Annotated in this window: 44 protein-coding genes and 2 pseudogenes (1 of these 46 running past the window's edge); 20 read left to right on the top strand and 26 right to left on the bottom strand. The window is 48.6% G+C overall.

Annotation, left to right across the window (positions count from 1 at the left end; genetic code table 11):
* From kdpA to HQN90_RS20700, 6 genes are all read left to right on the top strand, one after another.
* Positions 1 to 1,381, top strand: the 3' portion of a protein-coding gene (gene kdpA, locus HQN90_RS20725) for a potassium-transporting ATPase subunit KdpA (protein WP_173222349.1). 290 nt of this gene lie to the left of the window's left edge; 1,381 of the gene's 1,671 nt are visible here — the last part of the coding sequence; its start codon lies beyond the left edge, outside the window; it ends in the stop codon at positions 1,379 to 1,381.
* A gap of 30 nt (positions 1,382 to 1,411) precedes the next feature.
* The gene (kdpB, locus tag HQN90_RS20720) at positions 1,412 to 3,454 is read left to right on the top strand and encodes a potassium-transporting ATPase subunit KdpB (protein ID WP_173222185.1); all 2,043 of its coding nucleotides are present in this window, start codon (positions 1,412 to 1,414) and stop codon (positions 3,452 to 3,454) included.
* A gap of 28 nt (positions 3,455 to 3,482) precedes the next feature.
* Entirely contained in the window at positions 3,483 to 4,046 is a 564-nt protein-coding gene (kdpC, locus tag HQN90_RS20715; RefSeq protein ID WP_173222183.1) for a potassium-transporting ATPase subunit KdpC, read from the top strand.
* A gap of 73 nt (positions 4,047 to 4,119) precedes the next feature.
* The gene (locus tag HQN90_RS20710; RefSeq protein WP_173222181.1) at positions 4,120 to 6,420 is read left to right on the top strand and encodes a histidine kinase; all 2,301 of its coding nucleotides are present in this window, start codon (positions 4,120 to 4,122) and stop codon (positions 6,418 to 6,420) included.
* A gap of 4 nt (positions 6,421 to 6,424) precedes the next feature.
* Positions 6,425 to 7,984, top strand: a complete 1,560-nt coding sequence (locus HQN90_RS20705; protein WP_246362678.1) for a DUF4118 domain-containing protein — start codon at positions 6,425 to 6,427, stop codon at positions 7,982 to 7,984.
* Positions 7,953 to 8,654, top strand: coding sequence for a response regulator (locus HQN90_RS20700; protein WP_173222179.1), 702 nt, complete (start codon positions 7,953 to 7,955; stop codon positions 8,652 to 8,654). The genes HQN90_RS20705 and HQN90_RS20700 overlap by 32 nt, the downstream gene beginning before the upstream one ends.
* 53 nt (positions 8,655 to 8,707) lie before the next feature.
* Here the strand turns inward: HQN90_RS20700 and HQN90_RS20695 are convergent, their stop codons facing one another.
* The 8 genes from HQN90_RS20695 to HQN90_RS20660 form a co-directional block, all read right to left on the bottom strand.
* Positions 8,708 to 9,940, bottom strand: a complete 1,233-nt coding sequence (locus HQN90_RS20695; RefSeq protein WP_173222177.1) for a bacillibactin exporter BcbE — start codon at positions 9,938 to 9,940, stop codon at positions 8,708 to 8,710.
* Between the two features lie 508 nt (positions 9,941 to 10,448).
* A complete protein-coding gene (locus tag HQN90_RS20690; RefSeq protein ID WP_173222175.1) occupies positions 10,449 to 11,447 on the bottom strand; it encodes a zinc-binding dehydrogenase in 999 nt (332 codons plus the stop codon).
* A 144-nt stretch (positions 11,448 to 11,591) separates the two neighbouring features.
* Positions 11,592 to 12,416: a Ppx/GppA phosphatase family protein gene (locus HQN90_RS20685; RefSeq protein ID WP_173222173.1), complete on the bottom strand. Its 825-nt coding sequence runs from the start codon at positions 12,414 to 12,416 to the stop codon at positions 11,592 to 11,594.
* A gap of 331 nt (positions 12,417 to 12,747) precedes the next feature.
* On the bottom strand, positions 12,748 to 15,222 hold the full coding sequence (locus tag HQN90_RS20680) for an S-layer homology domain-containing protein (protein WP_173222171.1): 2,475 nt from the start codon (positions 15,220 to 15,222) through the stop codon (positions 12,748 to 12,750).
* Positions 15,223 to 15,258: 36 nt separating this feature from the next.
* Positions 15,259 to 17,715 (bottom strand): dockerin type I domain-containing protein, encoded by a 2,457-nt coding sequence (locus HQN90_RS20675; protein WP_173222169.1) that lies wholly within the window; start codon positions 17,713 to 17,715, stop codon positions 15,259 to 15,261.
* Positions 17,716 to 17,952: 237 nt separating this feature from the next.
* Entirely contained in the window at positions 17,953 to 19,047 is a 1,095-nt protein-coding gene (locus HQN90_RS20670; protein WP_173222167.1) for a response regulator, read from the bottom strand.
* Positions 19,048 to 19,049: 2 nt separating this feature from the next.
* Complete coding sequence (locus tag HQN90_RS39670; RefSeq protein ID WP_173222165.1) at positions 19,050 to 22,160, bottom strand: ATP-binding protein; 3,111 nt, start codon at positions 22,158 to 22,160, stop codon at positions 19,050 to 19,052.
* Positions 22,161 to 22,330: 170 nt separating this feature from the next.
* Positions 22,331 to 23,035: a response regulator transcription factor gene (locus tag HQN90_RS20660; RefSeq protein ID WP_173222163.1), complete on the bottom strand. Its 705-nt coding sequence runs from the start codon at positions 23,033 to 23,035 to the stop codon at positions 22,331 to 22,333.
* Between the two features lie 283 nt (positions 23,036 to 23,318).
* Here HQN90_RS20660 and HQN90_RS20655 point away from each other — a divergent pair, with 283 nt between their 5' ends.
* The 6 genes from HQN90_RS20655 to HQN90_RS20630 all read left to right on the top strand — a co-directional run bounded on the left by HQN90_RS20655 (position 23,319) and on the right by HQN90_RS20630 (position 29,805).
* On the top strand, positions 23,319 to 24,599 hold the full coding sequence (locus tag HQN90_RS20655) for an EAL domain-containing protein (RefSeq protein WP_173222161.1): 1,281 nt from the start codon (positions 23,319 to 23,321) through the stop codon (positions 24,597 to 24,599).
* 97 nt (positions 24,600 to 24,696) lie between these two features.
* Positions 24,697 to 27,951 carry a response regulator gene (locus HQN90_RS20650; protein ID WP_173222158.1) on the top strand — a complete coding sequence of 1,085 codons (3,255 nt, stop codon included), beginning with the start codon at positions 24,697 to 24,699 and terminating at the stop codon, positions 27,949 to 27,951.
* Positions 27,952 to 28,032: 81 nt separating this feature from the next.
* Positions 28,033 to 28,410 carry a glyoxalase superfamily protein gene (locus HQN90_RS20645; RefSeq protein WP_173222156.1) on the top strand — a complete coding sequence of 126 codons (378 nt, stop codon included), beginning with the start codon at positions 28,033 to 28,035 and terminating at the stop codon, positions 28,408 to 28,410.
* Positions 28,411 to 28,876: 466 nt separating this feature from the next.
* Positions 28,877 to 29,053, top strand: coding sequence for a hypothetical protein (locus HQN90_RS20640; RefSeq protein WP_173222154.1), 177 nt, complete (start codon positions 28,877 to 28,879; stop codon positions 29,051 to 29,053).
* Between the two features lie 37 nt (positions 29,054 to 29,090).
* Positions 29,091 to 29,258, top strand: coding sequence for a hypothetical protein (locus tag HQN90_RS20635; RefSeq protein ID WP_173222152.1), 168 nt, complete (start codon positions 29,091 to 29,093; stop codon positions 29,256 to 29,258).
* A 43-nt stretch (positions 29,259 to 29,301) separates the two neighbouring features.
* Positions 29,302 to 29,805 (top strand): DUF2569 domain-containing protein, encoded by a 504-nt coding sequence (locus HQN90_RS20630; protein WP_173222150.1) that lies wholly within the window; start codon positions 29,302 to 29,304, stop codon positions 29,803 to 29,805.
* 132 nt (positions 29,806 to 29,937) lie between these two features.
* Here the strand turns inward: HQN90_RS20630 and HQN90_RS20625 are convergent.
* A pseudogene (locus HQN90_RS20625) lies at positions 29,938 to 30,663 on the bottom strand (DeoR/GlpR family DNA-binding transcription regulator); the annotation flags it as partial.
* A gap of 176 nt (positions 30,664 to 30,839) precedes the next feature.
* Between HQN90_RS20625 and HQN90_RS39380 the strand changes: the two are divergent.
* From HQN90_RS39380 to HQN90_RS20605, 5 genes and pseudogenes are all read left to right on the top strand, one after another.
* Positions 30,840 to 30,905, top strand: a pseudogene (locus HQN90_RS39380) (hypothetical protein); the annotation flags it as partial.
* Positions 30,891 to 31,427 carry a Rossmann-fold NAD(P)-binding domain-containing protein gene (locus HQN90_RS20620; RefSeq protein ID WP_338042359.1) on the top strand — a complete coding sequence of 179 codons (537 nt, stop codon included), beginning with the start codon at positions 30,891 to 30,893 and terminating at the stop codon, positions 31,425 to 31,427. The pseudogene HQN90_RS39380 and the gene HQN90_RS20620, both read left to right, overlap by 15 nt.
* 100 nt (positions 31,428 to 31,527) lie before the next feature.
* Positions 31,528 to 31,674 (top strand): hypothetical protein, encoded by a 147-nt coding sequence (locus HQN90_RS20615; RefSeq protein ID WP_173222146.1) that lies wholly within the window; start codon positions 31,528 to 31,530, stop codon positions 31,672 to 31,674.
* A 12-nt stretch (positions 31,675 to 31,686) separates the two neighbouring features.
* A complete protein-coding gene (locus tag HQN90_RS20610) occupies positions 31,687 to 32,121 on the top strand; it encodes a hypothetical protein (RefSeq protein WP_173222144.1) in 435 nt (144 codons plus the stop codon).
* 158 nt (positions 32,122 to 32,279) lie between these two features.
* Positions 32,280 to 33,866: a DUF5050 domain-containing protein gene (locus HQN90_RS20605; RefSeq protein ID WP_338042358.1), complete on the top strand. Its 1,587-nt coding sequence runs from the start codon at positions 32,280 to 32,282 to the stop codon at positions 33,864 to 33,866.
* Between the two features lie 158 nt (positions 33,867 to 34,024).
* Here HQN90_RS20605 and HQN90_RS20600 read toward each other — a convergent pair whose 3' ends face one another.
* The 14 genes from HQN90_RS20600 to HQN90_RS20535 all read right to left on the bottom strand — a co-directional run bounded on the left by HQN90_RS20600 (position 34,025) and on the right by HQN90_RS20535 (position 50,709).
* Positions 34,025 to 35,581 (bottom strand): ABC-F family ATP-binding cassette domain-containing protein, encoded by a 1,557-nt coding sequence (locus HQN90_RS20600; RefSeq protein WP_079414755.1) that lies wholly within the window; start codon positions 35,579 to 35,581, stop codon positions 34,025 to 34,027.
* Between the two features lie 142 nt (positions 35,582 to 35,723).
* A complete protein-coding gene (locus tag HQN90_RS20595; RefSeq protein ID WP_173222140.1) occupies positions 35,724 to 36,236 on the bottom strand; it encodes an SRPBCC family protein in 513 nt (170 codons plus the stop codon).
* 935 nt (positions 36,237 to 37,171) lie between these two features.
* Positions 37,172 to 37,651, bottom strand: coding sequence for a DinB family protein (locus HQN90_RS20590; protein ID WP_173222138.1), 480 nt, complete (start codon positions 37,649 to 37,651; stop codon positions 37,172 to 37,174).
* Between the two features lie 3 nt (positions 37,652 to 37,654).
* Positions 37,655 to 38,824, bottom strand: coding sequence for a CaiB/BaiF CoA transferase family protein (locus HQN90_RS20585; protein ID WP_173222137.1), 1,170 nt, complete (start codon positions 38,822 to 38,824; stop codon positions 37,655 to 37,657).
* 43 nt (positions 38,825 to 38,867) lie between these two features.
* A complete protein-coding gene (locus HQN90_RS20580; RefSeq protein WP_173222135.1) occupies positions 38,868 to 39,455 on the bottom strand; it encodes a cysteine dioxygenase family protein in 588 nt (195 codons plus the stop codon).
* Positions 39,456 to 39,470: 15 nt separating this feature from the next.
* Entirely contained in the window at positions 39,471 to 40,229 is a 759-nt protein-coding gene (locus HQN90_RS20575) for a CoA-transferase (protein WP_173222133.1), read from the bottom strand.
* Complete coding sequence (locus HQN90_RS20570) at positions 40,226 to 41,047, bottom strand: CoA transferase subunit A (protein WP_173222131.1); 822 nt, start codon at positions 41,045 to 41,047, stop codon at positions 40,226 to 40,228. The genes HQN90_RS20575 and HQN90_RS20570 overlap by 4 nt, the downstream gene beginning before the upstream one ends.
* 24 nt (positions 41,048 to 41,071) lie before the next feature.
* Entirely contained in the window at positions 41,072 to 42,433 is a 1,362-nt protein-coding gene (locus HQN90_RS20565) for an LLM class flavin-dependent oxidoreductase (protein WP_216855395.1), read from the bottom strand.
* A 10-nt stretch (positions 42,434 to 42,443) separates the two neighbouring features.
* Positions 42,444 to 44,480, bottom strand: a complete 2,037-nt coding sequence (locus tag HQN90_RS20560) for an ABC transporter ATP-binding protein (protein WP_173222129.1) — start codon at positions 44,478 to 44,480, stop codon at positions 42,444 to 42,446.
* Positions 44,481 to 44,483: 3 nt separating this feature from the next.
* Entirely contained in the window at positions 44,484 to 45,380 is an 897-nt protein-coding gene (locus HQN90_RS20555) for an ABC transporter permease (RefSeq protein WP_173222127.1), read from the bottom strand.
* A 22-nt stretch (positions 45,381 to 45,402) separates the two neighbouring features.
* Positions 45,403 to 46,326: an ABC transporter permease gene (locus tag HQN90_RS20550; RefSeq protein WP_173222124.1), complete on the bottom strand. Its 924-nt coding sequence runs from the start codon at positions 46,324 to 46,326 to the stop codon at positions 45,403 to 45,405.
* Positions 46,327 to 46,347: 21 nt separating this feature from the next.
* A complete protein-coding gene (locus HQN90_RS20545) occupies positions 46,348 to 47,994 on the bottom strand; it encodes an ABC transporter substrate-binding protein (protein ID WP_173222122.1) in 1,647 nt (548 codons plus the stop codon).
* A gap of 39 nt (positions 47,995 to 48,033) precedes the next feature.
* Positions 48,034 to 49,365, bottom strand: a complete 1,332-nt coding sequence (locus HQN90_RS20540) for an LLM class flavin-dependent oxidoreductase (RefSeq protein WP_173222120.1) — start codon at positions 49,363 to 49,365, stop codon at positions 48,034 to 48,036.
* Positions 49,366 to 49,380: 15 nt separating this feature from the next.
* A complete protein-coding gene (locus HQN90_RS20535; RefSeq protein ID WP_173222118.1) occupies positions 49,381 to 50,709 on the bottom strand; it encodes an LLM class flavin-dependent oxidoreductase in 1,329 nt (442 codons plus the stop codon).
* Between the two features lie 288 nt (positions 50,710 to 50,997).
* Here HQN90_RS20535 and HQN90_RS20530 point away from each other — a divergent pair, with 288 nt between their 5' ends.
* Positions 50,998 to 51,891 carry a LysR family transcriptional regulator gene (locus HQN90_RS20530; protein WP_173222116.1) on the top strand — a complete coding sequence of 298 codons (894 nt, stop codon included), beginning with the start codon at positions 50,998 to 51,000 and terminating at the stop codon, positions 51,889 to 51,891.
* 535 nt (positions 51,892 to 52,426) lie between these two features.
* Here HQN90_RS20530 and HQN90_RS20525 read toward each other — a convergent pair.
* The 3 genes from HQN90_RS20525 to HQN90_RS20515 form a co-directional block, all read right to left on the bottom strand.
* Complete coding sequence (locus HQN90_RS20525) at positions 52,427 to 53,437, bottom strand: hypothetical protein (RefSeq protein WP_173222114.1); 1,011 nt, start codon at positions 53,435 to 53,437, stop codon at positions 52,427 to 52,429.
* A gap of 22 nt (positions 53,438 to 53,459) precedes the next feature.
* Positions 53,460 to 54,191, bottom strand: coding sequence for an RNA polymerase sigma factor (locus HQN90_RS20520; protein WP_246362674.1), 732 nt, complete (start codon positions 54,189 to 54,191; stop codon positions 53,460 to 53,462).
* Positions 54,192 to 54,325: 134 nt separating this feature from the next.
* Positions 54,326 to 55,222: an AraC family transcriptional regulator gene (locus HQN90_RS20515; RefSeq protein WP_173222110.1), complete on the bottom strand. Its 897-nt coding sequence runs from the start codon at positions 55,220 to 55,222 to the stop codon at positions 54,326 to 54,328.
* A gap of 123 nt (positions 55,223 to 55,345) precedes the next feature.
* Between HQN90_RS20515 and HQN90_RS20510 the strand changes: the two genes are divergently transcribed.
* A complete protein-coding gene (locus HQN90_RS20510) occupies positions 55,346 to 56,422 on the top strand; it encodes a Gfo/Idh/MocA family oxidoreductase (protein ID WP_173222108.1) in 1,077 nt (358 codons plus the stop codon).
* 15 nt (positions 56,423 to 56,437) lie between these two features.
* On the top strand, positions 56,438 to 57,277 hold the full coding sequence (locus tag HQN90_RS20505) for a sugar phosphate isomerase/epimerase family protein (protein ID WP_173222106.1): 840 nt from the start codon (positions 56,438 to 56,440) through the stop codon (positions 57,275 to 57,277).
* Positions 57,278 to 57,671: the final 394 nt, after the last annotated feature.

Here is a 57,671-nt window from a genome sequence, read left to right as displayed (position 1 = left end):
TGTATCGCCGACGATTGCTTTCAATACAGCGACTTCCTTTATTACAAATACGAACTGGCAAGCCTACAGCGGTGAGAATACTCTGTCCTATCTCTCACAGATGGTGGCGATTACGTTCCCGATGTTTACGTCGGCAGCAACTGGATTCGCAGTAGCGGTAGCTTTTATTCGCGGATTAATTGGTCGTCAAGACAATCTAGGGAACTTTTATGTGGATATGACGAGAGCTATTATACGGGTGTTTCTGCCGCTTAGCTTCATTGTTGCATTAGTTTTAGTTTTTCAAGGTGTGCCGCAAACCTTGCTGGGAGCTGTTCAAGCGACAACGCTGGAAGGAGCTCAGCAAACGATAACGCGCGGCTTAGTTGCTTCTTTTGAATCCATTAAGCATATCGGCACCAATGGCGGCGGCTGGTTCGGTACGAACGCTGCGCATCCTTTTGAGAATCCAACACCGGTAACCAACTTCATCCACATTCTATGTATGATGCTGCTGCCTACCTCTCTGGTATACGCATTTGGGTTAATGATCAAAAATAAAAAGCAAGGCTGGACCGTATTTGCTGCCATGGGCATCATCTTCTTGGTCATGCTCGCTACGGTGTTCTATGCCGAGTATAAAGGTGTGCCTGCTGTTGATGCCATGGGCGTGCACGGGAATATGGAAGGCAAGGAAGTTCGATTCGGACTCTCGGAAACGGCTCTTTTTGCAACAGTTACCACGGCAGCCACAACAGGCAGCGTAAATGCCATGCATGAATCGCTCACACCGCTGGGAAGCATTGTTCCTATGGCAGAAATGATGCTGAACAATGTCTTTGGCGGCAAAGGGGTGGGCTTGCTGAATGGGCTGCTCTATCTGATCTTATCCGTGTTCATATGTGGACTTATGGTCGGTCGAACGCCGGAATTTCTGGGCAAAAAGATCGAAGGCAAAGAAGTGAAATTAGCTGCGATCGCCATTCTGACGCATCCGCTCATTATTTTGGCACCAACCGCATGGGCACTTTCCCGTCCTGAATCCGTCACATCGATAGCGAATCAAGGTCTCCACGGACTTTCGGAAGTGTTGTATGCTTTCACCTCAGGTGCAGCGAACAACGGCTCGGCATTTGGCGGTCTAAGTGCGGGCACGAACTTCTATGCGATTAGCATCGGTCTTGTCATGTTAGTAGGACGTTACATTTCGATTATCGCCATGCTGGCTATAGCAGGTTCACTGGCTGTCAAGCGGGTGGTTCCTGTGACAACGGGCACGCTGCGCACGAACACACCGTTATTTATGGGTATTTTAATCATGATTATTTTAGTTATCGGTGCTCTAACGTTCTTCCCGGCGCTGGCCTTGGGTCCGATTGCTGAACATTTGGCAGCGCGTTAAAGATAGACGTAGTAGAGAGGGAGGATTGGCATGGCTGTGGAACGTAAAAAAACACTAACAAAAGATATTTTAAATCAAGCGATCATAGATTCCTTTAAGAAATTAAACCCTGGGGTGATGATCAAAAATCCGGTGATGTTTGTCGTTGAGGTAGGAACGGTTATTACTTTCCTGCTTTCCTTTGTACCTGATTTGTTTGGCTCGACGGAAGTAGGCAGGGGTTATAATATCGCGGTATTTCTGATTCTGCTGTTCACTTTGCTGTTTGCTAATTTCGCTGAAGCTTTGGCGGAAGGACGAGGCAAAGCACAGGCCGATTCGCTGCGAAAGACTAAGTCTGACACGATGGCTCGTGTTGTTCAGAAGGATGGTTCTTATAAAGAAGTATCTTCTACGACGCTTCGTAAGGGAGATATCGTTCGCATAGAAATAGGAGAAATAATCCCCTCCGATGGAGAAATTATTGAGGGTTTAGCTTCTATTGATGAATCCGCCATTACGGGCGAATCGGCTCCGGTCATTAAAGAAGCTGGCGGTGACTTCTCCTCGGTTACAGGGGGGACACGGGTCGCCTCAGACTATATCGTGGTCAAAGTAACGACCGATCCCGGCGAATCGTTCTTGGACCGCATGATTGCGCTCGTCGAAGGCGCCAAACGGCAGAAAACGCCGAATGAAATTGCGTTGACGACGCTGCTTGCTGTGTTGACGCTTATCTTCTTAATCGTCATTATGACCATGGTCCCGATGGCACAGTATTTGAATGTGAAACTGGAGATTTCTACGCTGATCGCATTGCTCGTGTGTCTGATTCCGACGACCATCGGGGGGCTTTTATCCGCTATCGGTATTGCCGGTATGGATCGTGTGACCCAGTTCAATGTTCTTGCGATGTCAGGCAAGGCTGTTGAAGCTGCCGGTGATATTGACACGATGATTCTTGATAAAACAGGAACGATTACCTTCGGGAATCGGATGGCTTCCGAGTTTGTACCCGTGAGTGGCGTGCCAGCCAGAGATATTACTTTTGCAGCGCTGCAAGCATCTGTCAAAGATGAAACACCAGAAGGGCGCTCTATCGTAGAGCTTGCCAATAAATTGGGTGAAGCTTGGCAGGCTGGTGCCTATGAAGGGGCAGAAGTGGTAGAATTCTCAGCCGAGACGCGGATGTCAGGACTTAATCTGACAACAGGTCTGCAAATTCGCAAAGGTGCGGTCGATGCGATCAAAAAATACGTAGCTGCTTTGGGGGGCAAGATTCCCGCTGATCTAGAGACGATCACGAATCGCATTGCCAAGGCTGGCGGCACTCCGCTCGCTGTTGCGGTTAATGAACGGATTTACGGTGTTATTTACCTCAAGGATACGGTGAAACCGGGCTTAAAGGAACGATTTGCTGAATTGCGTGCCATGGGGATCAAAACCGTCATGTGTACGGGAGATAATCCGTTAACAGCGGCAACAATTGCCCTTGAAGCAGGGGTAGATGAATTTATTGCCGAGGCAAAGCCGGAAGATAAAATCGCCGCGATTAAGAAAGAACAGCAGGAAGGCAAGCTGGTCGCGATGACCGGCGACGGAACGAATGATGCGCCAGCGCTAGCTCAGGCCGATGTTGGCCTTGCGATGAACTCAGGCACGATGGCTGCGAAGGAAGCGGCCAATATGATTGACTTGGATTCCGATCCGACCAAGCTGCTCTCCGTCATTTCGATTGGCAAGCAATTGCTGATCACACGAGGCGCTTTAACGACGTTCTCGATTGCCAATGATATAGCGAAGTACTTCGCTATCATTCCAGCGATGTTCATTCTGGCCATGCCGCAGCTGCAATCTCTCAATATTATGAATCTGGCGTCGCCGGAATCGGCTATCTTATCCGCGCTGATTTTCAATGCGATTATTATCCCGCTGCTCATTCCTATTGCGATGAAGGGTGTGAAATACCGGGCGATGTCGGCGAATAGATTGTTGTCCCGCAATGTGCTGTTGTACGGTATTGGCGGTGTCGTGGTGCCGTTCATTGGCATTAAAATCATTGATATGGTCCTTCATGGATTAAACATCGTATAAAGAGAAAGAGAAACGAGGAGATATCGTTATGAAATCGGTTTTTATAGCTATTCGTGTGTCAATCGTATTCATGATCGTCTGTGGGCTTATTTATCCACTTGCAACGACAGGCGTTGCTCAGCTGCTATTCTCTAAGCAGGCGAATGGAAGTCTCATTGAATCTGGCGGTACCGTCATCGGGTCGGAACTGCTGGCTCAAGGCTTTGAGTCACCGAAGCTGTTTCATCCTAGGGCTTCTGCGGCCAATTACGATCCAACCGCCTCTTCAGGCTCCAATATGGCAGTAGCTTCAAGCGATTATGCGGCGGCAATGGCAGAGAAGATTGATGCTTTGAAAAAGGAAAATCCAGCGCTAACGGATATCCCCGCTGATGTCGTGACGGTGTCTGGCTCCGGCTTCGATCCTGATTTGTCGCCGGAAGGGGCCAAAGCTCAAGTGCCTCGAATCAGCAAGGAAACCGGGATTGCGGAGCGCAGTCTGAATGACTTGGTGGATCGGTTCACCAAAACGCGTCAACTGGGCCTATTCGGAGAGCCAAGAGTCAATGTCACGGAATTAAATATGGAACTGCTTAAGCAAGTGAAATTGTAATCAGCAGACAACCACTCTCGTTATTAGAGAGTGGTTTCATGTCTTTTTAGGAAGAAGGGAGAAGGATGCTGTCTTGGAGGGCTTCAAAAGAAAAACACCGGAAGAGATTCTGTTATCGATCTCTAAACTGCATCGCGGCAGCCTGAAGATCTATATCGGAGCCGTTAGCGGATCAGGGAAGACCTACCATATGCTGCGGGAAGGACATAACCTTAAGCAGCAGGGGATCGACGTGGTGATCTGTGCGGTATCCACCCTGCAAAGGCCGGAAACGGTGGAGCAATTAGGAGATTTGGAAAGGGTCCCGAGCATTCATTGGATCAAAGACGGCGTTGAGCAAAAAGATCTAAATCTGGATGCACTAATCGAAAGAAACCCCGAGGTTGTTCTGGTAGATGGATTAGCCCATTGTAATCGGAACGAAGCCCAATTTCCCTCCCGTTTGGATGATATTAAGTTTCTGCTTTCTCATGATATTAGTGTTATTACAACGGTAAATGTGTATGAGCTGGAAGAGGCGATGGAGCTCGCTCATAAGCTGACGGGGATTGAAATGGGACCCTGCGTGCCTTCGGATACGTTGGAGCTTGCGGATGAGGTGCGTTTAATTGACGCCACGCCGGAAACGATCCTGAATCGCCTGGAAGAAGGACACTTGAAAGGAAATCGGGATGCGGCCCTGTTCAAACGCGGGAATTTAGGCGTGCTTCGTGAGCTTGCCCTCCGCCTTGTCGCCGAGGATGTGAATGATTCACTGGAAGCACACCGGGAAGAGATGGGCTATCTGGGGCCTTCCGGAGCAGCGGAGCGCATCCTGGTAACGACGCAATATCACTGGAATGGCTCCATCTATGTGCGCAGAGGGCAACAGATCGCGAAGCGGCTGAATGGCGATTTGCACGTGGTTACCTTGCGTAAATTCAATAAGCCGCTCACCAAAGAAGCAGCGACCTTTCGCCGATCTATGATGAAGCTTGTGCAGAAAGTAGGCGCCAAATTCGAAGAGCTGCCGCTTCGCTGCCGCCGCGGCATTCCGCGCACGCTGGTCGATTACGCGATCTCCCATAAAGTAACACGTCTGGTAATGGGACATTCCAGACAGACGAAGTGGCAAACCTTGCTGCAAGGCTCCGTGATCAACGGTATTTTAAAAAGAACCCGAAATATCGATGTGTTTCTGGTGGCAGATCGCGCTTCTCAAGAGGGAGAGCGAATCCTGCCTGCCCATATTCAGACGCAGAAAGAGCCTTACAAGTACAAACGGCTGAGCAAGCAGGAAGTGGATGCAAAAATTGAGAAGATTAAGCGCGGCAGATTCAAGGTGTATATCGGGGCTGCCCCGGGTGTTGGTAAAACCTATACCATGCTGCGGGAAGGAAATGATCTTCTCAAAAAGGGGATTGATGTCAAGATCGGCTTGCTCGAAACGCATGGAAGAAAAGAAACCATCGCTCAGATTGGTGATCTTGCTGTGCTGGCGAGAGCAGAAATTATGTATCAAGGGGTCAAATTGGAGGAGATGGACACAGCAGCCATACTTCGCCAGCGGCCTGAAGTCGTATTGGTTGATGAATTGGCCCATTCGAATGTGCCGGGGAGCAAGAACAAGAAGCGGTATGAAGATGTGCTCGACATCCTGGAAGCGGGCATTTCGGTCATTGCAACGGTGAATGTGCAGCACTTGGAAAGCTTGAATGATGCCGTTGAGCAAATTACCGGAATACGGGTGCGGGAGACGGTTCCGGACAGTATTCTCCGCACGGCGGATGAAGTCCAATTGATCGACGTTGCCCCCCAAGCCTTGCAGCTTCGCATGCGAGAAGGCAAGATTTATGCGATGGTCAAAGTGGAGCAGGCGCTGAATAACTTCTTCAAAACAGGCAATTTGATCGCCTTGCGAGAATTAGCCTTGCGGGAAATTGCAGACGATGTGGATGAACGCTTAGAATCGATGGAGCGCAAAAGCTCTCTTCGCGGTCCCTGGAGACGCAAAGAAGTCATCTACGTCTGCATCACGGAAATTCCGCAAGCCGATCGCTTAATTCGCCGCGGCTTCCGCATTGCCCATCGCTTAAAAGCAGCATGGCATGTGAGTGTCATTGCCGCTCGCGGCGGTGAGGGATGGGAGCAAAAGCTCGATGTGATCGAGAAGCTCACTATGCGGCTGGGCGGCGAGTTTTCATTTCAGGAAGTGACGAATCGCAAACAGATTCCAGCTGTTTTCGCCGCGCAAGCCAGCCGCGCAGGTGCGACGCAAATTATTGTATGGAAAGATGCCATAACGAAAAAGCTTCTGCCGCTCGCGAATCACATGGATGTTCTCATTGTAGCCGGTTATGAGGCGTGGCAAATAGCTGGAAATAAGGTAAAATGATAGCATGATGAATAAAACGAATGGCTTGGCAAGCTGGAAATCTTATGTAATAACCAGTCTTTTTATTGTTGTTTTGACCTTGTTTTTAAAAACGTTTTTTGCTTTTCTCGGCTTGGTCAATATCGCACTTCTCTATTTATTTCCTGTGCTTCTCAGTGCAGTACGTTGGGGGAGAGGCCCCTCTTTTTTTGCTGCGGCAATAGGTGTTATCTCATTCGATTTTTTATTTGTTCCTCCTGTTTTTAGTCTAACTGTTGCTGATTTGCGTTATGTGATTTCATTTCTCGTCTTCCTATCCGTTGCAGCTCTTACGGCAAGCTTGGCGTCCAGACTAAGGAATCAATTCCATCAAGCACAGCAGAGGGAAGCGGGCACAGCTGCGCTGTATGCGCTTAGCCGCAAAATTACGGCGATTTCCGATGTAGACGTTTTGCTCAATCAAATCGTGCAGCATGTCTCCGATACGCTGGGCGCGAAGGTTGCTATTATTTTGCAAAGCTCAATAGGAGAACAGCAGGTAGAAGCCTACTCCCGGGATGGCTTGGAGTGGGCGAATGAGGAGTCGCATTTGTCCATCGCGGCGTGGGTTTACAAGCATCATGCCCGAGCTGGGCGGGGCACACAATCCTTGCGAGAGTCATCGGACCTTCACGTCCCCTTAGAGACAGATGGTCAGGTGCATGGTGTCATGGCTGTGGATGTCGGAGATCACGGGATGTCGGAAATGCCGGAGCTGATCCGGATCATCGAAGCGCTCTCGGATCTGGTTGCCGTCGCGATCTCGCGCGTCAAGCTGGCGAATGAAGCCAAGGTGGCTCAGCTCACCGCCGAATCGGAAAAGCTGCGAACGGCTCTGCTCGACTCCCTGTCGCATGAGCTAAGGACGCCCCTTGCTACGATCATCGGGTCCGTTACCGGATTATTGGAAAGCGAGGCGGTCTTCAGTCCCGAAGATCGGCGTGAGCTGCTGCTGACCATTCGCGAAGGCTCCACACGGATGAACAGATTGGTGGGCAACCTGCTGGGCATGGTGCGCATTGAGAGCGGTATGCTGCGCCTGAACAAGCAGTGGTGCGGCATGGAGGACATTGTTGGCGTTGCGCTTGCGCAGCTGAAGGATTCCCTCCAGCATCGCAAGGTCAGCATCCGCTTGGCAGCGGAGCTTCCTTCGGTTCCGCTGGACGAAGTGCTGATCGAGCAAGTGCTGATCAATGTCATTAGCAATGCCATCAAATATTCACCTGAAGGCAGCGAGATCGTGATCGAAGCTGAGCAGCAGGGAGCGATGCTGGAGCTAGTCATCCGAGATAAGGGGACTGGGATTGCCTCGAGCGATTTGGCGCGAGTGTTCGAGAAGTTCTATCGCGGGCAATTAACCAAGCATATTCCCGGCACCGGCCTAGGGCTCGCTATTTGCAAAAGCATAGTAGAAGCTCACAATGGATATATTACAGCGACCCTGAATGGAGAACAAGGAACGGCGATTCATATCTGCTTGCCATTGCATTTCGCAGAGAGAGAGGAGGATGGGGATGACAGCAGGAGCGAAGATTTTGATCATTGATGATGAACCGCAAATCCGCAAATTATTGCGTGTTACCTTGACGGCACATGGCTTTGAAGCTTCGGAAGCGGCGACAGGCCAAGAGGGCATGCTGCAGGCAACGATGGTTCGGCCTGACCTGATTGTACTGGATCTGGGTTTGCCGGATATGACAGGCATGGAAGTCCTTCAACATATTCGTGAATGGTCGCAGGTGCCGATTATTATTCTCACCGCCCAAGATCAGGAACAGGATAAGATCGCGGCTTTGGACCGTGGTGCTGATGATTATGTCACGAAGCCTTTCGGCATGGGAGAGTTCATGGCTCGGATGCGGGTAGCACTGCGGCATATTGCCAAAACACAGGATGAACCCGTGCTTCGGCTCGGACCGCTCGTCATTGATTTATCCCAGCGTATGGTGGAGCTTCAGGGAGAGAAGCTGAAGCTGACACCCACGGAGTATGATCTGTTAAAAGTGCTCGCCCTCAATGCCGGACGTGTTATGACGCATCGCCAACTGCTTAAGCAAGTATGGGGCGGTCATCAATATGAATCCGACAGCCAATACCTGAGGGTATATGTGGGACATTTGCGGAAAAAAATCGAGGAAGACCCAACAAGACCCCAATTAATTCTAACGGAGCCGGGGATCGGCTACCGATTCATGTGGCAGGAGCCGCCTTTATAGGTAAAAAAGGCTGTCCCGAGGTGCCTAACGGCAGGGACAGCCATCTATCGTGTTCAAGCCAAGGCTCCCTTTAATGGGAGCTTTTCGTCTTTCTTCGGCCGAATAGCGAAGAGAGCAATGGCGCTGGCGACTACGCTCAGTCCGGCGATTATGAAAAACATCAGCGATGGTGAGCTTTTGACTAGAATAGAAGCCAAAGGCGGACCAATGGCTACGCCAATGAACCGCATGGAGCTGTATATCGACGTAATGGTTCCCCGTTGTTCTTTCTCAATTCCCTCGGTAATCATCACATCAAGGCAAGGCAGAGCCGCGCCGATGCCAATACCCGCAAGGCTGATTAAAGTTATGAGCACGTAGGTGGAGGTTGCCCATCCGCAGACAAGAAGGCTGCCCGTTAATAGAATCAATCCGGCAAAAATAATCCACTTCATGAGGCGCTGATTCCTTCCGATCAGCTTGCCCGTTGCAAAAGAAGCCAAGCAGAGAGCAGCAAGCGGAATAGCCAGCAAGCATCCTTTTATTACACCCACAACGTGTACTTTATCTTCCAAAAGGTCGGACAAATAAGTTAAAACACCGAATATGACAAGCATGCAGACACAGCCAATTGCGAAGATGGCATAGAGCCAGCGGCCATTGTTTTTGAATATCGTTTTGATGTTGGACAGGTACCCTGCAAAGGAGACCGGATTTGCTTGTTCGGTGCTCTTGGCTGGAGGCTTTACCAGAAAGAGAACAAGCAGCATCGAGATCAAACATAATAACGGAATGAACAGAAACGGCAAAAACCAGATCGCCATAGCCAGGGCAGAGCCCAAAATAGGGCTAAGCACTTTGCCAAAGGTATTGGCTGTTTCGACAAGGCCAAGACCGCTGCTAACGTCACTTTCCTTTTTGAAAATGTCACCTACTAAGGGAATGACAATAGGAAATGCGCCAGCCGCGCCTATCCCCTGAATGAAGCGGCCAATCAGCATGATGATATACGGTTGATCCATCCACCATGCCGCTAATCCTGAAAGCAGTCCGCCGATCCCCGTAATGATTAAGCTGGGGATAATGACGATTTTCCGACCAAATCTGTCGGATAAATAGCCGGCAATCGGGATTAAAAGGATCGCTATGGCGGAATATACCGTAATCAGCAAGCTGACTTGAAGTGAAGTGACGCCTAATTTACTCCTTATTGCCGGAAGCACCGGAATCAACATGGAGTTTCCGAGGGTCATGATGAGTGGGATGGACGCTATTGATAATAGTTCTTTCTTATTTGATTTCCCCATAACGCAGCCTGACTACACCTCGCAATATGATCTCGTATCGTTCATTAAAATAACCGAACCGAGGTCATATTATCCATGATTTATTTCTGGCGGACGGACCAGCAAGGGGTTGTCGTATAGGCAAGAAGCTTTGAGCCTGCCTTTTTGGGAGGCTCAGCGCCTGTTGGTGGAGAACGGCTTGCTATTGTGGCTGAGCCTGCTTTTTTGGAAGGCTCAGCACCCAAAAGTGGAGAAAAGGCCAGCTAATGTGTTAGAGCCTGCCTTTTTGGGAGGCTCAGCGCCTGTTGGTGGAGAAACGGCTTGCTATTGTGGCTGAGCCTGCTTTTTTGGGAGGCTCAGCGCCTGTTGGTGGAGAAAGAGCTTACAACTGTGCTTGAGCCTGCCTTCCTGGGAGGCTCAGCGTCTATAAGCGGAGAATGGGCTAGCTACAGTGATTCCAAGCGTAAAAAAAGCTGCCCTCAATCAGCCTTATCTACCGATGGGACAGCCCCTTGTTTGAATGTGGAGCTTAATGAACCTTAGGCAGCAGCAGTACTTTGCCTGAGGTCATGCTCGCGGCATAATGCTCGATGGCATAAACGGCTTGATGCAAGCCATAGGTTTGGCTGATTTCGGTCTGGATCGCAGAGCCGATGGATTTCTTCATCGCGCCCTGCAAAGCAAGAAGCTCAAAGATGGATTGGGTCTTCACCCAATCGGATGCCCAGAATCCGCTGATTCGTTTCCGGCGGAAAACCAGATCATCCGCGTTGATCGTTGTCGTGTGGCCGCCAAGGAGGCCATATTGGAAGAGCGAGGAGCCATCTGGGAGGGCTGACAGCACGGAGCCCGTCAATTCGCCGCCGACGGCATCGAAGCAGACCGCAGCGCCGAGCTCATGAGCCTTCCGTTTCAAGTCTTCTTGGAAGGAAGCCGCGCTGCTGTTCAGAATATGCTGTCCGCCGAGTTCTTGCAGGAGCTGCTCCTGCTCATCCTTGCGCACAACGCTGATCACTGGAATGCCCTGTTCGTTGCCGAGCTTGGTTAGAATTCGCCCAAGAGCACTGGCACCGGCGGTTTGAACAATCGCCTTGGATTTGAGCTGCTTGGTGATCTTCATCATCGCCATGGCACTCGCGGGATTCACGAAGAACACAGCGCCTTGTTCGTCGGACACCTGATCAGGCAGGACCATGCAGGTCATTGCGCTTGCTTTCGTATATTCCGACCAAGAACCGAAAACCTCGGAAACGAAGGCTACGCGTTTCCCTTTGAGCATGCGGGCTGCCAGACTGCTTCCTGTTGCGATGACAGTGCCGCAGCCTTCCATGCCGCCAACGGAGGGCAAGGCCCTTTGGATGCCGTAATTCCCATGAAGAAACAGCAAGTCGGCTGGGTTAATAGAGGCCGCATGTACTTGAATAAGCACTTCGTTACTTGTTATCTGAGGAACCATTGTTTCACCGAATTCAATTCCTGAAGCCCCGCTATAGCTTTGAATCAGCGCAGCTTTCATCGTTTTCCCCATTCTGATTGCCCCACCTATCTGATGTAAAATAACAAAGATTGTCCACACTGTATTATATAATACAAGATTGTGCAGCGGACGCTTTGCAAACATCAAATTTAGGTTAAGTCTTGGCTCAGGTACACATGAACCTGAGCTTGGGACCTATAATTGATTGATTAGACCATGAGCAATATTGAGATCGGACGGCAGGAATTTGGTGCTGCCTGATTTGATCAAGCCGGCAAGCACGATACAATTAGAGGCGACAGCCCCGCGCATCCACTTGGGATCGAAGGGAGAATTGGCTTCCAAATCGGAGAGATCCAGCGCAGCCAGTTGTCTTGCGAGTGAATTGAAATCGCTGCTTAGGCAGTAGAGATCTTGCTCCAGCTCAACTTCGAAATGCTTCAAATAAGCTCGTTCCCCGCCTGTAAAAGCAAACGTTTTCAACGTTGCTGGCAGCCTGCATGAAAGCCATTTGATGCAGGTGGCAATCTGCCTGTAAAGCGGAGGTTCTAGCAGCTGGAATTGGTGATTCAGATCAGAGATCCCGAATGGAATCAAGTAAGGCTCTTCGCTGTCTCGCGTCATAATCTGAATGCTGCCGCCTCCCACATTGATGACATCCAGATCACTTGGGATATCGGAAGCTGCCACAGCTCTCCTCAGCAATTCAGCCTCTTCCTTCTGGCTGATCGTGCGATACGCAATGTGCAGATTTTTGCATATTTGCTGCATATGCTCGGATAAATGCGGTGATCTTCGCATAGCTTCTGTACCAATGGCTTCCACCGTGCCCTCGTCAAGCCCTTCGACATAGGTATGATCTAATAACGATTTCAATTGGCCTTCAATGTCCGGCAGGTTTACGTCGCTTTCTAAGAGCTCCCATGTCAGTACATCAACTTGCTTGATGCCTTCCTGGGATTTTTTGAATATTTTTGCGCTATGACTTCCCAAATCCAAGATCAATTTATCACGTTGCATAAGATAAGACCTCACCCATTTATTCCGTCGTATGGTAATCATTATGTGGTTCCAGAAGTCCAATAATAAGGGATTATCGTTTTCGCTGTCAACCATATTTTACTAATAAATGTAATTTGTTTTCATCAATAACAGGTTTCGTCAAAATGCTAGGAGATCCGACATTTCTTTCGCAGTATAAACTACGACTAACCAATTAACGCACAAGCTCTCGATTCAATATCTTTGGGGTATTGGATAGGGTTTCTTCTAATGCGTGCCTCTGGGCACGCCATCTAAAAAAAGACTATCCTCACGTCTTCGACGTAGCAGGATAGCCCTAAATACAACCTTAATTATTAATCAAATTCGCTTGCTGAAGCAATCTTCTCATCATCGCTGCCGTCTGAGCACGGGTCACGTTTTCCTGCGGCATAAGACTTTGATGATCTCCTTGAAGAATACCGTTAGATACTGCACCCGCCATGGCTTGCTTAGCCCAGTCTGCTACAGCTTGATGATCATTGAAGTTTTGCAGCTGCTTGGCTGCCTCTTCCACGGTGGTTTGACGAAGCTTGGCAAGCTTGGAGGCCTGATTCAAGATTACGGCTGCTTCCGCTCGCGTTATGGTCTGATTAGGACGGAAAGAGCCATCCTCATAACCGCTTACTAACTGATAGGACAGCGCCGTTGCTACCGCGTCGGCATACCAATCTTCGCTCCGAACGTCAGCGGGCAGAGCCGCGCTAAGTCCCCGCTTTATGCCAAGCGATCGAACCATAATAGATATAAATTCCGCTCGTGTAATCGATTGATCCGGTGCGAACGATTGTTCATTTACACCTTGGACAATGAGTCGGGAGGCCATGTCATTGACATCCTTCTTGCTCCAATGAGTCTCTACATCGGCAAATTGTTTGGGACTATAAACGACGGCGTAGGTGCTGTTCGTCAAGCTGTTAATAACAGCGTAGTCATGACCGTCTTTTGTCATAATTTTCGTCGGTACATGAGAGAATGAACCATCTGGGTTCAATACAATCCCCGTCGAGATTTGTGAAGCTTGCACGCCTGCCGGAAGCATAATCATTCGCTCCACGTAGCTATTAAAACGCTGGACATCCACAGACTTGTCGCCCAACGAAGCCGTGACTTCAAAATTGACAGGCGGTGCCGCCATATGAACGCCGTTCTCTATTGCTGTCTTCTGCATGCTATCAAGCGTTTCTTTTGACGGCAAAGCGATTTTCACATTCACAATAATGTCTTGCAGCTTGATATTGCTTCCCAGTTTAGAGGAAATATCATCAATTTTCATTTGACTGGCCGGAAGCGTATATGAAGCGCGGTCGGTTTTGATTTCGAGCACGGCTTCCTTCGCTTCCATCAGCTTCACCATTTGACCTGTTAATTGACCGACTACCACTTCACTATTTCCAGATACCGGGATGGTAATAACTTTGATTCCTTCTTTTTCCAACTTGCCGATTAGCTTGTCTTGATCCAGCTTAACGGTAGTAATCGTACGATCTCCGACTTGTTCAGTAGAAGCATTAGCTAGTTTGTCCTGTTTCACGCCGTCTACGATAATGGTAACCCCGGGATCGCTGGATGTTGGTTCCGTACCTGTCGGAGCACTGTCATTCGAATGTGGCGAGTTGTCCGAAGATGAATCTCGGTCAGGGAGCGCACGGTACACATTCACCGTATAATCTTGCTTCGTTAAGTCGTCTTGCGCTGTCACCGTAACGATAATTACGTTATTGCCTGGTTTCAGCAGGATACTCTCCGAATCCGCACCGCTATTCAGCTTCACATCATTAACACTGAGCTTGGCTGAAGGCTCATAAACGGCAGCATTCACGGTAAGGGAAGTGACGTTTTGACCCACATGAACATTATAAGATGTCGTTATCGGTGAAAACACGGGTGACAACGTGCCTGCACTTGTGGTTAGGCTGCTTAATTGTGCGTTAGTTGAAGGCGCACGATTGACAACAACGGTGTACGTGTTCGTGTAAGAGCCGTTTGCCGCTGTGACCTCCACTGGAATTGTATTGTCGCCTGTTGAAAGTGCAATCGGTGCCGAAGGCACACCGCTAACTGCTGGCACTCCATTAATTCGAAGCGCTGCTTGAGGGTCATATACCATCGCCGTTACACTCGTCTGATATACGGCATAACTGACACTTTGACGATAGGCGTTGTTTCCAGCTGTAAAGGCAGGAGATAACTCGCCAGTAGTCATCGATAGTGCTCTAAGATCGGCCAGACCGGATTGGCCAATAGTTACAAGTGCTCTCATGTTGTTGCCTGAAGCGTCTGTTGCGTTAAGTTTTTCCTTGTTGGAAGCATCCACTGACAACAGCGTGCTGCCGGAGGGAATGCTGCTCTTAATCTTGAAATGAACAACAAATAGTTGTTTAGCTGCGACAATCGGGCGGTCGCCTCCAGAAATATCAAACCATCCCATTCGAATCCATCCTGAGGCCGAATTGATGGATGCTTGGAAGCAGCCCTCCTGATCCTCTAGGCATGCCGTCCCGGAAGCATTGCCATACGATGGCGTCACGCTCACCGCTTCCAGCACATTCTTATCGTAATCCAACTGTAAGCCGTAGGCTGCAATGCCCGGATACGCGGGAGTAACCGTTACAGGAATGTCGACCTGCTGACCGGCCGTTCCTTGAACCGATGGGATGGAGAACTGAACGTTTGCCGAGGCCGCCATCACTTGAATGGGGATGCTTTGGCTGAGACCGATCAAGAACAGCGTCGCACATATCCACATGATCACTTTGTGACAATTTTTAACTAAATCAGGCATGAATTGACCTCCGTATCCATTCTACAAATCTAATTACTACGGCGTGAAAGTATTAAATTTTTTGAAAATCGTTGGACCCATATTTGTTTTTGCCCAATGATTCAGCGCAAAAGTCGTCATCCCGCCTTTGGTCCCTGATTTACGAGTCAGGATTCCGCCTCCTGGCAATATCGACGTAGCGCTAGTTGCATTCGGTGTTCCCAGAACATCAATCACTTGACCGTTCTTTTTCAAAAGAAGAGCTGTCGTTACATACGTACTCGGGTCGTACATCCGTATATCGTCATTGAAGTACGTGATATTCAAAAGATCAAACGCATCATAAAAGATAGTGTCTATCATGATAAAAGGCATTGTAGGAGATATAGGGAAAAGAGATCTAGAATTCGAACGGATCGATTTGGCAGCTTTCATATATTGCTGCACTTCCACTTCATAACCAATCGCATTATCTGAAGGTTGTCCGTTACCTGGATAATAAATCGCTAAGGCTATTCGGCCGTCTCCTCCATCCAAATACTCCGAAAAGAAAGGATTCAACGTTTGGGGCACCGCTGTAATCGTCATACTGTTCGAAGTGGCGGCAACCCCTTTCGTCAGCGCACTTGCCTTGGCGGTGACACTAAAATTCGTAATATCGCCTGAGAAGACGTGCCAATCATGTTCCAGTAACAAGTAAGCTTTGCCGTTGTCAACGTAAGCTAAGGCAATGCTTAAACCAGGAGGCGCATTGTTCAACTGAAAATCCGCTTCATCTGCCGCAGCTTTAAACGTATCGCCAGTCACGCTGAGTGTGATCAGGGCCGCATCCAGATTGTTTTCTGTTAACGAAACGGGGTCCGTTTCAGCCGTTACCGTTGCTGCTACCGTGACTGCAGACGTTGTAAATGACCAGGCACTGCTGCTCGTGAGGCCTGCGAACGGATTGTTCGAAGCATCCGTGAAGGCTCCCGCTTCGATCTCTACATAATAGCCCGTGTTCTCGGCCAACGGAGGAAGGGAAACCGTGACCACTTTGCCGTTCACATTTATGGAATTCGTATCGCTCGCGGTATAGGTAGCAAGTGCAAGATGATCCGCAGATTGACGGATGATCACCTGTTTGCCGCTGATCGCAGAAACATTTTCATCAAAAGTCACGCTAATCGATGATAGTGCCGCATCGACGGACGCTGCATGATTGCTCGGCGTGAGCACTGCAATCTCCGGCGGTGTTTTGTCCCAAGTACTGAATTTCCAGGCACTGCTGCCATTCAGGCCAGCAAAAGGATGATTCCAGACGTCTTTGAACGCACCGGCTTCGATTTCCACATAATAATCCGCGCTTTCCTGTAGTCCTGTGACAAGAATGTCTATTTTATTGCCGTTGATCGTAATTTTAGTTGTATCGTTCGCTGCATAGTCTGCTAGGATTGTGTTATCAGACAGCTTGCGAATTTGGATATGTTTGTCCGTAGCGGTTATATTCTTACTCAAAGTGATGCTGAGTGCCGACAAACCTGGATCCACATTGACCTGCCCATTAACCGGAGCCATTAATGTTGCAACCGGAACCGAAGCATCCTCTACCTTGGCGCTTGCGGCACTAATGACTTGTTTCCCGGCTAGACCACCTAGTTCGACAGGGGTAACGCCAAAGAACAAATAATTGCCCACATCGGCTTCTCTGACCGTGTAAGTGGAAGTAACAGCCCCCGAAATCGGCACTTTATCACTACCGTCCGCCTTACTGCCGATGTACCATTGCAGGTTCTTCGGTCCTTCCGTTGTTTTCTCTACATCGAAATAAGTGTAGTTCCCCGTCAACGGTTGGCCAATTTCCGCTTGACCGTCAAGACTAACGCTGCGAGCAATAGGTACATCATTGATATCTCTAAAAATTGCTGTATAATTCAAGACTCCCGAACCGCTTCCCGATCCCCCGACATATAAACTAGTCAGTGCTACAGCGTCCGCATTCGTAATAACACCATCCCCATTGATATCCATCATCAATATCTCATCTTCGCTTACAAAAACTTTACCGCTAAGGTAACGAGAGATGAATAACGCGTCCGCAGTCGTCACAACGCCATCGCCAGTAAAGTCGCCAAGCTTATTGATCTCCACCTGAAACGTATCCGTAACCAGATTGCCCTGAGTATCGGTTCCGCTAAGCGTAAACACTGGCGTTCCCGGAGCGTTCACTTTAATCGTTGCCGCGAATCCGTTTAATGATCCGGTTGCCGAACCGGGGGCGCTGGATACAAGGCTTAGTCCCGTACATCCATTAAATCGATCGGATACGTTAAAGTTGAACGTCGATTCCGTATCCGCCGCAGCATCGCGCGGGGCCCAGCTCATGCTATTCGTAAAAATAGGTTTGACTTTCACTGTCTGCGCTTGAACCGGCAACGAAAGGGATGCAAACGGAATGGCCAACGCCAAGGCCCCGGTAAGCATACCTATTTGGGCGGCTAGTTTCCAAGTTTTATTTTTCTGGACAAGGTGCATGATCCGAATCTCCTTCATGACATGATATGGGCTTTCTAAAAAAACAGTCTATCAAACCGTTCTCACAAGCCTCTCATAAGCTGTAAATTGCTGTCGAAAAACAGAGAAAACGGAGTCCTGGGGATCTCCATTCGACAATAATCGAGTTCATTATACAAATACACAATAAACAAGGAATAAACAAAAAAGAGCCCCGGCATCAAAAATGATTCCCAGGGGCTCTTTCTATTCATTCATTTAACTTGTAATCAGGTCTATAATACTAGGATCAGGCTTCGTTCCGAGCTCATGCTGCAGCGTTGCTTCCAGTATACGATATTGTCGCAGCGCTTCATTTCTCCTCCCGAGACCGATATACAAACGGATCATTTCATGGCTGACGTCTTCCCGCAGAGCATCCAATTTAAGAATTTCGCCAAAGTAATGCAATGATTTTAACGGCTCGCTCCTCTGCAGATGGAGTCTGGCAGCTGCCTCCAGCAGTAAGATATAATTCTGTTCGAGCTGACGCATTGGAGCGCTCGCCCATTCATAAGCTTTTCCTTTCAAGAGCTGTCCCGTATATAGCGCTTCCGCTTGTTCGAACAGTTCGGCGTTGTTCGTTGGGGCTAGTCGAATCTTCTTTATTAACCGTTCCAATTCATACAAGTCGCAATAAACGCCGCTCTCATCAATCCGAATTTCGTTTCTGTCTGCAAGAATACAATGTACCGCCTTACTGTCGCTAATCGCTTTGCGAATATAGTACAAGGTCGAGTTCAGATTTTTCCACGCCTTCTCCGGTTCCAGGCCGCTCCATAAGGTATCAATGATTTCTTCCCGGCTGACGGTTCTCTTGCAAACAAGAAAGGCAAACAGCTCTTCGGTTTTCGGGCTTCTCAACTTAATCTGCTCGTTATTCTGATCTCTACGGTACAACTTCAGTCCATTGAACAGGTGAATCGCTATGGAAGGCTCAACAGCAGAGACCCGAAGTTTTTTTCTGATTTTGTCCAATGTTTTGGACATTCGCTGGGTAGTGACAGGCTTTAATAAATAATCTATGGCGCTCATATCGTAGGCTTGCACGGCATAATTGTCATACCCGGTAACAAAAACCACGTCTAGGGAAGTATCGAGTTCAAACAACAGGCCGGAAAGCTTCATTCCGTTAATTTCCGGCATAGAAATATCCAGGAAAGCAACATCGACCGGATTGGATTGCACAAACGCGTATGCTTCCACCGGGTTCAGAAACATACCGCAAATCTCGATCTCCCCGCTATTGATCAGGATATTTTTCAACCTTTTTATCGATAATTCCTCATCATCCACGATGATGGCACGAAGCATGCTTATAATCCAATCTGTCTGGGCGGGTGTGCAGGAATGGCAAAGAAAACCTTCGTCCCTACTCCTTCCTCGCTCTCAATACGAATGTCTTTTCCGTAAAGAAGCTTGATACGCCGGCTTATGTTCCACAGTCCAACGCCTTTCCTTTCCGTATCCGTTAACCGTATTTCCTCAAGCTTGCTCTCGCTCATACCGCATCCGTTGTCCACTACGACAAAGTTGACCATGCCTTCTGCGTTCTGCTTAACAGATATATGGACCGTACCTCCGCGGAAATTGGACATAAGGCCATGCCGTATGGCGTTTTCCACTAGCGGCTGCAAAATAAGCGGGGGAAGCCCGATTTCCAGATTGGCATCCACATCGTACTCCACTTGTAATCTGGAGCCAAAACGAGCCTTCTCGATATTGATATACGCTTGGACCAGCTCCAATTCGTTCTGGATAGTCGTTAGCGAATCCAATTGCTCGAAATCGAAGCTGCTTCTCAAATACTGCGAAAGCTGCAGGGTCAACTCCTCCGCCTGTTGAGGCTCATCCATGCAAAGTGCGGCGATGGAGTTAAGCGCGTTGTATAAGAAATGAGGCTTGATCTGGGAACGTAAAAAAGCAATTTCGGCTTCCTTCGAGCTTTTTACGGAAGCTTTCAGTCGGGTCAGGCTTCTTACTCGAGCCAAGAGCTCTTCGGCTTCAAAGGGCTTCCCGACAAAATCGTTCGCCCCGTTTTCCATCGATAAGATCATATCGGTAACTCGATTTTTGGCCGTCAGCATCAGCACCGGCAGTTCGAAGGGAGAGAACCTCTCCCGAATCGCTTGCAGCACCTCAAAGCCGGACATGCCCGGCATCATCATATCCAGCACAACCAGAAAGAAGTCCCTGTTCTTCGATAACTCATCCAGCGCCATCTGCCCGCGATTCACAACAACAAAGGAATATCCCTCCAGCTTGAGTAAATTAAACATGGATTGGAGGTTGGCGAAATCATCATCAACCACGAGAATAGGTTCGTCTTTCTCCCCCTGGACATAGATAGGATACTCGGGATAGGAGATGTTGACATCGATCGGCGAACGTTCTTTCTCCTCGGCGAATCTATTGCTTTTCCTCGAAGTCGTAACGGATAACGGAATGGTGAAACTAAATACCGATCCTTGTCCCTCAATAGAATCCACCCGAATTTGACCGCCGTGAAGCTCTACTAATTTTTTCGTTATGCTTAATCCGAGGCCCGTTCCCCCAACATTTTTGGTTTCGGAAGGATCAGCCTGTTCAAAGGCATTAAATATGCGAGCCTGTATATGCGGCGGGATCCCAAGACCCGTATCCCTCACACGAACCTCAACCATGTCACGGATCACCTCAGCACTGACTTCTATAACACCCCGATCTGTAAACTTGACGGCATTGCCAATCAAATTATGGAAAATCTGTATCAAACGGTTGCCATCCGCGTATACCACAGGACTATCTACGGAAACTCCGTTGACAAGCATGATCTGTTTCCCGCCAAGCAGAAACCCATGAATTTTGATTACGGAATCGACGACAGCCCTCAAATCCATACTGCTTTTAAACAGGGCAATATCTCCATGCTTCATTTTGGAATAATCGAGCAATTCGTTGACCAAATGAGTTAATCTTTTTCCGCTGTCCATGACCACAGCCAGATTCTGTGCTTGCCTATCGGGAATCGGCCCCTCTACTCCCTTGAGAAGGGAATCCGTTATGCTAACTATGGCATTTAAAGGCGTTTTCAGTTCATGCGATGTATTGGAAAGAAAATCATCTTTGATCTTGTCTAGTTGGAGCAGCTGATTTTTCATATCATCTATCGTATGATAAGCCTCAAAAAAACGAATCGCGATCAATACGATAAGCATGGCATTAAAAATAACAATATAGAATTGTCCCAGCCAGAGATTTTCTTTGAGCGAGAAGGCCAGCATGATGACATCCAGCGAATACAGATTAATACAGAGGATAGCCATGAATAATAGGAAAGACTTCAAGCGATCCTTTTCGGCACTTCGGATATAAAGCACGGCAATTCTCAATAGCAACCAAATAATCATTAGCTCATACACTAAAATAATATAAGGCTGAATCACCATATACACGCGAATCGGGAGAACAGCCACCAAAATGAGATAACCGCCCAGTACCATACTCACAACTTGAGTAAACTTTAATGAGACAATGCTTTTTTGCAATTGGTAAAAAAAGATGGTCAGGACGATGAAGCTCAAAAGTGAACAAATGTCTTTTACTTTAAAGATGAACTCGAATGATATTCCGTCTAAAAATAATAAGAGAGGCCGCTCCCCGATTAAGCCGTTAAAAATGGCATAAAGCGAGCAAATAATTGCGAATACCAACAAGGTATTATCTTTTTTTCCATATAATGCTGCCGTCACAAAGCAGATGATATAAATAAGAGCAAGGGTGCCGAGAATAGCAAACGTGCTGAATTCATGTGCGATGTTCCTCTGAAGGAGCTCTATCATGGCAGTTTGCTCGCCAAAATAAATCGACATCGGTATGCCTGCATTTAAATAATCATAGTTGGCAACCTGAATGACAATTTCGATATCGCCTTTTTCGGAAGCAAAGAAAACGGTTTGCGGAACATTCCCTGATCGATAATCCGCTGCCGATGCTGCCGGTTTTCCATCCTCGGCAAGCTTTTGTCCATTTACATACATCACGCTGGAAAAACGTATATTCGTTTTCTTTAAGGCAAAGCCTCCACTGAAAGGCACATGTTTCAGCATCATCCGGTAAGTAGCAACACCATAAGCAGGCAAAGGGTAACCGTCGATTCGTTTACCATTCCATGGAGAGGGTACTTTCATAAACGCGGAAGGCACAACCCTGTCTGCGCCGCCTTGCTTGAAATCATCGGGGGTTAATAATTGATTCCAATAAAATTCCCATGTTCCGTCCAGCTTGATGAGCTTATTCTGTTTATAATTCCACGCTGAGAGGTCCATGACGCCATCCCGGACTTGCAGCATATTCATTTGTTTATCATTATCCTTAAGGATAGAAAGCGGGATTAACAAAAAAGAAATCAAACCAATAAGGCAAACAACCAAAGTCCTTTTGAGCACAATTCCTCCCCTTTACCAAAAGATGAAATCCTTTGAAAGCCCTTATATTCGACAAAAACCTTCGATCCCCTCCAATAAACGACAAAGCGATGTGCCTTCTGGATTTTCTCTACTTCGTCAGCCGCAGCAAAAAAAAGAAGACCCCATCCTTAACGGATGAAGTCCCCAGTTTAGAGAACGAATTTATATCCAACACCCCACACTGTTTTGATGTATTTGGGCTCTTTGGGATTGATTTCAATCTTTCTTCGTAAATTTGTAATATGTACATCGATAGCTCGATCATTAATGTAGGAATCGAAACCGCGCAGCGCATTGATGAGATCTTCTCGGCGGTACACGCGCTCCGGATGTTCAAACAGCAAGCGAATCAATTCGAATTCGGAAAAGGTCATTTCTACGGATTCTCCGCGAACATAAAGTGTTCTTTTTTCCAAGTTGATGTTCAGATCCATTGGCGGTACGGTGACCGCTTGTTGAACGGGGAGCTGCTGGACTTCTGGGGGATGTGATTGCTTAAAACGACGTAATAGAGCTTGAATTCTTGCTTTCATCTCATGCATGCTGAATGGCTTGCATAAATAGTCATCCGCGCCTACGGTGAAGGCTTCAATCTTCTCGCTTACACGGGCATTGGAAGAAATAATAATAATGGGAACAGGTGTAATGTTGCGCAATGAGTTGCATAAATCGGTGCCTTCAAAGTCAGGAAGAATAAGGTCTAGAAGAATGAGATCGGGTTTGAAGTCATGCAAGGCTGCGAGACCTTCCTGACCATTGTGTGATCTTAGGACTAAGAATTCTTCCTCTTTCAGATACATACAGATCATCTCACCGATAATATCGTCGTCCTCTATTAATAATATTCTGTCCACTCGTAAACTCCCCCCAAACTAACTGTAGTTTCCAAATACAAATGAAATATGAAATGAACAGAGGGAATAATGATTGCTAACACTTTACTCATTATTTCTATTATACGGTGTCGAAATTTAAGAGTAAACCGCTTTATTTATTATTTAATGCGAAAATGTTAGTAAAATATTAGCGAAAAAAAGTTGAATGATTCATACCTTTTAGGTAAGTGCCCTAATATGTGGAAGGTAAAATGGAATTAACAGTAATTGGGGACATTTGTTTTTAGGGGGTGTTAATAGAATGGATCTTTGGAACAGGTATGGGGTCATTATCGTTAGTCAGTCGAATGAGTTCCGTGCAGCGGTGACACCTGTTTTCGAGAAAGGGACGCGATTTGTGGTTATAGGTGCAGCTCATCACGGCAATGAGGCCTTGTCTTGCATTCTGACAGGCAAACCGGACTTGGTTATCATTGACTTGGATATGCCTGACTCGGAGGGACTTATTGCCCTTCAACTGATTATGAGCCATTATCCGATCCCAGTCATGATGCTCAGCTCGCATACGCCGGAAGGTGCGGTGCAAACGATTCAAGCCATGCGGATCGGAGCGACGGATTATTTCCATACACAATTGTTGGCTCAAGAATCGTATGCAGGCGTGATGACTGATTATTTCCTGGAACGCTGCAAGATGGCTGTCCACAATGGCATTCAGCGTGTCTATGAATCCGCGATCCCTGTCGATGGAAATAAGGAAGCCGCGATCTCTGAGGCGCTGCTGGACAAGCAGGATACATTTCAAAGACGGATGGATATCGAGTTCAACTTGCGCAAAGCGATTGACCAACAGGAGTTCCACCTTGTTTATCAACCGGTGGTTGATATCGTGACGAAACGTATCGTTGGACTAGAAAGTTTAATTCGCTGGCATAGCGCGGTTCTTGGTCATGTATCGCCTAGCGATTTTATTCCTATTGCAGAGGAAAGCGGTCTGATTCACCAGATTGGTGAATGGGTGCTGAGGGAAGCTTGCAGGCAGAACAGGGTCTGGCAGGAAGCGGGACTACCCAAGATGTTCGTGGCCGTTAATTTATCTCGCAGACAGTTTATGGATCGAGGGCTCTATGCCATGATTAAGACAATCTTAGCAGAGACGGGGCTACAGCCTCAGTACTTGGAGCTTGAAATTACAGAAAGTTTGAGTATGGGGGTCAAGCTGGTTGCAGACACGCTTAATCAATTGAAGATGCTGGGCATTCGCGTAGCCATGGACGATTTCGGGACAGGGTACAGCTCACTGAGCTATCTCAAGGATTTCCCCATTGATAAATTGAAGATTGATCAATCGTTTATCAAGGGCTTGAAGATCAAACAAGTGAATGCGGCTATCGTGAATACGGTCATTACAATGGCCAGAAACTTGAATCTGCTCGTAGTAGCAGAAGGCGTTGAAACGGAGGAAGAGCTTCAGGTGCTTCAGGAATGCGGCTGCCGGTTCGTGCAAGGCTACTATTTCAGCCCTCCAGTCCAAGCGAAGCAGATTGAGGACATCTTGCATCAAGAGATATGCGTAATATAAAGATAGGGACTGCGCCTTATGAGATTGCCCTCACGGAAATGACGGTCAGGTCGTACTAACGGATCAGGTTAAGTTGAAAATAGGTTGGTGATTGCTAATGTTGCGTGATTTGATTACTAATTTTGCTATTATTACCGTATTCGTTATCTTCGTTGAACAATTTTTTATAATTACGAAGCTCGATCAGAAGCCATCTTGGTTGTATAAAATTTTTGTAGGGATTTCCCATGGTATCCTTATCGTTATTCTGCTTAACTTCGGTGTCAATATTAGTGATCACATTAGTCTTAATTTCCGCGGGGTAGGCTTGTTGCTCTCGGCCTATTTGGGCGGATTTGTCTCCTTATCCATTACATTTATTTTCTTATGGACAGGGCGCTTCCTGATGGAGGGCTCTGTCCAGATCCCGCAGCTGCTGATCGGCATTGTTGCTATTGTTGGAACCGGATTCATTTTCCGGCGAACACGCTCTTACTGGCTGAAATGGCTGTATGGGGAAGCTTTCTTCTTTTTCTTTTATTATGCGATGATTGGGCTTATTTATCGAATGCCGCTTGGTGTGGTTATGACTTATATTACGTATCAAATGATATGTGTATTTATTGTGGCTTGTTTTCTTCGGTATCTGGTACGAGCCAGGGAATATAAGCAAAAGATTCGTCAAGTGGAACAAGAGCTTATCGACATGCTGAGATTTCAACCAGGCTTTACGTTTAAATTCCATAAGCATCGGGATCATTTCGTGTACATCCTTATCGAAGGACAACTGTTGTATCAGATTGGCATGAGACCAAGTCAATTCATTGGCAAAAGAGTGAACGAAGTCATTGTCCTCAAGAAGGAATTTACCGAATACCTCATGCAGCAATATGAGATTGCGTGGCAAGGCGAGCGCATCACATACGAATATGACCTCGAAGGGTATATCATTTTGGTTACCTTGCAGCCGATTTACAAATATGGCTCTGTTCATGAAGTCATTGGCTCAGCGGTAGACGTAACCGAGCATCGTACCGCGCAGATGAGAGCGCAGGTTCGCGATGAGCAGTACCGGACGCTTGTAGAGAATTCGGAAGATTTCATTTTTCGATTTCGTTTGGACGGAAAGATATCCTCTGCGAATTTTAAAATGTATCAGACCTATCAGCTCACCCCTGCGCAGGTCAAAGGAAAGCCATTACCCGATGTGGTTCAGATGGATGATCCGCAGAAATGGGATAAAGCCTTTGTGCAAACGATTATGGGAGGGAAAACACAGCAATTCGCCATCAATCTTCTGCAGCCTGATAACACCGAGCACATGTATAACGTTACCTTGTCGCCTCTTTTTAACAATGATCGAACGGACATTACAGGTGTTACCGGGACTGTCCATGACATCACGGATTTGAAGAAGCGGGAAGAAGCAGATGAATCCAATCGGGCGAAGAGTCAATTCCTGGCCAGAATGAGCCATGAGATTCGTACGCCGCTCAATGGAATTATGGGGTTATCTTTGCTTTTGCAGCGGACCGATTTAAACGAGATTCAGAAGGATTATTTGAGCAAAATGGATGCATCATCACGTGTGCTGCTGGCAACCATCAATGACATCCTGGATTTCTCCAAAATCGAAGCGGGCAAAATGACGTTAGAGAAGGTCGACTTCTCGCTGGAAACATCGCTCCAGAAGGTCGCAGATCTGGTGGGTGTTACGGCAGGTAGCAAGCGTATTGAGCTGATGCTGGATACGTCGATGGATTTACCGGACATTGTCAGCGGAGATCCGTTTCGGTTAGAACAAGTGCTTATTAATTTGTCGAATAACGCGATTAAGTTCACACAAGATGGTTATATTCGATTGAAGGTGCAGTTGGAGGAATATGTCGAAGAAGGCGTTATTATCTCCTTTGCCGTAGAAGATTCGGGCATTGGCATTTCCAAGGAACAGTTGTCCCAGTTATTTCTACCTTTTTCGCAAGCGGATACATCCACTAGTCGAAGATACGGCGGCACTGGTCTGGGGCTTGTCATCAGCCAGCATTTGGTCCAGTCTATGGGGGGCGTTCTGCAGGTAGATACGAAGCTTGGAACTGGAAGTCGGTTTTATTTCAGTCTTCTATTTGGACATTGCGAGCAAGTGGAGGAAAGGGACAATCCCGAGCAAGAGCTTGGATATCTGCCAGGATGGAATACCCGCGTCCTTATGGCGGAAGATCACCCAGTCGTGGTTGAACATATTACCGAGCTTCTGAGTTCCTTTCAGCTTCATGTGGAGGCTGTTGCATCCATGCCTGACCTACTTGCCATATTGGAAAAAGAACAACGCGAGCAAGGTACAGCACCCGATTACCTCTTCGTCGATATGCAAATGGCGCAGCTGCAGCAGCGTTCTTCCTGGCAGCGTGTATTGAATGCGATTGATCGTTCGCAGACCAAAGTGATTGCGTTTACAACCTTGGAAGGCAGGGAAGAAATGTCTGCGCTTCCGAAAGACATTCAAGCGGATGCGATTATCGTAAAGCCGGTTAGCCGACTTACATTACGGAAGAGCTTAGAGGCGCTGAATCAACAAATACGCAGAATGGAGACTTCTTCCACGGCAAAGATGGATGATGCTGGATGGAAGAATGGCAGCTTCGTTTCGAAGGGCTCCATCCTAGTAGCTGAGGATAATGAGATCAACCAGCTGGTAATCTCTCATCTTCTGGAGAAGCTCGGATATCAAGCTGTGATCGCACGAAATGGCAAAGAAGCGCTGGCTATGATCGAACAGCAGGCATGGAAGCTTATTCTCATGGATATTCATATGCCCGAGATGGATGGTTACGAAGCTACAATGAAGCTTAGGCAGCATAAGTCGATGAAAGAGATCCCGATTATTGCGCTTACAGCAAACGTATTCATGCAGGATCACACTCAACTTCTGAAGCTTGGCCTGAATGATACCTTAATTAAGCCGGTAGATGAAAAACAGCTATCCGATATGATAGAGAAGTGGCTGGATTTAAAATGGTTATTCGACATCCCAGGTGTAGATACCGAACGCGTCATGAGAAATATTGATCAGAGAACCCACATCTTCCAGTACATGCTGGAGAAATTCAGGCAGGATTACACGCAATTCGCGGAACAGCTACTTCCCCTGGTTATCAATCAGGAAAACAAGGTTGCCCGCAGAATGGTTCACACCCTCAAAGGAATCGCTGCCAATTTCTACGCAGATTCGTTGTTAGCAGCTGTTTGTGCGTTGGAGAAGCATCTTTTCGAGGAAAGTCCCACAGAAGCCTGCAAAGAGGGCATTGCCGCCGTACAATATGAAATAGATCGGATCATTGGGGCAAGCGATGACTGGGAGCGAATCTGCGGCTAATGCGAAGATCGCGGCAGGATAACAAGAGCAGTCAGTGGAATACTTGGAGGTATCCTCTTAAGAAAGCGGGTGTTCTAGGGTATGGCAAGCACCGAAATACAGTTTAAGTCATTGACTCCAATTCTGCGTATATTTGACGTGAAGAAGGCCAAAGAATTCTACTTGGATTATTTGGAATTCACGCTGGATTGGCAGCATGGCGATGAGGATTCCCCCATCTACATGCAAGTTTCAAAGGGAGACTGCATCTTGCATCTTTCTGAACACCATGGCGACTGCTGCCCTGGAGCAGCGCTGAATATCGAAGTGCAAGGAATAGAAGCCTTGCATGCGAAGCTTCTAGCCAAGAACTACAAGTATTTCCGCCCAGGCCTCGAAACGACCCCTTGGAACACCAGGGAGATCTCAGTCATTGATGGCTTCGGGAATAAGCTGAATATGTTCGAGAGACTGACGTGAGCAAGGGCTTGCTCGCTTGCGGCGAGCGTAGCGAACGCGGAACCGGCGAACGTAGCAGGGCGGAACGGGAACGGGAACCGGAATCGGAATCGGAATCGTAATCGAAACCGGAACCGGAACCGACCATATTTCTGGGCAAACGGAACTAGGATACGCTATTTGGAGGCAAAATGGTCATATTCCCTGGCAAAGGGAACTAAGGTACGTTATTTAGGGGATTCCCCCTCAATATCATGCTTCTGGGATCAAATAGAGGACTCCAGTTCCGTCTCGCACCTGATTTAGCCGAAATCTGCGCGAATAGCGTATCGTAGTTCCCTTCGTGTTACGCATGAGCCTCTAAGACCACCTGAGGCGGTGGTTTTGGAGGTTTTTTGCTTGCGCAGTGGACTGCCAAAACCAGTTCCCTTATTATGGTAATATGGTGAAGGGGATGAAATTCCTTTTATTCAAAGGAGGATTATAAATGTCTGAAAACTTAAGCCAAGATATACTGAAAGAGCTCAAGGAGATAAATCAGAAACTAGATAAAATGAATGAATCCAAAGGATTGTCACTGCCAATGAAAATCCTTGCATTATGTATTGGATTCGCAGTAATTGGACCTCTGATAGTGATCTTGTTGTCTCGACTGCTTTTATAGCGGCTGATAGCCATACATAAGAAGGGAAGAGTTGATAATGAAATTTCTAAGCAATTCTTTATACGGGGGTTATGCGGTTATATTGGCTGTCGTCTCAATTTTCACCCGAGAAATCGTGACTTTTATTATGCTGGGTTTTGTTTTCATGGCACTAATCAATATAAACGCTACGCTGCAGAAGATACTCAAGAAAATGGATAAGTAGCATTGAACTCTAAAATAAAACTAATTAAAGGAAGTGTAAATCATTGGAAACAAATTCAACACCAATCATAAATGAAGATCCACGGGGACTTTCGGGTTTGGGAGGGTGGTTGATCCTTGTTCAAATCGGAATTTACGTTACAATGGTGATGTTTATTCTTCAGTTTGTCACGTACACGCTTCCCTCCTTCCAACCTGAAACATGGCATAGGTTAACATCTGTTGATTCTGAGAACTATCATCCGTTATGGGGACCTATTTTAGTGTTTGAAATGCTTTATAATGTGCTCGTTTTCTTTTTCTGTCTCTTTATATTGCTGAATATGTATCAGAGAAAAGCAAGATTGCCGCGGCTAATGATCATCTTTTACAGTACAAGTCTAGGCATTGCAATCGTGGATACCTTGCTGCTTAATATGATTCCGTCCATTCGGGATTTGGAAGAAGTAAGCAGTCTTAAGGATGTTTTTCGTGCTGTGGTTGCCTGTGCGATCTGGATTCCTTATTTTATTACGTCGGAAAGAGTGAGGAATACGTTTGTGCGATAGCCCTGAGGCTAACGTTCCGAGAACTGTATGCTATAATCAAAAAGGAGCCTTGCAAGGGCTCCATGTCCTAGGAATAGACGTCCTGTGCAAAGGGAAACGTCTATTTCTTTTTTGTTTTGCGGCATCGGCACATTAGTCAGTCTCACCTACTTTGGCAATGATGACTTTAACGCCTCGGCTTTCGATTTCTTCTATCGCTTCGATGGTCGCTTCTTCATCTGTAATTAATAGATCAATAGGTGTAATAGGAGATAACTTGGCGAAGGCGTCGATTCCTAATTTCTCATGCGGAGCTAGGCAGATTGTTTTTCTCGAAATTTCAATAGCACTTCTACCGAGGCTTGCTACTTCTGGAGTGGCGGTACTGATCCCGTTTTTGGATATTGCTCCGCCCGTAATAAAACAGAGGTCCAACGAGAATTGCCGGATAAAATCATAAGCCAGAGCATCTGTAATGTTACCAGAAGCTTTCACCTTGCCGCCGACCAGATAGGTGTCTATGTGCGGCCGTTCCTTTAAATGAGCTGCCACATTTATCGAGTTGGTAACGACGGTGAAGGGGAATTCGGGCAAGTATTTCAGCATGCCAAAGTGAATGCCAGCGCCAGAAATAAAGACGGTATCTTTCGCTTGAATGAAGGAAGCACCTTTCCTAGCAATCGCATTTTGAAGAGGTGTACCATCTCCTGTGCGCGTTATAAGTGTTTCGGCCGTTGGTGTGTTCCGCACTTTTGCAGCGGGTACTGCGCCGCCATGTGTCCTTTTTAACAATCCCTTTTCTTCCATCAGGGAGAGATCTCTTCGAATCGAGTCAATGGACATTTCAAAAACATCAGCTAACTGCCATTGAACAACTTGAAATTGTTCCCATACTAGGAGTTAAGAAGCAGCCTTGTCTGGCTGCTTTTGTTGTCCTGATGCGAAAGAGCTCCCACCAAAGCTATTGACATAACATTATCCTAAACCCAATATGTATTTATATTCATTTTAATGTATAAATATACGAAAGTGGTTAAGGACATGCTGCCTATTCCCAAGTCCCGGTCATTAATGGATGTTGTGAGAAGTACCACCCTTGTCAGGCAATGGCTGATTTAATGACCATTTATGAGGTAAAAGGTACGTTTGAAGGTATTACGCTGACCTATGTGGGGATTCATAATAATGTCGTTAATTCGCTGATAGCAGGTTGTGTTACTTTGGGTATTCGCCTTTTATTGGTAACGCCAATCGTGAACGAAGCATCATGGGATGAAGCGCTGATGGAGAATGCTTATCAGAGTGGATATGTGGAGAACATGAATTATATATCCGAGGCTATACCAAGGACTGATTTTATTTATACGGACACCTGGGTGGACATGGAGAATTATCAGAATAGCCATTATCAAGAAGAGAAAAATAGAAGAATTCAAACGATGATGCCTTTTCAGATCAATAGGAAAAATCTAGCCGGCTGCTCTCCTTACATCATGCATGATATGCCTGTGAATCCGGGCTTTGAGATCGAAGAGGAGCTAATTGAATCAGAAAAGTCGATTATCTATCAGCAAGCGGAGAATAGGCTGCATGTTCAAAAGAGTTTATTGCTTCATTATTATCCGCCCATTTCCCATGATTGAGCTCGCGGCGGACAATCAAGAAAATTTTAAATACATAAGAACCTTACATTTAAGGAAAAACTAAACAATGCTGACAACCTAGAATGGGGAGGCTTCATCAATGAAGCAAGAAGAAATGATCATGGCTAAGAAAATAGAACACAGTAGATTACCTTCTGGTGAATTCACGCCCCTGACCTTTACAAATATATGTTATTTAAGAAAAAGACAAGGTGCAATTGCGTGTCATGCACTTCTCTCTGTGTAAGCGGGGGTATTTGTGGTCAAGGGACATAAAATAGAACGGCTCCTATGGAGCATAGCGCTTCCTGGTTTCGGGCAATTTTTGAATAAGAAATACTTGAAGGGTGTCGTATTAATTGCACTGGAAGTTTTGATTAATGTGCAGTCCGATTTAAATGTCTCGATCCAAATGAGCTTCCAAGGGAATATTGCTGGAGCTATTGAGACGACGGATTATGAATGGCTGATGTTCTACCCTTGCGTGTATATGTTTGGGATTTGGGATGCGTATCGCGATGCGGATGAAAAGGAGCAGCCTCTGTCTTTCCTGCCTTATGTGAGTGCGGCTTTTTTTGCAACGGTTGGTATGATTTACTCGCCCTACTTCTTGGGCCCTGTTTGGTTGTCCTTGTTGTTCTGTTTCGTAGGTGTAGGCATAGGTCTTCTTCTCAAAAAAATACTCCTCCGATAGGAAATAGCTCCCCAAAGCGGTCGCTGACTTCGAGTGAAGTCCTTGGCGGCTTTTTTTGGGAGAAAATTGTCGGAAATTTTACAAAGTCTGGAACGAAACAAAAGAAATCTCTCTCTCGTCTAATGTATGTACAAATATGGGAAGGGAGGGTTATTCTGGTGAAAAATGTGGTATGGAGTGTACTGCTTACGGGGTGTATGAGCTTGATATGGCCAGCTGGCCAAAGTTTCGCATCCGAGCAAACGGTGAAAGTAACGCTGCCAACATTCGCGGTCAAGTTAAATGGCAACAATGTCGATAATCAAACACGGGAATATCCGCTTCTGGTGTATAAGGACATCACTTATTTTCCGATGACGTGGTACGATGCCAGGCTTCTGGGATTGGAGACGACTTGGACAGTGCAAGATGGTCTTAGCGTAACCAAAGGAAAAGTGACATCCTCCTATGTGCCATACCTGTCCGGTCATCCAAATGCCAAAAGCAGCAAGGCCAGTATTCCTGAGTACGCCATGACGATAAATGGGTTGGCTGTGGATAACTCCAAAGAAGATTACCCTTTGCTGAGCTTTAACGATGTTGTGTATTTTCCTCTTACTTGGCATTATGCTCATGATGAATTTGGTTGGGACTATGCGTGGGATGATGCGGAGGGACTTTCCATCACTTCTGGCAATCCGCACATGGAAGCTGTGAATCTTCCGGTATCTTCAGGTGAGAGCAGCGTGGCGATTTTCCAAGATCACTATTATTATGTGGAAACGACGGGGAGCACGAACCAAGTGATTCGAGTACCCGTACAAAACACCACGAAGAAAGAGGAAGTCTATTCCTACGAGCCAGATTCCAAGTATGGCATTAATAAAGACGTTAAATTTGAGATCAGAGATGGAGAGCTTTGGTTTTCTTATCATACGGGTGGAGCGATCATGGGATCAGATAACTATGTCAAAGTAAACGATGCTGGCAAAGGGAGCTTAGAGCAGCGGGGTTATCTGGATTTTAAAAAGACGTCGAAAGGCACCCTGCTTATCCAGCAGTGGGTCCCTCCCGGTGGAGATAATTTGCGGGTTGTCCCATTGGGGAAAGAGTACAAGGATGGGATTCAGGCAGGGGACTCTAAGCATATCTATGGATGGTATGTCACCGCGGGTGAAGGCACAGGGTTCAGCAAGGACCAGTCCACGACAGTCATCGGAGACGATATTTATGTACTGGCCTCTTCATATCCGGTTACCACGAGTGAGTTAAATCAGATACACAAGATTAATCTTATAACCAATGAAACTACCAAATTGATGAATGCCGGAGTCCGTTATTTTAAAATCATCCATAACAAGCTCTATTATGTGAAAGATGCCGATCATAACCTATACGTATCCAACATGGACGGGACCCTTGAACAGAAGGAATCGGACAATAAAGTGGCTGGATGGTTTGATGAAGTGGATGGTCATATTTTCTATATTTCTTTGGACGCCAAGGGACAATCCAATCTTTACAAGGCCATCCCCAATGGCGAAGATAAGCTGATTTTGAATGAACCGGTGGAAAGCGTACAAGTCGTTAATGGTAAAATTGTGGCCAAACTTGCAGCCGGGGAAGCGTATGGGCTTAAGATTATAGACAGTGAGGGCAAGCTTGATTTGGCTGTAGCTGATCAGGTTTCGGACGTAAATGTCTACAACGATGCGATTTTGATTAGATCTACGAAGGACAACGTAATCAGAAGGATTGCTGAATAGTGACACAGAGGAGGAGATGACCGCAGGGTGGAAATCTTTGATACGCGTGGATAGAAACATGGGTGATCAGGGAGAAACTAGCCCATACGGCAGCTCTTGCGAAATGATAAAGAACCTTACACACTGTTCTCACAGGAGTAAGGTTCTTTGGTTCAGGACTAGAATACCTTGGTCGTCCAGGATTCACAGTTCCAGGTCTCTGTCACAACGTCACGATAAAATTCCGGTTCGTGGGAAATAAGCAGAATGCTTCCCTTATACGCTTGCAGCGCACGTTTCAGCTCTTCTTTGGCATCTACGTCCAAATGGTTGGTAGGCTCATCGAGCACGAGCAGGTTGGTTTCGCGGTTGATCAGCTTGCATAGACGGACCTTGGCTTTCTCGCCGCCGCTGAGCACGGCAATTTTGCTCTCGATATGCTTGGTGGTAAGCCCGCATTTTGCGAGCGCCGCGCGTACTTCGAACTGGGTGAACGAAGGGAACTCGTTCCAGACTTCTTCGATACAGGTGTTGTAGTTCGTATCTTTCATTTCCTGTTGGAAATAACCGATGAAGAGATTCTCACCCTTTTGAACGGTGCCGGACAGTGCTGGGATTTCGCCTAGAATGCTGCGCAGCAGCGTCGTTTTCCCGATCCCGTTGGCACCAACAAGGGCAATCTTCTGACCGCGTTCCATGCGGAGATCAAGTGCTCTGGAAAGAGGATCGCCATAACCGATAACAAGCTCCTTAGCTTCGAAAATCAGTTTGCTGGACGTTCGCGCATCTTTGAAGCTGAACTGAGGCTTCGGTTTCTCCTTAGCCAGCTCGAGGACTTCCATCTTATCGAGCTTCTTTTGCCGGGACATGGCCATATTCCGTGTGGCAACACTCGCTTTGTTGCGGGCTACGAAATCTTTCAGCTCGGAAATTTCTTGCTGCTGACGTTTGTAGGCCGATTCATGCTGCTGCTTTCTCATTTCATGAACCTGTTGGAAATGCTCGTAGTCACCAACATAACGGTTTAATTCCTGATTCTCCATGTGATAAATCAAGTTGATTACGCTATTCAGGAACGGAATGTCATGGGAGATGAGGATGAAGGCATTCTCATACTCTTGCAGGTAGCGTCTTAACCATTCGATATGCTGCTCGTCGAGATAGTTGGTAGGCTCATCGAGGAGCAGAATGTCCGGCTTCTCAAGCAGGAGCTTGGACAGCAATACTTTGGTCCGTTGTCCGCCGCTTAAATCATGGACATCTTTCTCGAGTCCAATATCTGTAAGCCCCAACCCGCGGGCTGTTTCTTCGATTTTGGCATCAATCATGTAGAAATCTTGATTCGTTAGCGTATCTTGAATCGTTCCTACATCTTCAAGCATCCGCTCGAGCTCTTCGGGCGACACATCGCCCATTCGGCCGTACATATCGTTCATTTCCTGCTCCATATCGAACAGGTATTGGAAGGCGCCCTTCAGGACGTCGCGGATAGTCATGCCTTTGTTCAGCACGGCATGCTGATCCAGATAGCCAACGCGCATGCGCTTGGACCATTCGACCTTCCCGTCATCCGGCTGAAGCTTGCCTGTGATGATGTTCATGAAGGTAGATTTCCCTTCACCGTTTGCGCCGATGAGTCCGATATGCTCGCCTTTGAGCAGACGGAAGGAGACATCGTTGAAGATGGCGCGGTCTCCGAAGCCGTGACTTAATTTCTCTACGTTTAATATGCTCATGAATGACACCTTTTCTTGTGAACTTTTTTCAATCCTTAGCTTTATTTTAGTATAAACGATATGGCGCTAACAACTCCCAGATGAAAGAAAAAACCGACTCCGCAGAGTCGGCGTATATTTAGCCATTGATTTAGGTATTTGTTTAGGCAATCGCTGCCAAGTAATCGTCCAGTTGATCGAAGGTTCCGCCGAAGCCTTGGCGCATGCTGTCGAACATGCCGGCGAAGAATTGTTTTTCTTCGTCTGAAGCATCGAGGGGGCCGCCGCGAAGCGTAACCTTTGTTTTGCCATCCAGTTCTTCAAACGTTAATACATTAAGAATCTCCAGCGGAAAAGCAGCGCTAAATGCTGCGCGGGTAACATTGCCTTCCTCATCGGAAAAAGAATTCGTGAAAACAAGCTTGTCAGAGGGTGAAATTTCACGATAGTTAAACAGACCCCACATGATCTGACCATCCGGTGTTGTCATGCTGTAATGAAAGGAGCCGCCAGGACGCAGGTCTAGACTGGCTACTTTTAATGTTAGTCCCTTGGGCCCCCACCATTTCTCCAGGTGTTCCGCCTCGGTCCAAACTTTAAATACAAGCTCACGGGGAGCATTGAAGATGCGTGTAATTTCTAATTCTTGGTTAGCTGGGTTGGTGTTCTCGGACATGATCGATTCCTCCAATTAAGATAATGGTTATAAAGATGGATTGCTGTCTCTCGCATACGGCGAAAGGTGTTCAGATGCTTTGAAACATGTGGCTGACGGAGCTCAAGTCAATCAGCAGATTTTCCCCAACCGTCAGGGGCCATTTCGCAAAAATTCGACAATATGCAATCGGTTAGGCTCGGCAGAGCGCTTATCGTCGAATTCATGTTTATAATATACCTTCACGGGAATATTCCTGTAAAGGAATATTTAAGTGTCGAATGGAATGGAGCAGAGAAGTAGGTAAACAGGTAAACAAGTAAACAGGTAAGCAACCCACCCACCCACCCACTCACCCACCTACAATTTGCATCGTTATCAGTATTACCGAATATGGGGGATTTATTTGGTGCAGCAAGAGTGGAAGTAGAATGAATTACACTCTCATTCTACGTGTTATGGGCTAAACGCTAGCTAGTTGTTGGTACATGGAGTGGGAGAGGTGGTGGACGGCGGATGAAATGTGCGTTGAGAGAGAATAGGAACGGAGGAGTATCCAGACGGAACGACGATTCGGTAGTGGGACAAAGTGAAGATTTCATTGGATTTAATCCAATGACTTCGCTTTTTCTTGAGCGAAAACTCGGTTTGATTGGATTTTTTCCAATGGAAAGTCCCGAAGTTGGCCCATGGAGAGCCATTCTAAACCAAATGATTGGAGTAAATCCAGTGGAAGGTGGATTAAACGGCTTATACGCAAGGTTCATTGGAGTAAATCCAATGAACCTGCTACTTCTCGAATGAATTACATTTGTGTGCCCAAGTGACTGCCAATGTGTGTGGCAGAAGGGTTAGCTAGTTGTTGGTGTGTGGAGTGGCAGAGGTGGAGGAGATCTGGGTAAGTCGCTGAGTCGGTAAGCTGGAAGCACAAAAGCCGCCAGAGAGGCGGCTTTGTATTAACGAAGCGCAGCGGGCAGAGCGTTCAAATTTCTTTGAATCTGCGCCAAGTGGATATTGACATGTCGGATGAAGCCTTGGAACAAGTCGGCAGCGGAGACTTCCTTGCCGTTATTCAGCCCTTTGTGCTCCCACTGCTCCGGCTTCAAACGTTCGTAGTACCGCGCATTGTACGCAAGGATTGCGTCAAAAGCCAACAGAATTTCCTCGAACGAGGATTCGTTGGCTCGCGAGCTGGCTACCCAAGCATCCTGATCATACAGGATGAAATCTTGTGCCTGCTCCGCGACTATTTTGCGGATGCGCACGGAGTGGACGAAGCTGGAGTCCACGAGATGAGCGACGACCTCCTTCACGCTCCATTTCTCTGGAGCTGGCTTCCAGGTCAACTGGTCCTCCGTTAAGCTAGTCGAGATTTCACGAATTAATTGGGATGTCTCCCGGTAATTGTCTACCTGCTGCAAAGTCGTCTCACTCATGTTCTATACTCCCCATTCATCAAAAAGCTCAGCGGTATGTTCCCCTTTTAGAGGGGGCTGGCGATAAATTTGAAAATCATAACCTGACAGCTTCACCGGATAGCCAACGGTCGTTGTCCGTGTCTGGTTCGGCAGCTGAAGCTCATGAAGAAGCCCGCTTTCGGCGACAGCCTTGTCGCTAAGGATGTCCTCGAACGTATTAATCGGCGCGCAAGGCACGCCTCTGGCGTCGAAGAGCTCCAGCCATTCGCCAGCTGTTTTCGAGCGGAAGACCTCCTGCAGAAGGGCGGCCAGCTCCTTCTGGTGACGGGCGCGCAGCGTTTGATTCACGAAGCGCGGATCATCGGCCAGCGCCGGCAGCTCGGCGACGGCGCAAACTTCGCGCCACAGCTTATCGTTGCCGGCGGCAATGACGAACGGCTTATCGCTGCCGTGATAGCCCTGATACGGGGCATTGCGCGGATGAGCGCTGCCCAGTCTTTTGGGGGCGATACCATTGCCATAGTACTCGCTGGTTTGAAGGGCGGAAATGCCCAGCACGCTGCCAAGCATGGAGCAATCGATATAGCTCCCAACGCCGGTTTGCGAGGCTTGATGAATAGCCGCGACGACCGAGTAGGCGCCGTACAGGCCAGCGACGAAATCGGCGACAGGTACGCCGCATTTCACAGGCTCGCCTTGTTCTTCACCTGTTACGCTCATCAGGCCGCTGATAGCTTGAATGGTGACGTCGAAAGCGCCCTTCTGCGAATAAATGCCTTCTTGCCCGTAGCCGGAAATCGAGCAGTAGACAAGCTTGGGGTTCGACTTCACTAACGCGTCATAGCCGAGACCGAATTTCTTCAATACGCCGGGGCGGTAATTTTCCACGATGACGTCGGCTTTGGCGCATAACGCCTGTAGCCGGGCAAGCTGGTCCGCCGATTTGAAATCCACAGCAATGCTGCGCTTATTGCGGTTCAGCGAACTGAAGTTGGAACTGTAGGCTTCTCCATCCTCGTTGCTGAAAAAAGGCGGCCATTCCCGCATGCTGTCCCCCACATCGGGCCGCTCCACTTTCACGACATCCGCGCCTAAGTCGGCGAACAACAACCCAGCGAAAGGCCCAGCTGCAATCTGGCCAAATTCCAATACTTTGATGCCGGCAAGAGGTCCTTGCTTCATTTGTGACATGTTCGGTTAGCTCCTCTTAGTTAGAAGGTGTTTGGGTAGGTGGTTAGCTGTAAATCGGTGAAGCATTATCGTGTTTCGTCACGACATCGCGCGAATCGCCAGTCGCCACATCATGGATATGGCGGGGCTGCTTGCCAATATCGGTGCCGTAGATATGCACGGTTATAGCAACTTCATTGAACGGATTCGCGACACCGTGGATGTCATAATCAGGCGGATAGACGAAGGAAATATCGCCTTGCTTGGCTGTAACTTCCGAAACCTCGCGGATGGTGTAGCGGGGTTCGGCTGCTTCGCCATGATCCTCGCGGCGGTACCTCTTTTCGACAACGGCACCACGGTAGAGACCAACGAGGCCCCAGACGAGATGATCGTGCACTGGAGCAACCTGACCGGCTCCCCAGATGAAAGCAATGACGGAGAAGGCTTCATTCGCGGGCTTGTATAGCAGATACTGCGCGTATTTAGTAGGCAGCGGTGCTTGATATTCACCGGGAATCAAGTGATCGTTCAAGAGAAGCTTTTGAAGATACGGTTTCACATGATCAATGATCGTTCTGTAGTCGGAATGCTGCGCCAAGATAGATAGAACATCGGTTTCCAACTGTTTCAGTTCATAGGTTTCGCTCACGTTTGCTCCCTCTTTCTAGGCATAGCCTTGTAATTGTTTCGCAAAAACGGGATAAATCGGCCGAAGAGCAGCCGGAATGGTATGACGAAGCGTCTCCAACTCCACGGGGGAGGGAGGTTGTAGAAGGGGCAGGGGGCGATCTCCTGCCTTCTCTATGCCTAAATCAAAGCCTGTTCGGGCCTGCACGTCACTCGGCAGAACACCAGGTACAGTAGCAGCCAACTGCAATCGACCGCCCAAACCTGTCGGTTTAAGAAGGCCAAGAGGGGTAAATACACCAACAAGCTCACTGTTACGATGAACATGGGGCTCAGAGCGGGCAACGGACGTAACGAAGTCTAGCTTCTCCGGGAACCCTTTGACGCCATGATCCGTTTTGAACAGCAGAATCCGCTTGCACATGAAATAAACGACGCCGGACCCCGCGCCGCCAGGGAGGCGCACCTTGGGAGCGGCATAGTCCCCGATGACGTGCAAATTGATGTTCCCGTAGGGGTCAATTTGAGCGCCGCTCAGGAAAAACACATCGATGCCGCCTCGCTGCATCAAATCGAAAAACTCTTTGGTCCCTTCGAACGGCCAGTCCGGTTGGCCCAAGATATAGACCGATGCCTGTTTGGCGTGCAGCGCTTTGGCAAGCAAAGCCGCGGCGGCCGGAATCGGGGAGTTGTTTCCCACACCGATGACTTCATGATCCCGCAGCTCTCTTGCTAAATGGCAGATCAGCGTCTCCTCGACTGATGGCGCAGAAGCAGAAGCAGATGCGTGACTCATCGAATCGCCTCCTCTTGCGCTTCATAAATATGCTGCTGCAAGTAGGCTTGAAAGCCAGCTTGCGATGAAGCAGCTTCCATATAAATGGAAATCTGCTCGCCATCGATTCCGTAGCGGCCTGGGCAGGAGGTGGGAGCTGCCCCGCGCGGCGCATGAACGATGGCGCTGAGATACATCGCCGGAATCCAAGTTCCGGACTCCTTGCGCAGTTCCTCAGGCGTGACGATTTCCTCAACGGAGGCAATGGCAAGCTGAGAGGCTTGCGCGAGCAGGCGGTTGTTTTGCAGAGGATGGGCCACTACATTGCCGAGCGTATCCGCTTTATAGCCATGAAAGATGGCAACATCAGGCTGGATCGCCGGAACGATGGCAATCTGCTCATCATCTTCATAAGGATTGGTAATCGCCTGAAAATCGGGTCTGATTTTCATATAATCGGTACCGAGCAGCCCGCGCACAGGGATAAAAGGAATACCCATAGCGCCAGCTTGAATGGCAGCTGTGAGCGTCGGGCAAGCATGCTCCAGGCTCGAGAGAGAGCCGATCTCGCAATGTCGGCGAAAGTTAAGCGCGAAGCCATATTCGCCCATCGAGATCTGCGAAAATTCCACGGTGGACACCGCGCCTGCTCCAATCAAAAGATCAGCGTTCACGGCTGCCGCACCCACACAGACGAGATAAAGCTGCCGCTTCTGGGCGCGGACAATCTCGCGGATCAACGCCATGGGCGACATATCCATGTTCCCGCTGATCGCCAGCTTAGCGCCGTCCGGTATGAGAGAGATCGCCTCACGCAGGGTCACTAGTTTGGATGACAATGCTGACACTCCCTTAGCTGTTAGTTAAATCAGAATCGTAGAAGGCTTAGCCGCTTGCGAATACCGATTGTTCGGACTTGGAAGCCCAAAGTGTCCACGCAAAGTATCGGAGGTGTAAGCCTCGCGGAAGACGCCGCGATTTTGCAGCTCAGGAATGACACGTTCGAAGATATCGTCCAAACCGCCCGACATATAAGGGGCCATGAGGTTGAAACCGTCGCAAGCATCCTCTTTGAACCAGGTTTCCAAACGATCTGCAATGGAGGAGGGCGTCCCCACAACGACGTTATGAGAGCGGCTCTGAATGTACCATCTAGCCACTTGGGCTAGTGTCAGTCCCTCTTCCTTGGCTTTGCGGAAAACGAATTGGAACCGCCCGCGGCTGCCTCTAATCTCCTGCTCAATATCGGGAAAGGGCTCATCCAGCGCGTGCTTCGAAAGATCGTAATTCATGCTGCCTGACATGAACGCGAGCCCTGTTTGGGTATGAATGAGCGAATGCAGATATTGTTCTTTGTCCTTCGCTTCCTGCTCCGTATCGCCGACGATCAGCATCGTGCCGGGCAAGATTTTCACCGCATCGCGGGACCGTCCATAGCGCTCTACGCGTGACTTTAAGTCCTGATAGAAGGTCTTGGCGGACTCGATATTCGGTTGTGCGGTGAAAATCAGCTCCGCATACTGAGCGGCTAAGGCCCGGAAAGTGTCGGATGAGCCCGCCTGAATAAGAACCGGATGACCTTGCGGGGAGCGCGGTATGTTCAAAGGGCCTTTCACATCGAACCATTTGCCTTGATGATTGGCGTAATGCACTTTATTTTTATCCGCGAAAACGCCGCGAGGTTTATCAATGAGAAGCGCATCCGCTTCCCAGCTGTCCCATAATTTTTGGACGACCTCAACGAATTCCTGCGCTCTCTCATAGCGGGTTGCGTGATCCAGATGCTCCTTTTTGCTAAAATTACGGGCTTCCGCATCACTGGTGGAAGTGACGACATTCCAGGCCACACGCCCTTTGCTCAAATGATCGAGGGTCGCGAACATGCGGGCAATGTGATAGGGCTCGTGGTAGGTCGTTGAAGCCGTTGCGGCTAAACCGATCTTCTGTGTAGCAGCGCTGAGGGCGGAAATTAAGGTTAGCGGCTCTGCCGACAAAGCAGGTCTGTACGTGACCGAGGAATCGAAGTTGCCGCCGTAGTTATCATCAATCGCCAATTTATCCGCGATGAAAATCATATCCAGCTTAGCCGCTTCGGCTTTCTGAGCGATCTCCCGGTAATAGTCGAAGTCAAGCGGGTTCCCCTGGGCAGCGTCAGGATGGCGCCAACCGCCTGCGTGATGTCCATTCGCTGCAAGGAAGAGTCCCAAATGCATGGATTTGCTCATGTTTCATCTCCTATAGTGGATAGTGACATGCGGTGTAATGCCCAGGTCCGATTTGGGCAAGCTCCGGCACAACCTCTTTGCATAGCGCCGTTGCCGCAGGGCAGCGGGTATGGAACCGGCAGCCTGACGGCGGCCTCGCCGGGGATGGCATCTCGCCCTCCAACGGAACGAAGGTGCGCTTGCGTCTTGGGTCCGGTACGGGAATAGCGGACAGGAGCGCGTGCGTATAGTGGTGGGCAGGATGCTTAAACAGTTCCTCGGTGGGCGCGATCTCAACAAGCTTGCCGAGATACATCACACCGATACGATCCGAGATATAACGGACAATATTAAGTCCATGCGCGATGAATAAATAGGTCAGGTTCATGCGCTGCTGCAAGTCCTGCATCAGATTGACGACCTGTGACTGTACGGAAACATCCAGCGCGGAGACCGCCTCATCCGCAAGAATAAACTTGGGATTCAGCGCGATAGCTCTGGCGATACCGATTCGTTGTCGCTGTCCGCCGGAGAACTCGTGGGGAAGGCGATCGTACCAAGAAGGATTCAGCCCGACTAAATCCATGACGGCTTCCACCTTTTCTCGTTTGGCCGCACCGCGCAAGGATTCATGCACCCAGAACGGCTCGCCGATAATGTCGCCGACTTTCCAGCGGGGGTTGATGGAGCCGTAAGGATCTTGGAAGACGACCTGCATGTCTCTGCGGGTTTCTTTCCAGTCTTTCGTGCCGGCTTGCAGCAAATCGCGGCCTTCGAAACGAATACGGCCTGTCGTCGCCTTCTCCAACTGCAAAAGCACGCGTCCCAGCGTAGACTTGCCGCAACCGGATTCGCCAACAAGGCCGAAGGTTTCCCCTCGGTGAATATCGAAAGAGACATCGTCTACCGCTCGTATGAAGCTTTTGCCACGCTGGAAGAGCCCTTTGTGTATGGGGAAATACTTCTTCACATTCGTCACTTCAAGCAAAGGCTGCTCCGTTGATTGAGCAAAAGAGAGCGCGCGATTCGCTGCCGAATTCGTGAACGAAACGGCCGATTCCTCGGCTGTATCGCCGAAAAATTCAGCAGCGAGATGATCGATGCGCTCGGCGTTCCAACAGGCGACTTCGCGCCCGTGCAGCTGCTGTAGCGGTGGATCTTCGGATAAACACTTTTCCGTCGCATAAGGGCAGCGGGGGTGGAAGCGGCAGCCGGAGGGTAGATCGGACAAGCTCGGTATCGACCCCTTAATGGTGTAGAGCTTCAAACCCCGTACGTTATCCAGGGTGACGATGGAATGCAGAAGGCCTTGCGTATACGGATGCGCAGGATAATCGAACAGCTGCTGAGTCGTTGCCTGTTCGACGACTTTCCCGGCATACATGACGACGACGCGATCAGCCATTTCTGCGGCGATGCCGAGATCATGCGTAATGAGCAGGATCGACATGTTCAGCTCATCCTTGAGCTCCCGAAGCAGGCTGAGAATCTGCGCCTGAATCGTCACATCGAGCGCTGTCGTTGGCTCATCGGCAATCAGCAGCTCGGGGCCGCAGGCGAGCGCCATGGCAATCATGGCTCTTTGGCGCATCCCGCCGGAGAGTTCGTACGGATACTGCTTCATCCGAATTTCCGGTTCCGGGATGCCGACTCTTCTCAGCAGCGAGATCGCTTTCTCGCGCGCCTTAGGTTTGGACGTTTTTTCATGGCGGAGAATGACTTCCATGATTTGGCTGCCAATGCTGAAAATCGGGTCCAGCGCCGTCATCGGCTCTTGGAAAATCATCGCGATTTTCTTCCCGCGCAGATCGCTGATTTCCTTTTGAGACAGACCAACTAAGCTCTGTCCATCCAACTGGATATCCCCATGGGAAATAAATCCATTGTCATAGTTGATCAGGCGCATGATGGAGAGCGATGTAATCGTTTTGCCGCTGCCGGATTCTCCGACCAAGCACACAATTTCTCCTGCTCCAATTTGCAAACTAACTTGATTAATCGCATTGAGCGAGCCGTTCGCGGTTTGGAAATCGACCGATAGTTGTTGGATATCGAGTAATGGTTTCATAGCCTAGGACCTCAATTTCTTAGGATCCATACGATCTCTAATTTCATCACCGAGGAGATTAACGACAATAACAAGCAGTGTAATGGCAAGCCCTGGGAACGTAGCGACCCACCAAGCGACTGTCATGTAGCTTCTGCCTTGGGAGAGCATGTAGCCCCAATCGGGGATTTCTTTGACAACGCCAAGACCGAGAAAGCTAAGACCGGTGCCAACTAGAATCGAGCTTCCGACGCCGATCGTCATCATTACGAGTAAAGGCGAGAAGCAGTTCGGCAAAATATGGCGAACCATAATTTCCAAATGCGAGGTGCCGACTGCTCGTGCAGCATCAATGAACGGTCGATTGCGAATAGAGATAACCGTACTGCGAACAACCCGGGCTTTCCCGGGAATTGTTGCTACGCTGATCGCCAAGATTACATTGAAGAAGCTGGGGCCAAGCGCCACGGAGATGGCAATAGCCAGCAGGATGCCTGGAATGGTCATTAAAATATCGTTGAAACGCATAAAAATCGAATCTACGATCCCGCCCCAGTAACCGGCAAGAAGTCCGAACAGTGTACCGATAAACCCGCCAATGAGCACGGAAACAACCCCCATAATGAGCGATTGCTGGCTGCCATAAATGACAAGCGTCCAGACGTCCCGGCCGAACTGATCGGTTCCAAGCGGATGGGCGAAGCTGGGAGCCTTGAGCAGCTGATCCGTCATCATATCGGTTGGCGAATAGGGCGCAATCCACGACGGAGCAATGGCGCACAACACGAGAAAGGCCAGAACGAATAGGGAAAATCCGAGCAGAATTTTGGATAAGCTCAGTTTTTTGAGCTTGAAAGCGAAAGATGACCTGATCAACCGCTTAGGTAACATTGTTTCTGTTGTGATTGAGTTGAAAAGCATGTGAGCAACCTCCCTTTCACCATTATCCCGTTTTGCGAACGCGCGGATCGACGTAGGAATAGGAAACATCCACCATCAGATTGACGATAATATTGAAAATACCTGTGATCAGAATCGCCGCCTGAATGACCGGAATATCTTTCTGATTAATGGCATCGACAACTAATTTCCCAAGTCCTTGCCTCGAAAAAACGGTTTCTGTGACAACGGCACCCGATAGCATTTCCCCCACCAACAGCCCGAGAATGGTGACAGCGGGCAGTAAAGCATTGCGCAGAACGTGTTTGTACAAAACAATGCGCTCGGACAAGCCCTTGGCTCGCAGCGTCAAGACGAACTGTTCATGAATCACTTCGAGCACACTGTTCCGAACCATGCGCGTAAGCATGCCGGCGCCAGTGACACCAAGCGCAAAAGACGGCAGGATCAGCTGTTTAAAGCTGCCATTCCCAATCGCAGGGAGCAGTTGGAAATGAACCGAAAACACGAGAATGAGCAGGATGCCCAGCCAAAATTTTGGCATAGACACCCCAAGTAAACTGATAACGCGAACGATATAATCGAGCACGCGATTTTGATATACAGCAGATAACACACCGAGAATAAAACCTACGATAATAGCGAAAATTGTACTGAGCAGCGCGAGCGAAAGTGTTGCCGGCAGCTGGGCGAGCAAGCGATCCAGCACCGGCTGATTGTTCGCGAAGGAATGGCCGAAATCGCCTCGCATGCTATCCCACAGATACACCAAGTATTGCTGCCACAGCGGTTGATCGAGCCCGAACTGTTTCCTCAGGAACTCAATCCGCTCCGGTGCAGCGTCATCCCCGGCAATCATTTGGGCCGGATCCCCCGGCAGCCAGTGAATAATTAGGAAAACAAGCGTCAGTGATCCCAGAATGACGGGTATGGAGACGATGAGCCTGTTTAAAATGTACTTCAGCATCAAGGGCTCCTCCTTATCGCCTTATTTTTGAATCCAAGCATCGTAGAACACAGGCCAGGCTGGCGAGTCGAATGTAATGCCGTGCACTTCTTTGCTGGAAGCTACGGAGTAATTGAAGACATAGGTAGGGATGGTGTACACATTATCAATGATATATTCCTGTACTTCTTTATAAATGGCCTTGCGTTTCTCTGCGTCTGTTTCCAGATAACCTTGTTCGAGCAGATCATCTAATTTCGGATCGTTGGTTTTCGCGATATTATTCGTTTTGGAAGGCCCTTTGGTCGAATACAGTTGGCGCAAAACATCCGGATCGCCGGAAAATTGACTCGCAGCAATCAGATCGTATTCACCCTTGTTGCGACGTTCCGTGTAGGTGCCGGTTGGCAAGGAAATAACTTTAAGCTCAATGCCAGCCTGTTTCAGCTGCTGAGTGAAAATGGCGATCAAATCAAGCCGCTTCTCGCGGTTTCCTTGGGTATCGATGACCTCAATCGTCAGGCGTTTGCCGTCTTTGGCCCGGTAGCCATCCGCGCCTTTGGCCCAGCCGGCTTCATCCAAGGTTTTATTGGATGAAGCCAAGTCTGGCTTGTAGGCATTCTCCCGGGATGGGGAGTAGGCGAATTGCTGCGTGGATAGAGGCGACCAGCCTTGTTTGGAGGTTCCCAGATAAATCGTTTTGACAGCGGAGTCGATATCCAACGCGGATCTGACGGCCTGTCTCACTTTCAGGTCATTCCATGGCGCTTTCTGAATGTTTAGGTACAGGGTGAAGTTGGCTTGCAGCAATTCCGTTTCCTGTACATTGAAGTTTTTGTCAGCCTTCAGGGCGACAAGGTTTTGTGGCGGGATAATATCGGCTACTTGCACTTGTTTGCTTTGCAGCACGCTGACGCGTGTCGCTTCTTCCTCAACATATTTCACCGTTAATTTATCCAGATAAGCCGGGCCTTGATGCTTGGCGTTCGCTGGACCCCAGTTGTAATCCGGATTTTTTTCGAATTCTACTTGTGTGCTGGGCGTAATCTTTTTCAGCTTAAAAGGGCCCGTGCCTACTGGATTTTGCGGGAACGCATCGCCAAACTTTTTGACAGCAGTCGGCGAGACGAAGCCTAAGTCCACTTTGGCTGCATTGCTCAGGAAAGGAGCGAACGGTGCTTTGAAATTCACTTTAACCGTGAACTCATCAATGACGTCCGTTGATTCATAAGAGCCTAGCTCATTAAGTGAGCTGGAAGCTTTGGTTGCCGGATCTTTGATACGGTCAAAATTGAATTTCACAGCTTCCGCGTTAAAAGGAGTGCCGTCATGGAACTTCACGTCTTTGCGCAGGTGGAACGTGTAGCTCTTCTTGTCGGCAGCCAGTTCCCACGAAGTGGCCAGCCACGGCTGGAAGGTGTGGTCCGGCAATTCCACGACCAAACTGTCATAAATCGAGCGCATTACACGCGTAGTCGGAGCGAATCCAGCTTTGTGCGCATCCAAGCTGTCGGTCGTCACCGTTCCGGCCAAAGCCCAGACAAGCTCGCCGCCTGGTGTAACCGCCCCAGCATCTTTCGCTGAGGCATTGCTTGCCTTACCGCCTGTTTTCTCAGCATCGCCGCAGCCTGCTACAATCAAGGATGTGGCTAAGAGGATACCAGCAATTTTCCCAATTCCCTTTTTCATATCTCATCTCCATCTAAATGTTGAGTTGCTGCTCTAGCTTTAAGCCTGAGCTAATTTTTGTTTGGTATATCGGTTTACTGGTATTTCGAGCCCCAAGTTGCCACGCAATGTATCACTTTCGTATTCCTCCCGATAAATGCCGCGTTCCTGAAGGATCGGAACGACCAGTTCGACGAAATCCCGGAGGCTGCCAGGTGTACCTGTATGAATGATAAAGCCGTCAGCAGCGCCTTCCTCGAACCATTGCTGCACAATGTCAGCGACTTTATCTGGCGTGCCTACGAAGCTGCTTCTTGGTGTTGCGAAACGCAGTGCTGTTTGGCGAAGCGTCAAATTTTCTTCTTTCGCAATGCGCTTAATACGGTCTGTAGAGCTGCGGTAGCTGTTGCTGCCCAGATCGCCTAAATCTGGAAACGGTTCATCCAGTGGATACTGCGTGAAGTCATGGTAGGTGAAAGGACGGCCTAGCTGATCGAGCGCGTCTTCCAGTGTGACCAGTCCAGCGATTGCTTGATATTTGCTTTCTGCTTCTTCTTCGGTTCTCCCAATGATCGGGCTAATGCCCGGGAAGATTAGGATTTCCTCCGACGTTTTGCCGTAAGCTGCGGCTCTTTGCTTAATATCCTGATAGAAGGCTTTCGCTTCCTGAATGGTTTCGTGTCCTGTGAAAATAGCATTGGCACTCTTCGCCGCCAAATTCCGTCCATCCTCCGAGCCCCCGGCTTGGAAAATGACAGGCTGCCCCTGCTTGGAGCGGGAAATGTTCAGAGGTCCCTGAACGGAGAAGTGCTTACCCTTGTGATTCAACGTGTGCAGCTTGCTTGGATCGAAGAATACGCCCGTTTTTTGATCGCGAATCAGTGCATCGTCCTCCCAGGAATCCCACAACCCTCGCACGACTTCCAGATGCTCTTCGGCAATGCGATAGCGCTCATCATGGGAATAATGCTCATCTCTGCTGTAGTTGCGAGCAGCCCCTTCAAGGCCTGTTGTGACCACATTCCAACCAGCTCGGCCATAGCTGAGATGATCCAGAGAGGCGAACTGCCTTGCTACCGTAAAAGGCTGTGTGAAGGAGGCTGTCAGTGTGCCGACAAGACCGATCTTGGACGTGACCGCTCCCAGTGCCGAAAGTACCGTTAACGGCTCAAGCCGATTTAAGTAATGCGGCGCAGATTTCTCTGTGATATACGTGCTGTCTACAATGAATACGAAGTCGAATTTGCCTTCCTCGGCTTTGAGCGCCTGCTCCGCATAATAGTCAAAGTCTACACTGGCATCCCCCGGGATCTCCGGATTGCGCCATGTATATTTCGAAGTGCCTACCCCTGTAATGGTTGCTCCTAGTTTTAATTTGCGATGTTTGGACATTGGCATTCCCTCCTCTTAGTTCAGCACTTTGGCTTTGGCATTGCGGTTCACTGGAACCTCGAGCCCCAGGTGACCCCGTAGTGTTTCATGTTCATATTCCGTACGATAAAGTCCGCGTTCTTGTAAAATCGGCACAACGAGCTCGACGAAATCCTGCAGCGCTCCCGGAATCCCGACTCCAATGATGAAGCCGTCTGAAGCTTCTTCTTCAATCCATCGTTGGATGGTATCCGCTATTTTCTCCGGTGTTCCAACAAAGTTGCCTCTAGGTGTAGCAAAACGAAGGGCGACCTCGCGCAGCGTCAAATTATGTTCCTTGGCCAGACGTTTGATTTTCTCCGAACCGCCTTGTTGGCTATTAGCGCCGAGATCGCCAAGATCAGGGAACGGTTCATCCAGCGGATACACGCTGAAATCATAATCGTTGAAAGGACGGCCCAGGGCGATTATCGCTTTCTCAATAGACACGAGATTGACCGTTTCCAGGTATTTGCTTTCAGCTTCTTCCTCCGTGCGGCCAATGATGGGACGGATGCCCGGCAGAATGGAGACATCTTCTGGACGGCGGCCGTGTGCGGCAACTCTGCGCTTGATATCCGCATAATAAGCTTTGGCTTCATCGATGTTTTCGTGTCCAACGAAGATCGCGTCCGCATTTTTGGAGGCAAAATGACGACCGTCTTCCGACGTTCCCGCTTGGAAAATAACGGGCTGCCCCTGTCTCGAACGAGCGATATTCAGCGGCCCCTGTACGGAGAAAAACTCGCCTTTATGGCCTAGTGTATGAAGCTTGCTCGGATCAAAAAACACACCGGATTCTTTATCACGCGTGAAGGCATCATCCTCCCAGGAATCCCAAAGCCCTTTTACGACATCAACATGCTCTTGTGCGATGCGGTAGCGCTTTTCATGGGGCGGATGCTCATCTTTGCTGTAGTTGTTAGCGCTGCCTGAGAGCCAGGATGTCACTACGTTCCAGCCGGCTCTGCCTTTGCTGATATGATCAAGGGAAGCAAATTGTCTGGCTACGGTGAACGGTTCACTGTAGCTGACAGTTAACGTGCCGACAAGGCCGATGCGCTTGGTTACCGCAGCCAAGGCCGAAAGGATCGTGAGCGGTTCAAATCTATTTAAGTAATGAGGGCTTGATTTTTCTGTGATATGTACACTGTCAGCGATGAAGGCAAAGTCGAATTTACCGGCCTCTGCCGTTTGAGCTTGATGCTTGTAGAATTGAAAATTCGTACTGGCATCCGTGATGGCATCGGGATGTTTCCAATCTTCCCAACCTCCGCCTACACCATGAATCATCGCACCCAATTTGATTTTCTTCTTATTCGCCATATTCTCCGCCTCCACATTTTTAATTTATATTATTCCGATAAAGTTACTTGTATATAAACGATCATAAGCGAAGTTGTTTTTTTTGTAAAATTCAAAAAATAGAAGAGTTAATTCCGATTTTATGAATTAAGACTGCACAAACAGATAGAAATCGTTTATATTTGAGTAAACCGCTTGGAATAATTAGTAATAATGGTATGATAAAAATATGGTTTTGTAAAAACGAAATATCGGAACGATCGATTCCGTTTTCTTGAACTTACTCTGCTAGCAAAGGAGCCTGCCTCAATGGATATTCGGAACATTAAGACGTTTCAGACGATCATTAAACTTGGCAGTTTTCAGCGTGCGGCTGAAGAACTGCAATACGGTCAATCAACGGTGACGATGCATATTCAGAAGTTGGAAGGAGATTTAGGCGTTAAACTGCTGGAGAGAGGGAAGAAGCTTAAACTGACGGAGGCAGGTCGATTATTTCATCAGAATGCGGATATGCTGCTGAAAGATTACGATTTCCTGCATACCTCCATTGCAGAATTGATCCAAGGCGAGGCGGGGATCGTGCGGATCGGCGTCATGGAGCCGACGGCGAGTTATCGACTTCCGAGCATTTTGGGACCTTTTCTGCAGCAGCATCCTAAGGTGAAAGTGAGTATCCAAATTGGCAATACGACCATTCTAGGTCAAATGCTGAATGAGGGCAGCATCGATCTGGCGATCTGCTCCACGCCGGATACAGGGATTGAGAACACGTTTGAACCTTTGTTCAACGAGGAGCTTGCGCTATTAGTGCCGGACACGCACCCGCTTGCCGTTAAGGAAGTGATCCATCTGCGTGATCTGCAAAATGAGAATATCTTGATCACGAACTCCCTCTGCCCTTATCGCCAGAAGTTGGAGAGTTCCTTGCTGGAGAAAGGCGGCAGCCCTTATGCGGGCATGGAGATCGGCAACATGGCCGCACTCAAATTTTATGTTCAAGCCAATTTCGGCATCGCTGTGGTTCCCGTCATTACCGCCATGCCGAACCCGGAGGGAACTGTGCTGAAAAAAATACAAGATTTGGACTCCGGCTTGGTCACGGGCATGCTTCGCAAGACTAGCGGCAGCTCGTTCAGCACCGCAGCTGAGAAGCTGATCTCGCTTCTGCGCGAGGAATTGCAGACGATTTATCGGAGTTGAGCGGGAGATGGCAAGGCGTGTCTCAAAGGTCACAGAGCCTTGGGGCAGCACTCCTCCTATTGGGGCAAATAAGAGCCTTTAGCAGCTCCTATTTGCACAAAAAGCAGGGGGTTTTCTTGAATAGCAGCCCTTAAAGACTCTTATCTCCGGTGAAACACGCAAAAACTCCCACACATGAAGCATTAAGAGTCTCAAAGAGCTCTTATTTGCATGAAAAGTGGCTGTTTTACACGAATAGAAGTCTTTGGAGACTCTTGTCTTGAGCCGAAACCAACCAACCTCCCACTCCTTAAATGAATCTCACTCGTGTGCGTAAGTGTGTGTAAAGATTAGCTAGTTGTTGGAGCTTGGAGAGATAGAGGTGGATAGGAGAGAGTTGATGTGTGCGGCGAGTAAAGAAGTAAGTGGAGTAGATATGGGTTAATGCTGGCGATGTCCTTGGATTTAATTCAAGGACATCGTAGAGCGGCAGTGGTGAATGTAAGAAAATGGGGATGCCCGCTAAGCGTGGTGCAACGACAGTCGGTTCACCCCGTTAGTGCACCCAAATATCGGAGTGGTACGCCTTCATGAAGTTCAGCAGCTTCTCGAGAACTTCGATGCCCTTCGTCTCGGATTCTTTGGCTTGGAGCAGCAGGTCAATTGCCCGATCCGCTGTTGCCGGTTCCTTGGGCGTTCCGCCTTCGGGGAACGGGAACATGTCGCGCAATTCGCTGAGCGCTTCCGCGACAACGGCATAGTGGGCTGCAGCTTCGGCAGCATGGGCGCGGATGTTGCGTTCAACGATATTGCTGCCGTCCCATTTGACCGCCATTTCCCGCAGGTACTCGGCCGCAAATTCCCTCGCATCAGCAGCGACAGCTGCGTTATAAGCATTGCCGAATTCATCGGCGCTGCGCTTTTCCATAGCTTCAATCCAAGCCTCATACCCCTTGAGACCCTGCGCGTAGCGGTCTTTAAACATATGCGCCCACTCACGCCCTCGGGCATGATCGACAATCATATCCAGCGACATTCGCAGAATTTCATATTTGGAGTGGGCGAGGCTATCTTCGATGGTAATGAGGAAGAGGACTGGAATTTTGGGCTGACCGAATTGGGCATAGGAAAGTGTGCCATCTTGCGAGACATCTTTGGCATAGAACAACTGCTTGTCATCGTCGTAGCCATAAATCAGACCGAATTCCGGTGTGAAGAGATCGAAGGCAATGGCAGGATAACCTTTATCTACAGATCGCTGAATTAAGGCGATCGTTTTCTGCAACATGTCGGGCGAAACGGGGACAGAGGCTTCTCCCATATTGCTGGTGAAGCCGAGATTACAGAGATTGCGGCGAAAAATATAGCCACCGGGAAAAGAAGTGGGCCCAGCCACATTGACCTCGATCGGATCGATATTCAGGCGAAACGCATGTCCCGTAATGCCCATGACGTCGATGAGGGAGAAGCTCTTTTTATCCGTATAGCTAATTGATCCATAAATAGTGCTTGCGGCGGAGGACAAGGTCTTCGTCCAGTCCCGGTTGATGCGTTGTTCCACTAGCATAGTAGTAACCTCCATTGAACAATCAGATTGGGGGAGAGGCAAGGATAACCCGCTTGGGCAGACCTAGGGCGGCTCTTTGCTGCACGTAGCCATTCAGGGAGACGCGAATTCTTTCTCTGCACACTTTGGAGCGTGAGCGGGACAGGATGTTGTATACATTGGCTGTTTTGGTCTGAAACAGGGCGGCGATTTGAACAGGAGTCAGCTCATCAAAAAAATGAGCTTCAAAGACGGCCCGCTCACGCTTGCCGAGGCACGACAGCAGTTCCCGCAAGCATTGAAGCATGTCGGCTCTCAGGAAGGATTCCGCAGGATCATCACGATAGCGCGCTTCGTCGATTGCTGAGCCCGCCAGCCGAAAGAGGATACTGTCGATGTCTGACCAGTCTGTAGGTATCAGAGTCCCTTCCGCTTGACGGCTGAAAGATGAGAAGGGCTGTTCTTTGCCGTAAAGTCCTCCTCGGCGCAGCTTCATATAAGCTTGATTGCGAACAATCCGCTGCAGCCAAGGTACGAAGCGATCCGCATTCATCAAGGTGCCGATGTGCATGAATGCCCGAATAAGCGCATCTTGCACAATATCCTCGGCGATGAAGGTGTCTCGCGCTATCGATGTTGCAAGGCCGAGTGCTTGGCTGCGATGATGGCGCACCAGATCCCCGAATGCCTCTCTGTCTCCAGCACGTGCCCGTAGGACAAGCTCCCGTTGTGTTTCCATACAGCTATCCTCGAGCTGTTCCAAGTGCCTGTTCATCCTCTCACTCTCCCCGTTATCTGATAGATGCCACCAAAGCATGCGAATCTATCATCACACGAAAAAAAAGGAATGCAGCTGAGGATGCTGTTCTCCTCGCGCCTGCAATCCTTCGTCATGGTGTGTTGTAAATCTCATGTCGCTCGCCGACCGTGTTCCACCTTGCGGTAGTCCTTAGGCACGACGCCTTTGCTTTCCCGGAAAATTCGAGAAAACGTTTTGTACGAGCCGTAGCCAACCTCAAGAGCAATTTCGGTCACGCTCATGTCCGTGGACACGAGCAGGCTGCAAGCATGCCGCAAGCGCAGGTCATGGAGGAAATGGACGAACGTCTGGCCGGTCGTTTGTTTAATGACCTCGCTGATGCGCGAGATGCTCATCGAGAATCGTGAGGCCAGATCCGACAAAGCGAGATCCTCTTGGTAATTCCGATGGATATAGTGAATAATGGGCCACACCGAAGGGCTCGCCTTGGAGCCGAGGATAGGTGCGATTTCGACCACTTCAAGATGATCGGCTTCGGCTTGCTTCCAACGACTGCGGTCGAAGCGTACGAGTACTTCCTTCAGCTTGGATTTCAGCAGCGTCTGACGGTAGCGCTCGTCGCCTTTGTATTCTTGGTACATATCCTCAATGAGCATGCTCATCTGTTGTTGATCTTGTCCACTCAGCTGAACAAAGGCTGGCAGGGTATTCGTGTCTTGGAAGAGACCGGATAAGCCTTGATCATGTCCTGGTTCCATGAGAAGGTCCATACTGAACGTACAGTTGAAGAGGACCAGATTTTGACCGGGATCGGTGAAGATTTCATGCACCTGATAAGGAAGCACGAAGGTGAAAGTACCCGGCGTCATCGTGTGCTTCACATCATTGATCATTTCGGCCCCGTGCCCGTCAATGACAAAAGAGAACTCCAGATAGTCGTGACGATGAGCCCGAAATCCGTGAGCAAGTGTATTTTTGCTAAGGTGGAAAGGGAAGGATGAATCCATATTTGGGTACGTTTTCAGATAATCGGGAAAGTACGTCATAATAAGGCTGGTCTCCTTCGAAGAATTGGGACGTTTTTCGAAATTTAGGTGCGTTTTCTTCGTCTGTTTATTTTATCATAAAAGCAGTTCGAACAGGATGCAGATATGAGGAGGAGACTTGTTGTGGGAAGCGTTAACAAAATCAGATTAGGTATCATTGGTGCGGGTAATATTGGTGGCGTTCATATCCGCGAGTTTTCCAAATTGACTAATTTATGCGAAATTACAGCGATTACGGATGCGTATCTGCCTCTTGCAGAAGCGCGTGCTGAGGAACATGGCATTGCTTATGTGGCAGCAACTCCCGAAGAACTTATACATAGTGCAAATGTGGATGCGGTTATTATCGGAGTGCCGAATCAATACCACGCAGCACTTGCGGTGCAGGCGATTGAAGCAGGTAAACATGTGCTGATTGAGAAGCCGATGGGCATTAATGCGGAGGCGGCGAAGCAAATTTACAAGGCCAGCGAAGCTTCTGACAGAGTGGTCATGATTGGTCACCAAATGCGCTGGGAAGCTGTGCCGCAGCTAATCAAAGAGCAAGTTGATGCGGGCGAGCTCGGCAAAATATATACAGCCAAAACCGGCTGGTTCCGTCGTAAAGGAATTCCGGGCTGGGGAACTTGGTTTACGAAGATGAACGAATCTGGCGGCGGACCGTTAATTGATATTGGGGTGCATATGCTGGATTTGGCGCTATATTTGATGGGCAATCCGAAGCCGGTATCGGTTTTTGGGGCAACCTATGCCGAATTTGGGCCGCGCAAAAAAGGGATCGGTACGTGGGGCAAGCCTAATTGGAATGGTACATATGACGTGGAAGATTTGGCTACCGCTTTGATCCGTATGGAAGATGGCAGCACCTTAACGCTGGAGGTTAGCTGGGCTGTTCATATGGACACTGACAATACGCCATTCATTCATCTTATGGGCTCAGAGGGCGGAGCAAGCTACAAAGGCGCTTCCGGCAAGCTGCTGACAGAGAAATTTAATCGGGCAATTGAGACTGATTTGAAAAAACCAGAGGATGACGAGGGCGAGCGTCTACGACTAAGCCTCCACTTCCTGGATTGTATTGCGCAAGGAAAGCAGCCGATTACTTCTGCCTTATCGGGCTATACGAATAATTTAATTTTGGACGCTATTTATGAATCTTCCCGTACGGGCAATGAAGTGAAACTAAACTGGGATATCTAAAAAGGAGGTACGACCATGCTGAGAGGATTAACCGGAGCAGGGCTTGGCAAGCTGGAAAGCAATGAGCAATTTATCGAGCTAGCGGCCAAATACGGCTTTCAAGCCATTGATATTGATGCGCTAGGCTTAGTAGAGAGTCACGGTGTAGATGGTGCGCGTGGGCTTTTGAGCAAACATGGCCTCGTCATCGGCTCGATCGGTCTGCCGGTTGAATGGCGCCATAGCGAAGAGGCATTTCTTGACGGTTTGCCTAAACTAACCCAAGCGGCAGCGGCTGCAGCAGCGCTAGGCTGCAAAAACTGCTGCACCTATGTGCTGCCGTCAACGGACTATAAAGCTGCTCACTTCATGACGCTGGCTACACGCCGATTGCGCACCTGCGCTCAAATCCTTGGCGCGTACGGCATTCGTCTTGGTTTGGAGTTCGTAGGACCACATCATCTGCGTACGCAGTGGAAGCATCCGTTCATCTGGACACTCGAAGAGACGCTGGATTGGATCGACGCCATTGGCGAGAGCAATGTTGGTCTGCTGTTCGATGCGTACCACTGGTACACGAACGGGTTAACCGTTGCGGACATCGAAAAGCTTCGCGCAGACCAGATCGTTCATGTTCACATCAACGATGCGCCGGATGTGCCGCTCGAGGATGTACGGGATAACGGGCGTATCTATCCGGGAGAAGGCGTTATTGACTTGGCTGGCTTCCTGCAAGGTTTGCAGCGGATTGGCTACAAGGGTGCTGTAGCTCAGGAAATTTTGACAGCGGCTCCGCCGACGGATTCCCCTGAAAGCTTAGTGCAGCGCTCCAAAGCCGGTTTTGATAAGGTGTACGCCGAAGCGGGCATTGGTTAGGTGGATTTTTGGATAAAGCAGGCTGGCCTTTTATGGGCTGGCCTGCTTTTTTTCGTTGGATTAGAGAGAGTAGAGAAGCGGCTTGTTTGGGCTAAGCCGAGGAAATGGCCGCGACGCGAGCGCCCACTCCAAGAAAACGCTCACGAAGCGAGCGATAGGGCTGAAAAACAGCCCTAAAGCTGCCGCAGAAGCGAAAGTCCCACCTGTAAGGCTGAAAAACAGCCTTACAGAGGGCTAAGCCCAAGAAAAACACCCGCGAAGTGAGCGATAGGGCAATAGCTTTGCATTGAAGCTTACATGTGCGAACTAGGCCCCATCCCTATCTCGAAGCAAATAGATCCAGAACCTAAAAGAGGTTGAATTGGATACTTTGCCTTGACTTCGATTATTAAAC

Source organism: Paenibacillus alba (assembly GCF_013204855.1).
Classification (GTDB): domain Bacteria; phylum Bacillota; class Bacilli; order Paenibacillales; family NBRC-103111; genus Paenibacillus_E; species Paenibacillus_E alba.
This window is presented reverse-complemented; position numbering and strand designations above follow the sequence as displayed.

Coding starts and splice junctions, on each gene's coding strand:
- kdpB (WP_173222185.1), top strand. CDS start 1,412: ATGGCTGTGGAACGTAAAAAAACACTAACAAAAGATATTTTAAATCAA.
- kdpC (WP_173222183.1), top strand. CDS start 3,483: ATGAAATCGGTTTTTATAGCTATTCGTGTGTCAATCGTATTCATGATC.
- HQN90_RS20705 (WP_246362678.1), top strand. CDS start 6,425: ATGATGAATAAAACGAATGGCTTGGCAAGCTGGAAATCTTATGTAATA.
- HQN90_RS20700 (WP_173222179.1), top strand. CDS start 7,953: ATGACAGCAGGAGCGAAGATTTTGATCATTGATGATGAACCGCAAATC.
- HQN90_RS20695 (WP_173222177.1), bottom strand. CDS start 9,940: ATGGGGAAATCAAATAAGAAAGAACTATTATCAATAGCGTCCATCCCA.
- HQN90_RS20690 (WP_173222175.1), bottom strand. CDS start 11,447: ATGGGGAAAACGATGAAAGCTGCGCTGATTCAAAGCTATAGCGGGGCT.
- HQN90_RS20685 (WP_173222173.1), bottom strand. CDS start 12,416: ATGCAACGTGATAAATTGATCTTGGATTTGGGAAGTCATAGCGCAAAA.
- HQN90_RS20680 (WP_173222171.1), bottom strand. CDS start 15,222: ATGCCTGATTTAGTTAAAAATTGTCACAAAGTGATCATGTGGATATGT.
- HQN90_RS20675 (WP_173222169.1), bottom strand. CDS start 17,715: ATGCACCTTGTCCAGAAAAATAAAACTTGGAAACTAGCCGCCCAAATA.
- HQN90_RS20670 (WP_173222167.1), bottom strand. CDS start 19,047: ATGCTTCGTGCCATCATCGTGGATGATGAGGAATTATCGATAAAAAGG.
- HQN90_RS20655 (WP_173222161.1), top strand. CDS start 23,319: ATGGATCTTTGGAACAGGTATGGGGTCATTATCGTTAGTCAGTCGAAT.
- HQN90_RS20650 (WP_173222158.1), top strand. CDS start 24,697: ATGTTGCGTGATTTGATTACTAATTTTGCTATTATTACCGTATTCGTT.
- HQN90_RS20645 (WP_173222156.1), top strand. CDS start 28,033: ATGGCAAGCACCGAAATACAGTTTAAGTCATTGACTCCAATTCTGCGT.
- HQN90_RS20640 (WP_173222154.1), top strand. CDS start 28,877: ATGTCTGAAAACTTAAGCCAAGATATACTGAAAGAGCTCAAGGAGATA.
- HQN90_RS20635 (WP_173222152.1), top strand. CDS start 29,091: ATGAAATTTCTAAGCAATTCTTTATACGGGGGTTATGCGGTTATATTG.
- HQN90_RS20620 (WP_338042359.1), top strand. CDS start 30,891: ATGGCTGATTTAATGACCATTTATGAGGTAAAAGGTACGTTTGAAGGT.
- HQN90_RS20615 (WP_173222146.1), top strand. CDS start 31,528: ATGAAGCAAGAAGAAATGATCATGGCTAAGAAAATAGAACACAGTAGA.
- HQN90_RS20600 (WP_079414755.1), bottom strand. CDS start 35,581: ATGAGCATATTAAACGTAGAGAAATTAAGTCACGGCTTCGGAGACCGC.
- HQN90_RS20595 (WP_173222140.1), bottom strand. CDS start 36,236: ATGTCCGAGAACACCAACCCAGCTAACCAAGAATTAGAAATTACACGC.
- HQN90_RS20590 (WP_173222138.1), bottom strand. CDS start 37,651: ATGAGTGAGACGACTTTGCAGCAGGTAGACAATTACCGGGAGACATCC.
- HQN90_RS20585 (WP_173222137.1), bottom strand. CDS start 38,824: ATGTCACAAATGAAGCAAGGACCTCTTGCCGGCATCAAAGTATTGGAA.
- HQN90_RS20575 (WP_173222133.1), bottom strand. CDS start 40,229: ATGAGTCACGCATCTGCTTCTGCTTCTGCGCCATCAGTCGAGGAGACG.
- HQN90_RS20565 (WP_216855395.1), bottom strand. CDS start 42,433: ATGAGCAAATCCATGCATTTGGGACTCTTCCTTGCAGCGAATGGACAT.
- HQN90_RS20560 (WP_173222129.1), bottom strand. CDS start 44,480: ATGAAACCATTACTCGATATCCAACAACTATCGGTCGATTTCCAAACC.
- HQN90_RS20555 (WP_173222127.1), bottom strand. CDS start 45,380: ATGCTTTTCAACTCAATCACAACAGAAACAATGTTACCTAAGCGGTTG.
- HQN90_RS20550 (WP_173222124.1), bottom strand. CDS start 46,326: ATGCTGAAGTACATTTTAAACAGGCTCATCGTCTCCATACCCGTCATT.
- HQN90_RS20545 (WP_173222122.1), bottom strand. CDS start 47,994: ATGAAAAAGGGAATTGGGAAAATTGCTGGTATCCTCTTAGCCACATCC.
- HQN90_RS20540 (WP_173222120.1), bottom strand. CDS start 49,365: ATGTCCAAACATCGCAAATTAAAACTAGGAGCAACCATTACAGGGGTA.
- HQN90_RS20535 (WP_173222118.1), bottom strand. CDS start 50,709: ATGGCGAATAAGAAGAAAATCAAATTGGGTGCGATGATTCATGGTGTA.
- HQN90_RS20530 (WP_173222116.1), top strand. CDS start 50,998: ATGGATATTCGGAACATTAAGACGTTTCAGACGATCATTAAACTTGGC.
- HQN90_RS20525 (WP_173222114.1), bottom strand. CDS start 53,437: ATGCTAGTGGAACAACGCATCAACCGGGACTGGACGAAGACCTTGTCC.
- HQN90_RS20520 (WP_246362674.1), bottom strand. CDS start 54,191: ATGAACAGGCACTTGGAACAGCTCGAGGATAGCTGTATGGAAACACAA.
- HQN90_RS20515 (WP_173222110.1), bottom strand. CDS start 55,222: ATGACGTACTTTCCCGATTATCTGAAAACGTACCCAAATATGGATTCA.
- HQN90_RS20505 (WP_173222106.1), top strand. CDS start 56,438: ATGCTGAGAGGATTAACCGGAGCAGGGCTTGGCAAGCTGGAAAGCAAT.